We start from the raw sequence: 57,671 nt of genomic DNA, 5'->3' as shown, positions 1-57,671 counted from the left end.
GAGGATCGTGGCGGCCTCGACGTCGGCGGCGAACCGGCGGAGCCGGTCCAGCGAGCCGAGGTAGTCGCCGAGACTCCCCTCCAGCACGGTCGTCCCGTACCCGAGGACGGTGTCGCCGGTGAGGACGGCGCCGTCCGCCGGCAGCCAGAACGTCAGCGAGTCGTCGCTGTGGCCCGGCGTCTCCATGATCCGCAGCTCCAGGCCGCCCGTGGTGACGACGTCGCCCTCACCGAGCCCCTCGTCGCCGAGCCGGTGCTTCGGGTCCAGCGCCCGCACCTTGACGGAGCCGCCGGCCAGCCTCGCGAACTTCCCCGCGCCGGCCGAGTGGTCGGGGTGGCCGTGCGTGAGCAGGACGAGCCCGACGCGCCGCCCCTGCTGCTCGACGACGTCCAGGACGCGCTTGAGGTGCTTGCCGTCCTTCGGCCCGGGATCGACGACGACGGCCTCGTCCGACCCGGGCTCGGCGATGATCCAGGTGTTCGTGCCGTCCAGGGTCATGGCGGACGGGTTCGGAGCGAGCACGCAGACCGCCCGTTCGGTACCCATCCCGTCGATCTCCGTCATATCTCCCATCCTGCCCGAGGCCCGATCGGGGTGGCGGACCGGGTTCCAGCCGAGCCGGTCGAGGTGCCGCAGCGCCGACGTCCCCGCCAGCCGCCACATGACGGCCTGCGAGCGGGGCATTCCGCGGCCCATCGTCAGCCCTGCGCGTAGTGCCGCTCGGTGCCCTCCGGCAGCACGAGGTACGCCTCGCCGTCGATGATCTCCGCCGTGGGCTCGTGGACGACGATCTCGCGCGGCGCCGCCAGCACGTCCGCGACCGTGTCGAACTCGGCCAGCTCCGCCAGCGTCGCGATCGTCGGCGGCAGCATCATCCACTCGCCCTTCGCCGCCCGCTCGGCCGCCTCCGCCGGACGCACCCAGGCGACCTGGTCGGCCTCGGTGCTGACGTCCCTGGCCCGCTGCCCGTCCGGCATCGCGGCGACGAAGAACCGGGTGTCGTAGCGCTTCGGCTCGATCGCCGGGGTGATCCAGTGCGCCCACGGGCGCAGCAGGTCGGCGCGCAGCACGAGGCCGCGCCGGGCGAGGAAGCCGCCGAACGACTGGGAACGATCCAGCAGCGCCTGCCGGTCGGCCTCCCAGTCGTCGCCGCGCGTGTCGTCCACCACCGTGCCGCTCGTCGGCCCGGCGAGCAGGACGAGCGTCTCCTCGAACGTCTCGCGGACCGCCGCGCACACCAGCTCGCGCGCCAGCGTCTCGCCCGCCTTGAACGCCCCGCCCCACTCGGCGGGGGGCGGCCCGCACCACGCCAGCTCGGCCTCGCCGTCGCGCGGATCGACCGACCCGCCGGGGAACACGTACGCGCCCGGCGCGAACGCCATCGACCGGACGCGACGCAGCATGAACGCCTGCAGCCCGTGCTTGTCATGGTCCCGGAGCACCACGACCGTGGCCGCGTCCCGGGCGGGAACGGGCTCGGCCCGGCCCGCCCGGATGTCCTCGATCCGATCCCGGAAACTCGCCGGCAGCTTCAACCCGTTCACAGTGCCCATGGCGAGTCATTCGGACATACCGAATGGCGTTCCGTCAAGCCTGGTCCTACTGGACCTCGGCGATGAGCTCCACCTCGACCGGCACATCGTGCGGCAGGACCGCGACGCCCACGGCGCTGCGCGCGTGCCTGCCCGCGTCCCCGAACACCTCGGCCAGCAGGTCGCTCGCCCCGTTGACCACCTGCGGCTGCCCGTGGAAGTCCGGAGCGCTCGCGACGAACCCGACGACCTTCACGATCCGCACCACCCGCGACAGCTCGCCGACCTCGGCCTTCAGCGCCGCGATCGCGTTCAGCGCGCAGATCCGCGCCTGCCGGGCGGCCTCCTCCGGGTCGACCTCGGCGCCCACCTTCCCGGTGACGCCCAGCTTGCCCTTCACCATCGGCACCTGGCCCGCCGTGTAGACCAGCGAACCCGTCCGCGCCGTCGGCACGTACGACGCCACCGGCGGGACGACCTCCGGCAGCTCGATCCCCAGTTCGCGGATCCGCTCTTCGGGCGTGCTCATGGCCACTCCTCCTCGTTGAGGTGCTGCTGACTGGAATCCGGCGCCTACGACTGCACTTCGCGCTTGAAGTAGGCCACGAGGTTCTCCGGGTTCGGACCCGGCAGGACGGTGACGAGCTCCCACCCGTCCTGGCCCCAGTTGTCGAGGATCTGCTTGGTCGCGTGCACCAGCAGCGGAACGGTCGCGTACTCCCACTTCTTCATGGCGTTCACCCTAGCGATCGCCCCACTGGAACCCCGTTCGAGCCCGTCGTTCACAGCGCGCCCAGCAAGGCCCCCGCGGCAACGGCCTCCACGCCGAAGTAGAACCACGTCGGATAGAACCCGATCTGCCTGTCGGCGACCCACCCGACAAGGCGCCCCACGGCCATCCCGGCAAGCGCGCACGCCACCGCTAGGACGGCCCCCTGCCGGACCTGGCCGACATCGAGTGCCGCTACTGCGAGCAGGCCCGCCATCGCTATGCCGAACCCTCCGTACACGGCGCGGACCTCGGTACGGGCGTCCGCCGAGGACAGCACCACCCCGAACGGCCGGATCAGGGCGGCCGGTGCTGCAAGGCCGTACAGCCCCATCGCAAGGAAGAACACGGCGACTACGACGATGACTGTGGTGGGCACTGCCAGGACCTCCGGGTTAGTCTCCGAACTCGCTTCACCGGAAGGATGTGGGAGCCGCCGTGCAGGCGCTTTCAAGAACGTGCTCCGCGAGCGCCGCCCTTTGGCTGTGGCCGGGACAGGCGCTCTACGCGGGCCCGTCCTTGGACCTTGGCGTGCACACCGGCTCAGTGGAATGTCTCGCCGTCGGTGTCGACGCACCCGTCCGAGTGGAAGTCCCTGGGCGGACGCCCGTCACCGCCCGCAGCGTGCTGATTCCACCGCGCCTGCCGCACCAGGTGATCGCCCAGGGCGGGCAGATGGTCTTCTGCTACCTCGACGCGGGCTCGTCCTATGCCAAGTCATGCCGCGCCCATATGACGGTGACGGACGGGCCTCTGAGTCACTCCCACCGCGCTGAGACCAGCCTGCTGCGCCATGGATACGGCGCCTCCTGGCTGACCATGGCAGCACCGGTCTCTCCTGGTACAGGACGCGACCCGCGTATCCATGCCGCCACCCGTCGGCTCTTGCGGAACCCGGAGTCCACGGTGACCGCGAGGCTCCTGGCCGATGAGGCGGGCCTCTCCGTATCCCGCTTTCTCCATCTGTTCAAGGCGGAGACGGGGACGAGCTTCCGCCGCTACCGCCTCTGGTAGAGGATGCTCCGCGCGGCCGAACTCATCGACGCGGGCCACGACCTCACCCGCGTCGCCGCCGACGCGGGCTTCTCCAGCCCGTCCCACCTGAGCAGCGCGTTCCACGGCATGTTCGGTCTTACCCCGTCCCGCCTGCTGGCCGTCCCGCTCACCATCCGACGCGGCGACCAGTCACCGTGAACGGCCCTCGGCACGGGCCGCCGGAGACAGGCCGACCACAGCACGGCACTCCAGCGCGGCTGGTGACCGTGCTTGTGGGCCGCCCCTGCGCGGGGCGGCCCACAGGTCAGCGCGGCTCGTCCGGCCGCTCCTCCGAGGCGGGCTCCTCCGAGGCGGGGCCGCCGCTGGTGATGCCGCGGTTCTCGCTCGACGCGGGCTCGCGCTTCGGCTCGTCCAGCCCGATGACCGGCGGGACGTCCTCGGCCGACTCCAGGGTCGAGGGCTGCTCCGCCGCCCTGGCCAGCTCCTCCTCGGCCTTCGCGAGCCGCTCGCCGAGGTCGAGCCTGCTACCGTCGCCCTCCTCCTCGGTGCGCCCGGGACCGCCCGCGGCGCGCTCGAAGAACCGCAGGATCTCGACCGGCAGCGGCATGACCAGCGTGCTGTTCTTCTCCGCGGAGACCTCCACGACCGTCTGCAGCAGCCGCAGCTGCAGGGCCGCCGGGTCCTGCGACATGATCTCGGCGGCGGCGGCGAGGCGCTTGGACGCCTGGAACTCGCCGTCCGCGGTGATGATGCGGGCGCGGCGCTCCCGCTCCGCCTCGGCCTGCCGCGCCATCGACCGCTTCATGCCCTCGGGCAGCGAGACGTCCTTGATCTCGACCCGCTCGATCAGGATGCCCCACGGCCCCTCGGTGATCTCGTCGATGATCGCGCGCAGCCGCATGTTGATCTTCTCGCGCTCGCCGAGCAGCTCCTGCATGTCGGCCTGGCCGATGACCGACCGCAGCGACGTCTGCGCCACCTGCGAGACCGCGTAGCCGTAGTTGTGGACGTTCACGATCGCCTTCACCGGGTCGATCACCCGGAAGTAGACGACCGCGTCGACGCGGACGCTGACGTTGTCCTGCGTGATGCCGTCCTGGCCGGGGACCCCCATGGTGATCGTCTGCCGGCTGACCTTCTGCATGCGCTCCACGACCGGCACGATCGCCGTCAGACCTGGGGTCCGCACGGCGCCGGGGCGCAACTCCCCGCCCCGCTGGACCTGGCCGAACCGGAACACGATGCCGTGCTCGTACTGCTGGACGATGCGGATCGACGACGTCAGGACGAGCAGCCCCCCGACGACGACGATGAGCAGGATGATGAGTGCCACCGCTTCCATCACGGGCACCTTTCTCACGTGGCCGGCCGGCGCCTGCACGCCGGCAGAACTCCGGACCCGTGAAGATCCAGACGGAACCGTCCGGGACGGCTCCACGTTTCCCAGCTAACCGCGCGGGCAGGCCCGTTTACAACGTCCATCCAGATGATCTTCCGGGCGACCGTGTCAGGGATCACTTGCATACGGGTGGGCGGCCTCTGAAGTGTTTGCCGAGTGAACGATATGGTCGATCGGGTGAGCGCGAGAGACACCGACTGGGACGGCGTACGCCTCCATGTGGTCACCGGTAAGGGCGGCACGGGGAAGACGACCGTCGCGGCCGCCCTCGCCCTTGCCCTGGCCGCCGGCGGCCGCAAGGTCCTGCTCGTCGAGGTCGAGGGCCGCCAGGGCATCGCCCAGCTCTTCGACTGCCCGCCCCTCCCGTACGAGGAGCGCCGCGTCGCGGTCGCCCCGGACGGCGGCGACGTGTACGCGCTCGCGATCGACACCGAAGAGGCGCTCATCGAGTACCTCGAGATGTTCTACAACCTCAAGCGCGCCGGGAAGGCGATGACCAAGCTCGGCATCGTCGACTTCGTCACCACCATCGCCCCCGGCCTGCGCGACGTCATCCTCACCGGCAAGACCTCCGAGTCGGTGCGGCGCAAGAAGAAGGACGGCTCCTTCATCTACGACGCCGTCGTCATGGACGCCCCGCCCACCGGCCGCATCACGAAGTTCCTGAACGTGAACGAGGAGGTCTCCGGCCTCGCCAAGGTCGGCCCCGTGCGCAACCACGCCGACACCGTGATGAAGGTCGTGCGCAGCCCGGAGACCGCCGTCCACTTCGTCACGCTCCTTGAGGAGATGCCCGTCCAGGAGACGATGGACGGCATCCGCGACCTGACCGACGTGGGGCTCCCCGTCGGCGGCGTCATCGTCAACATGGAGCACGAGCCCGTCCTCACCGAGGACGACCTCGCCGCGGCCGCCGCCGGCACCCTCGACACCGACGAGATCCTGCGCGGCGTCAAGGCCGCCGGCCTGGAGCACGACGCCGAGTCGATCGCCGCCGTCCTCGCCGCCGAGGCAGGCGACCACGCCCGCCGCACCGCCCTGCAGCGCCGCGAGAAGGAACGCCTCGACTCGATCGACCGTCCCCGCTACACCCTCCCGATGCTGTCGGACGGCATGGACCTCGCCGGCCTCTACGACCTGGCCGCCGCCCTGCGCGCCCAGGGCGCAGCATGACGGAGCGAAGCGACGGCATGCTGCGGTCCTTGGTGGGGGGCGTGGGGCGTCACCACCCACCGGCAACACGCATGACCGAGCGAAGCGACGGCATGCTGCGGTCCTTGGTGGGGGGCGTGGGGCGTCACCACCCACCGGCAACACGCATGACCGAGCGAAGCCAGGGCACGCTGCGGTCCTTCGTAAGGGACCGTTCAGCACAGAGCGCCCGCGTGGTGGCGGTGCCGGGGGACGGTGAGCGGGCGGTCGTGTGTGCTGGGGCGGTGCCCGGGGTGTCCTGGGTGTGCGCTGGGAGCGGTGCGGTGAGGCGTGTGGAGCGGTCCCGGCGGAGGGCCGGAGGCCGGACGGCAGAGGTGAAGCGATGAGCCCGATCAGCAAGACTCCCCCCGCCCTGGACGTCGACGCGCTGCTCGACGACCCGCGCACGAAAATCATCGTGTGCTGCGGGTCCGGCGGGGTCGGGAAGACGACCACGGCCGCCGCGCTCGGGGTGCGGGCCGCCGAGCGGGGGCGGGACGTCGTCGTCCTCACCGTGGACCCGGCGCGCCGGCTCGCCCAGTCGATGGGCCTGTCGGAGCTCGACAACAACCCGCGCAAGATCGAGATCGACGGCGACGACGGCGGCGAGCTGCACGCCATGATGCTCGACATGAAGCGCACCTTCGACGAGATCGTCGAGGCGCACGCCGACCCGGACCGGGCGAAGCAGATCCTCGCGAACCCCTTCTACCAGTCGCTGTCGTCCAGCCTGTCGGGCACGCAGGAGTACATGGCGATGGAGAAGCTCGGGCAGCTGCACCGCTCCGGCGCCTGGGACCTCATCATCGTGGACACGCCGCCGTCCCGGAACGCGCTGGACTTCCTGGACGCCCCCGAGCGCATGGGCCGCTTCCTCGACGGCCGCTTCATGAAGATCCTCGCCGCCCCGGCCAAGACCGGCGGCCGCTTCGGGGTCAAGGTGATCAGCGCCGGGTTCGGCATGTTCACCGGGGCGATCAACAAGGTCCTCGGCGTCCAGCTGCTCCGCGACGTGCAGACGTTCGTCGCCGCGTTCGACACGATGTTCGGCGGGTTCCGGGAGCGCGCCGAGAAGACGTTCAAGCTGCTGCAGACCCCCGGGACCGCGTTCCTCGTCGTCGCCGCGCCCGAGCCGGACGCGCTGCGCGAGGCGTCCTACTTCGTCGAGCGGCTCGCCGAGGAGCGGATGCCGCTCGCCGGGCTCGTCGTGAACCGCGTCCACGAGTCCGCGGCGGACGGCCTGTCGGCGGCGCGGAGCCAGGCCGCCGCCGAGACGCTGGAGGAGCGCGGCGAGCACACGCTGACCGCGGCCCTGCTGCGCCTCCACACCGACCGCATGCAGCTGGCCGCCCGTGAGGAGCGCCTCCGCGACCATTTCGCGTCCGCGCACCCGACCGTCCCGGTCACGGCGGTCCCCGCCCAGGCCGAGGACGTCCACGACCTGGAGGGCCTGCGCCAGGTGGGCGAGGACCTCGCCGCCCCCACCGCGACCCCGATAGCCGCCGCCTGACCCCTCTCAGCCCCCGTCCCACCCCCTGGCAGGGATGGGGGCCGAGCCGTCCCGTGGCCTAACGAGCGTTGCTCGGGACGTACAGGCGGATGTCGTCGACGTACGCCTGGCCCTCGTAGTAGTTCAGGTGCGGATCGCCGATGATGAACGAGTCGGGATAGGCCGACCCCTTGGGCCACGTGTGCTTGGTGATGTACGTCCCAGCAGGACCCTTGTGGACGAGCCTGCGGTCGAAGCGGCCGTCGTACTCGCCGGGCGTCTGGTTGTAGTGCCAGATGGGACGGCCGTTCTCCACGAAGTCATGGTGCACGCGCAGCGTCGTCTGCCCGGTGTGGAGGAACGGGCCGCTCATCTCCAGCGTGTAGCCGGTGGAGTCGCGTTCCACGGCGAACCGGTAGGACGCCTTGGGCAGCAGCTGCGGCTGGAGTTCGGCGCTGGTGAGGTGCTGCTTGAAGCGTCCACCGGGCCCGTAGGGCTTGTCCATGGACACGTTCCCGCAGGCCGTCTTGATGTAGTACTCGTTGCTGATGTTGTTGTTGGCGGCCTCCCGGAACATGTCGCCGCGCACGAACAGCGCGTTGATCCCGTTGAAGGTGCCGTCGAACGTCCGGTAGATCTTGCCGGTCCTGGGGTTGCAGGTCCCGGCGTTCTTCCAGCGCTCGTCGTCGCTGTAGTAGCCGTCCATGATGACCTTGCGCCGGTAGTGGATGCCGGGGTTGCCGTGCGGCGCCGGGTTCGCGTAGTCGAGGATCGTCAGGTAGTAGAACCCGTTCTCCTTCGTCACGTCCGGGTACTGGCAGCGTGTCTTGCCGGGCAGCGCGCCCTGGAACGTCCACGGGTACCGGGTCTTGCACGGCTCCCGCGTGTAGCCGTTGTGCCTGCCGTTGTAGTCCCACGTGCCGTGCCGTTTGCCGCCGAAGTCGATGCCCCGCAGCGTCATCTCCACCCGGTAGCGCGGCGGCAGCGGGCGGGTGGGCCGGATCAGCACGCCGGCGTCCCAGCTCGGCTCGGAGATCCGCGCGACCTTCTGCCCGCCCGGGAGGGACGCGTTGGACAGGCCGGGCCGCGAGTCCGGACGGCCGTCGCGGTCCTTGTCGACGGCGGCGACCTCGGCGGTCAGCCACCCGTCCCGGCCGAACGCGACGCGCTTGCGGAACACGTTGAGGGTGTCGAGCTGCTTCTTGAACAGCGGCCCGCTGATCTTCGTCCAGGCGTCACCGTCGTCGTCGAACGCGTCGACGTGCCAGGGGCTGCGCGGCCCCTGCGGGTCCAGGCGCCACGGCTCGCCGTCGACGCGCAGCGGCCGGTCGAAGTTCTCCTGGGCCATCAGGACCCACGGCCCCGTGCGCTCGGACGTGCTTCCGGCGGCGGCCGGCAGCCCGGCGGACAAGGCCGCCATGGCGGTCGCCCCGGTGACCGCCGCGGTGATCCTCCAACGTCCCGTCACAACGTGCCCCCTCGCTCCGGTGAACGGCGGCGCACCGCGTCCGTCCGCGCGGCGCACCCGGACGGACCCTACGATGATCAACGCTCCGAGCTGGGACGATGCGCTCCCGGCCACGGCTTCTTGCCCACCCCTTGACGAACTCCAAGCAGACGCGCGGGCGTCGCCGCTCTCACTGCCCGGAGGCCGGGCCGACGGGCGCGCTCACAACTCGGGGACGGTGACCTTGGCCACCCCGACCTGGGAGGGAATCGCCGGTGCCGTCGCCCCGAGCACGCTGCCAACGACCGTGTTCCAGACGGCATGCAACGGGGCACACGCCCTCATGCGGCGCGGTCGAGCGACGACGCCATTGGCGATACCGCGACGATCAGTACCGGCTTGCACAAAATGACTGCGCAGTCGGTCCGAAAAGGCGAAATCGGCGCGTGATGTGGTGTTCCTGCTTCACTTCGCCGCCCAGAAGAGGCAACTCCGTTGCGAAGCGACAGTGCTGACCAAGCCCATCAGGGACGCGATCGGCAACGGCGCAGGCAGCGCCGCGCATTCGAGCGCAGATGACCACCGGCCGGTGCGCACGCGCAGGCCGACGTGCACTCGACGCGCGGAAAGCCTCCTCCGCGAGCTGATCGCCCTATTGCCGCCGCCCGGCGCACGAAGCAGCGCAGCGGCCGCACGGGAACCCGCACGGAGGCGGCATCTACCGCCGCAGGTGGACGATCAGTGAGAGGGCAGAGCATGTGGCCGCGGCCCGCACCGCGAAAACGGTGCGGGCCCGCGGCCACGCTCTCATTGGACCGTGCCGGTCCTTAGAACCAACCTCTGCCGGACGCCTGGACGGGCCGCTCGCGGCCCGCCGAGGTCAGCTGGCGACGAGCTCCTGCTCGTCCGCCTCGACCGACCGCTCGTACTCTTCCTTCGCGGTCTCCAGCAGATCGCGCCACGACCGCACATCCGGTCGCCGCCGCAGCAGTGCCCTGCGCTCCCGCTCGGTCATCCCGCCCCAGACACCGAACTCGATCCGGTTGTCGAGGGCGTCAGCGAGACACTCCGTGCGCACCGGGCAGCCGCGGCAGATGAGCTTGGCTCGGTTCTGCGCCGCTCCCTGCACGAACAGGGCATCAGGATCCGCGTTACGGCAGGCGGCGCGGGCGGTCCAATCCGTGATCCACATCTTGGCCCCACTCCCCTAGGGTCTGTGTCGATTTGCGCTCCTTGGCCGGACGGGCGCGGACGTCAGGCCGCCAAACGAAAGCCGTGGGGAAGAACTTACGGAAGCGAGGGACGTTTCAACAGCCCCCGATGGGCCCATTCTCGATATAGCCCACCGGGGCCATACCGCCGGAACGGACTAGTTACCTGTAGTTGACGCGCCAGACACAGCGCAGGTTGTCATCATGAGGGCATAACGGACGAACGTCCGGGAGAACCGAGACCGGAACGTGGTGACGCAGGGGACCTGTCCCTAATGCACTGCTCGTCCCGCGTACCCTAGACCACGTGCGCGTTGTGAAAACCGATCGGGTCAAGTCCGCTTCCACGCTGTTCAGGCTGCTCGGGGCCGGGGTGGTGGCGGGTCTCATCGTCGCCCTCATCGCACTGCCGGCCGTCGGCAGCGCGGGGCTCACCGCGCGCGACGCCGCGAACAACTTCGACGACATGGACAGCCAGCTCAAGACGTCGCCGCCGTCCGAGAAGACGGTGATGTACGACGCGAACGGCAAGCCGGTCGCCACGTTCTTCGACAAGTACCGCGAGTCCGTCCGGCTGGACCAGGTCGCCCCGATCATGCGCAAGGCCATGATCGACATCGAGGACTCGCGGTTCTACGAACACGGCGCGCTCGACCTGAAGGGCACCATCCGCGCACTGGCGTCCAACGTCGAGTCCGAGCAGACCCAGGGCGGGTCCACGCTCACGCAGCAGTACGTGAAGAACCTCCTGGTCGACAGTGCCCGCACGCAGGAGGAGTACCAGGAAGCCACTGCGCCCACGGTCGGACGCAAGCTGCGCGAGCTCCGCTTCGCGCTCGACATCGAGCAGCGCATGACCAAGGACCAGATCCTTGAGGGCTACCTGAACATCGCCTACTTCGGTGCGGGCGCGTACGGGGTGCAGGCCGCCGCCAAGCGCTACTTCAGCGTTCCGGCGTCCAAACTGACCCTCGGCCAGGCCGCCCTTCTGGCCGGCATCACGCAGAACCCGACCGCGTACGACCCCATCCGCAACCCGAAGGACGCCCGTCACCGGCGTGACGTCGTCCTCTACCGGATGGCCCAGCTCCAGCACATCACCAAGGCCCAGGCCGACCAAGAGGCCGCCAAGCCCATCCAGCTGAACCGCACCGACCCGGTCGGCGGCTGCCAGTCCAGCAAGGCGCCGTACTTCTGCGAGTACGTGAAGTACGACATGCTCAACATCCTGTCGGAGGGCAAGTACTGGCAGCTCAAGCCCAAGGAGCAGCAGAACGTCGTCAACGAGCTGAACCGGGGCGGCTACACGATCCGCACCACGCTCGACATGCAGGACCAGAACGCCGTCGACAAGACCCTGCGCGGCACCGTCCCGCCCGGCGGCAACCGCGTCGCCGCCCAGGCGATGGTCGAGCCCGGCACCGGCAAGATCAAGGCGATGGGCGTGAGCAAGCGGTTCGGCCCCGGCAAGGGCCGGACGACCATCAACCTCCCCGCCGACGCCCACCACGGCGGCGGCAACGGCGTGTCGGCGGGCTCGACCTTCAAGGTCTTCACGCTCGCCGCCGCCATCGACCAGGGCATCCCGGTCAGCACGACCATCAACTCCCCGCAGACCGTGACGGTCGGCGGGTTCCAGCCGTGCCGCTACACCGGGACGTGGCAGGGCAAGAAGTACGAGAACGACCTCGTCGGCGGCGGCGCGCCCTGGACGGTGTCCAACGCCGGCGACAGCGAGCAGGGCAACTTCAACCTCAAGACCGGCACCTGGCACTCCGTCAACACCTTCTACGCCTTCCTGGAGAAGCGCGTCGGCGTCTGCAACGCCGTGAAGATGGCCGAGAAGTTCGGGATGAAGCAGGGCAACGGCAACGCGCTGCTGCCGACCCCGTCCCAGGTCCTCGGCGTCAACGACGTCGACATGGTGCACCTCGCCGCCGCCTACGCCGGGTTCGCCGCCCGCGGCAAGTACTGCTCGCCCGTCTCCGTCACCGAGGTCGTCGACCCGCAGGGCAAGAAGCTGAAGCTGCCCAAGCAGGACTGCCACCAGGCCCTCGACCCGGACGTCGCCGACAAGGTGAACTCGATCCTCCAGGGCGTCCTCACCAAGGGCACCGCGGCCGGGCTCGGCATCGGCCGCCCCGCCGCCGGCAAGACCGGCACCTGTGAAGAGTTCACCTGCGCCGTGTTCGCCGGCTTCACCCCGAACCTCGCGTCCGCCGTCGCCTACTGGGACTTCCGCGGCCCCTGGCAGTACAAGGTCTACGGCATCTACGGCGCGACCATCCCCGGCCCGCTCTGGCGGACGTCCATGCAGCGGGCGCTCGCCGGCGAGCCCGCCCCCGGCTTCCAGACCCCGTCCCGCGACTTCGGCGACACCACCAGCGTCCCGGACGTCAAGGGCCAGACGGTGGACGCCGCCAGGGCCAAGCTCACCGCGGCCGACCTGAAGGTCCAGGTCGCCTCCGGCTCCGTCGACTCGGACAAGCCACGCGGAACCGTCGTCTCGACGTCACCGGACGCGGGCAGCGAGGTCCCGCCCGGCACCACCGTCATCCTCTACGTGAGCAGCGGCAAGAAGCCCGACTAAAGACCGAGGGCCCGGCGCGACGCCGGGCCCTTCGTCATTCCGCGAGCTGCCGTTTGACCTCGGCCGCGACCCGGCCGCCCTCGGCCCGCCCGGCGACCTTCGGGTTCACGACCTTCATGACCTGCCCCATCGCGCGCGGCCCCGCCGCACCCGTCTCCGCGATGGCGTCCGCGACCAGCGCGGCCAGCTCCGCGTCGCCCAGCTGCGCCGGAAGGTACTCCTCCAGCACCGCGCCCTCGTCCCGCTCCGCCTGCGCCTGCTCGGCGCGCCCCGCGTCGGCGAACGCCGTCGCCGCCTCGCGCCGCTTCTTCGCCTCCCGGCCGAGCACCTTGACGACGTCGTCGTCCGACAGCTCGCGCGACTGCTTGCCGGCGACCTCCTCGGTCTTCACCGCGGTGAGCGCCATGCGCAGCGTGCGCGTGCGCACCTCGTCGCGCGCCTTCATCGCGGACGCGAGATCGGTCTCCAGCTTCTCCTTCAGGGTCATGCCAACATCATGCCCGTCCCGTACCTTCTGCCTCATCAGGATTACCGCGCGGTGCCCATGTCTGAAAGCATGGGACCCTGAGAAGGGAGAGTCGTGCGAAAGATCTACGCCGTGCCCCTGGGCCTCCTGGGCGCGGGAGCCGCGACCTTCGGGTACGCATCGGTGATCGAGCGGAACTGGTTCCGGCTGCGCCGCGTCGACGTGCCCGTGCTGCCGCCGGGCCGCCCCTCGGTGAAGATCCTGCACATCTCCGACGCGCACCTCACCCCCGGCAGGACGCGCCTCATCCACTGGGTCCGCTCACTGGACGCCCTGGAGCCCGACCTCGTCGTCAACACCGGTGACACCCTCTCCCACCGCGACGCCATAGGCCCCTTCCTGGACGCCCTAGGCCCCCTCCTGGACCGCCCAGGCGTCTTCGTGTACGGCTCCAACGACCTGTACTCCCCGGTCCTCAAGAACCCCCTGCGCTACGTCTGGCGGACGAGCAAGTCCGACTACGAGGGCCGCCGCCGCGAACCCGACCTCCCGTACCGCGAGCTCGGCTCGTCCCTCCAGGCCGCCGGCTGGCTCGACCTCAACAACCGCATCGGCCGCCTCAAGGTCGGCGAGCTCGACGTCGAGTTCGGCGGCATCGACGACTCCCACATCGACCGCGCCCGCTACGACAAGATCGCCGGCCCGGTCGACCCGCAGGCGGACGTCCACCTCGGCGTCATGCACAGCCCCGAGCCCCGCAACCTCGACCGCTTCGCCGCCGACGGCTACGACCTCCTCCTCGCCGGCCACACCCACGGCGGCCAGGTCTGCGTCCCCTTCTACGGCGCCCTCGCCACCAACTGCGGCCTCGACCGCCCCCGCGTGAAGGGCCTGCACCGGCACCAGGGCTCCTGGCTGCACGTCTCCGCGGGCCTGGGCACGTCCCCGAAGGCCCCCATGCGCTTCTGCTGCCCCCCAGAGGCGTCCTTGCTGACCCTCGTCCCCCGGACGTGAACTGGAAGACCGCCACCGCCCTCTCCACCCTCTACGACTACGCCGTCCAGAACCGCGCACTCTCCCGCCTCGGTGCACGCATCCTCTGGAACTACGACATAGCCAACCTCCACAGGGCCATATCCACCCAAGACCCAACGGCCCTGACCCTGGACATCCCTTGCGGCGGCGGCATGGCCGTCCGCGGCCCCCGCCACGTGGCCGCCGACCTCTCCGCCACCATGCTCCACCGGGCCCGCCGCAAGACGAACACCCTCGTCCAGACCAACATCTACGCCCTCCCCTTCCACCCCGCCACCTTCGACGCCTGCGTCACCTACAACGGCCTCCACTGCCTGGACGACCCAGCCGCAGCCATAGCCGAACTGACCCGCGTCCTACGCCCAGGCGGCACCCTCAGCGGCACCACCTTGGTCCGAGGCACCAATCGCGCCCCCCTGATCACCGCCTTCCAACGCCTAGGCGTCTTCGGCACCCCGGGCACCACCGAAGACCTCCACACCTGGCTGACCACCGCCGGCCTCAGAGACATAGAACTCACCCCCACCGGCGCAGTGACCGCCTTCACAGCCCGTAAATAGGGACGCAGCACCCCCAGACATCCGCTAAGGTGGACTAGGCGCCGGGAGAACGTACGACTCCCGGGCAGCCACCAACCGGGGTGTAGCGCAGCTTGGCAGCGCGCTTCGTTCGGGACGAAGAGGTCGTGGGTTCAAATCCCGCCACCCCGACACATAACGCCAGGTCAGAGGCCGGTTCTCCCCACAGGAGACCGGCCTCAAGATCTTTTGTCCGTCATTTGTCCGCGAATTCTGCCGCCACCCACGGACACCGTCCGCCCCGGACCAGCACCGAGAGACAACCGCCCCGCCCGCCCAACGTTCAAACGGGGACCATCCGTCCGGCACCCAAACCGGTCGAAAGTTCGCGACGCTGGCGGGCGCCTCCAACACACGCCTCTGGGCGATGTAACCGACCCAACACGGCCACGTCACCCTGGCTGCGGACGAGTCCCTCGACGGGCATAACTCTCTCGAGCTTGTTCCTCTCATCACGGGGGCCGCCATGAGCCCGAGCCTCGGCACGCTCGTACGCTCCGCCCGCGTCGCCCACGGCTGGACGCAACGCGACCTGGCCAACCGCCTCCATTGCTCCCGCTCCACCATCTCCCGCCTGGAGACGGGCGCCCAACCTCTGGACGACGTAACCACTCTCCAACGCCTCGCCGAAGTTCTAGAGATCACCCCGACCGCACTGGGCATCACCGCTACGGTGACGATCCACCCACCCGCGGAGGACGATGTGCGGCGCCGCCAACTGCTGACCGGCCTCGCGGTCACCGCTGCCGCCGCCAGCGCCCCAGCCCGAGCCGCCGTAACGGCAGCGACTGGCCCCGAAGCCGATCCGCGTGAGCACCTACTGGCCCGCATCCGCGATGCGATGCTCGGTACTGGCCGCCCGAGCCACCCCATACAAGCACCCCAACTCCGCCCGGCGCTCAACTCAGCCATCCGTGACTATGACTACTGCCAGTACAGCCGACTCGCGGACGCCCTACCGCGCCTGATCTCCAGCGGGCACTCAGCAGGAGAAGCGGCCAGCTCCGTCCTCGCCGAGACGTACACCCTCGTCACGCGCATCATGATCAAGCTGGACGATCAACTCGGCTGGATCGCCGCCGACAGGGCCCGCACCCTCGCCGCCGCATCCGGCAGCCCCCTGGTGGCCGGCGAAGCAGCACGCAACCTCGCCGTGCTGGCACGCCGCGCAGGCTTGCACACCCAGGCGGCGCAAATCGCACTAGGCATGGCCGAGGACGAGATGCTGCAAGGCCGCGATTTAACCCTCACTGCCGAACGCGGCCTCCTGGTGATGTCGGCCGCGTACACCGCCGCCCACGCCGGCGACCGCTCTGGTATGCGACAGCTGACAGAACAAGCAGCCGCAACCGCCACACAACTCGGCAGAGGCGTGCTCCTGCGCGACCACGGCGGCGGCTTCAGCCCCACCGCAGTCCAACTCCACCTCATCTCCGCCGAGTACGCCGCAGGCGACCCCTCTGCAGCCATCGCAGCCGCCCGAAAACTCACGCCACGGTCTCTACCCACGCTGGAACGCCGAGCCCGCTACTTCACCGACATCGCCCGCGCATACGGAATGTGGGGACGCCGCGACCAGTGCCTACAGGCACTCCTGCACGCGGAACGCGCGGCCCCTCAAGAGACCCACTCCCGCCCCGCCGTCCGCGGCCTGGTGACCAGCCTCCTAGTCTCCGGCCGAACGTCCCCCGAGCTACGAGGCTTGGCCGCCCGCTGCGGCATCCCATAAACCCCGACTCTCGACCGTAAGCCGAACACCCGGCCGAGTCCCAGAGGCTGTGCAGAACATGCACGCCGCGTCCACGACCTGCACGCCGGCCTCCTCGCGTCGCCCCAACCGGCCGACAGTGAAGCCAGACCGCCGAATCCACGGTAGGTCACCGGCTCAAGGAGGCTCATCATGACCATCGGAACCGTCCAGGACATCGGCCGGACGGGCACCAAGCCCAGAGACCCCAAGTCGTTCATCGACCCGCAGGTCTGGGAGCGGCAGATCGCCCTCCTCGTCCGCGACCACCCCTTCGACACCGTGATGGCCGAGCGTCTGTTCGGGCAGGCCGTCGCCTACCTCATCACCGCGATGGAGAAGTGGGGCGAGAACCTGGAGATCGGCTGCGGCCCGCTGGTCGACATCGCCGTCCACGGGTTCATTCTCGACACCCGCAACTACCGCGAGTTCTGCGACCGGCACTTCGGCCGCTTCCTGGAGCACATCCCGGCGATCGAGTTCAAGCACGACGGTTCCGTCGAGCGGACGGCCCACATCATCGAGGCCAACGGGTTCGCGATCGACTGGCCGCTGTGGGAGGCCGACTTCGCCAAGTGCACCCCGTGCTACCCCGGTAGCAACTGCCACTGACCACATCCCACTGAGGGGCCGACGCCGCAGAGGCGTCGGCCCCTCGCTGCATTTTGAAGACGAACAAGCAGTGTTCTTCCCGCTCCGCGGCTACCGTGACACGGGTCCCACCACCCACTCCTCAGGGGCCCGCACCTATGCCGACCAGCGTCAACGACTGCACCAGCTACTGGGATCACTACGCCGAGGGCGTCACCGACGAAGCGCCAGAAGAGGCCCTCAAGAACGCCTTCGGCTGGACGCAGTACCCCAGCCACGGTCCAGGTGACGAACTGCTCGGCGACCCGCTCACCGCCCTAGAACTCGGCTCAGGTCGAGGCGACGCCGTAGCGGCCCTGGCAACCAAGGGCATCACAGCCACCGGGATCGACATCTCCGGGACCCAGTGCCAGCGCGCCAGAAGCCGCTGGGGTCACCTTCCCTCGACCCGCTTCGAACACGCCGACGTCCTCGACTACCTCACCGCCACGGACCAGCACTGGGATGCCATCTACTCCATCTGGGGCGCGGTCTGGTTCACCAACCCAGACGACCTGCTACCCCTCATCCACGACCGCCTGAACCCCGGCGGCAAGCTGGTCTTCTCCCACGCCCCTGCCGTCCCCGGCTCCTACGGCGTCCAAGGCATCTACGGCGCCGGCTTCACCGGCCCCGAAGTCTGGCTCTACCGCTGGTCCTACGAACCAGACGACTGGGCAACCATCCTCCAAACGCATGGCTTCACGAAGACTAAATCTCACATAGAGGCAGCCCCCACTCCAAAACACCTCGGCACCCTTATAACGCAAGGACACCGACTTTAAATTTCATGTTCAAAACCAAACAACCAGCTCTTAAACTCGACCAAAAACGAGGGAGGCTTACCTTGAGGCATCAGTTGCACCAACAACCAAGAATACACCCTCCGTGCCATGTCATCATTGGGATCACCGACCCAACCGCCACATAAATAGCCCGACCCGATCACTACGCCACACACAGAGGTAGCATTCCCGTGCACCCATTCCCGTGCACCCCATTAACGTCAACGGGCACGGCGCCCGACGGACACCTCTAGGCAAACGAGCACTCCTTTAGCGAAAAAGGAATTCAATCCCTACTTCAGCGCCAGTGCTGTACCGTCATTGAGCCTTTTCCACCTTGATTGTGCTGGTCACAAGGTGGTTGCGGTGGGCTGAGGTGGCCGGTGACGCGGCGAGGCCCCTGGTAGATGCGAAGTCGACCAAGACAACCGCACTGCCAGGAGCCTCTGGTGTTGTTCTATCGCGCTGCGCTGGATCTGTCGCCCGCTACCCGTACCTTCGTGGCCGAGCTGATCGACGGCCATCGCGACCGGATCGGCTCGCGCTGGCGAGCGCTGCCGTCCGGCAGCCAGGCGCTGCTGGTGCTGGTGCATCTACGCTGCAACGAGACCTTCGCCCGCCTGGCCGCCGCGTTCGGCGTCGGCATCGCCACCGCGCACCGCTACGTCACCGAGGTCATCGCCCTGCTGGCCGACCTGGCCCCCGACCTGCGGGAGGCGATGCGGATCTGCCAGCGCAAGGCCTACGTCGTCCTGGACGGCACCCTGGCGCCGATCGACCGGCTATCGGGGGCGGGCGACCGGTTGTACTACAGCGGCAAGCACCACCGGCATGGGGTGAACATCCAGTTCCCGACCGACCCGCACGGCCGGCTGATCTGGGCCTCGCCCGCGCTGCCGGGCTCGACGCACGACCTGACCGCGGCCCGCGCGCACGGCATCATCGACGCGCTCACCAGCCGCGCGATCGCCTGCTACGCCGACAAGGGATACATCGGAGCGGGCGGCGCGATCGGAACCCCCTTCAAACGCAGAAAGCGCCGCAATCTCGGCAAACGCAAGAAGCTGTTCAACCGGCACCACGCCCAGGTCCGCGCGCTCGGCGAACAGGGCGCCGCCACCCTCAAAGGCTGGCACATCCTGCGAAAGGCCCGATCCTCACCCAGCCGAATGACCGCCATCCTCCAAGCCATCCTCACCCTGCACCACCAGGGCGAATGAGGGTGGAATTAGCTCATTTTTCACGTGCGTGACAGCGTTGCCCGTCATGCACGACCCATGTGCAAATCGCCCTGTATACGCGTGGGCAGGACAGATAACATACACCCAATGTGGCCGCCACTGATTCATCTCTCGTCATGAAATTGGACAGTCGGATCACGGTCACTCGACATCACCTTAAATGGGTCAGATCATCAGGCAACCAGCTGCGCCCCGTTTCAGCCAGGGGATCGGCGGCGCGCCACTCGCAGAGTCGGACCACGAGGCTGTCGATCTTTTTCCTGACACCGGTTTCTGTCACCCCTAGACGACGAAGAGCCCCACCACCACGGAAAGCATCCAAGTCAAGAACTTCGATCGTATTTGTCACTGCATCATAAACATGCTGCAGCGCATCGGAAAGAAGCAATCCATCGAGATCAGCATGCACAGGCTTGCCGTTTCTAACAAGTGGGATTTGGGCTCCTCGCGCCCGGTAAGGACTGTTCGGCAGAAGTATCCGCGCGATACTTCTAGGGTGACCACCTAGGTGGCAGTGATAGGCGTATTCTTTCTCGCTCGATCCAGCCTTCCCGCGCATCCTTGTGGGCGTGAAGTCGGCAGCCTTGCGCATCTTCTCGTCGTCGGCGGTCATCCAGAAGACGGCACGAGAGGGGTTCCGCCCCAGATAATGGATCAGGTCGTTGCACTCCAGTAGCTGCCGTGCCGCCGCCGCAGCGGTGTAGTAGTGGCGCTCACTGAGCGCGCGCAAGATTCCACGAGACAAGTCACCGCAGATCTGAACGGCAGTCCCCACGGCAAGCTTCGCCTGGTCGCCGGTTTGTTGAGCATGATGCGCCATCACGTATCCCGCAGTGACAATGAAGCCTGCACTCTCTTCTAGCAGCGCAGTGCGAAGTTCGTTAGTGTAAGTTCCTTGGTCTGGTGTCGGCATGAGAACCTCGAAATCTCGCTTCTGGATGCACTAGCGGGGACCGTTCGCTACCCTTGGGACTACGGGCGATTCGTATGTTCCCTGCTGCGAAGTCTTCGGTTCTGTCCACGGTAGTTCGGCGCGGAGGATGGCGTAACCCTTACGCGTCAACTGGAGGAGCCACGCCGGCTGTCGGCGGACTGAGGGCCGCTGGCAGAAGGGTGGTCTCGATGACCGGTATGAGTCTGTCCGAGATCGTAGGCCGAGGTCCTGTGGTTGCCGTGGGCTCAGTGGTCTTTGTCTACGTCGTCTGCTACCTGGTGACGGTCATGGTTGCCCTACTACACCCTGACCCTGTGCGACGGGCTGATGCCCGAAAGGTGTTGAACGCCCTGTCGTCCAGCCGGATCGGGCGCCGCCGGTAGCCGACTGGGCTCCGGATGGACTACATCCGGAGCCCAGCTGCTTCATCACCTGCTTTGACAGGTGCTCTTGGGCTCGACTGTCGCAGGTCTCGCACAGTGCTGGACTCAGCCGTCCACGCCTAAAGATCGCGGCCACACCGCACTGGAGCAAGCAAGCGTGTACAAGGAGGCAGCGTGCAAGGTTAAAGGCTGTCCTCGCTGGAGACGAGGCGTTGGAGGTCGGTGGTGACTACTCGGTAGGTGGTGCCTATGCGGATGACCTTGCAGGGGAAGCGGTTCTCGCGGGCGAGTTGGTAGGCGCGAGTTCGGCCGAGGCCGAGGGCGCGGGCGGCGGTCTCGATGGTGGTTGTGGTGGGGAGGGCAGCGAGTTCCTCGCGGGTCATGGGTTCCATGCTCAGGCCTCCGGGAGGTTCGTGCGGCGGGGGAAGTGGATGGGGCTGTGTCGTTCGCCGGCCGGAGGCGGTGCGAGGAGCGTTGGGTCGGTGATTGGTCTGGGGAAATCGTTCGCCGCTGCTGCTACGCCGGCGTCGTCGTCCTTATGTGTCCCGCGTCTCCTCGTCGGGGACGCCTCGCGTCCGCGGGTGGGGCGAGAGTGGACGGCGTTGATGGTGGATTGAGCTTCGCTGAGGGTCGCGCAGAGGGCTTGAGTGTGGCGCCTTGCGTCGGCCAAGGCTTGGCCGTGGCGGCTCAGGACGTCGGTGAGGTCTTCGCCGTCGTCGTGGCCGAGGCGGTCGGCTTGAAGTTCGCGCAGGAAGAAGCGGTTGATCTGGTCGAGGAGCTGCTCTAGACCGTAGCTGGCTGCGCTTAGGTTGCCGAGGACGGTGTACGCGGTGGAGGGGAGGGTGAGGCTCGGTGGGCCAGCCGTGGCGTAGTTGAGCTGGCGGACGTGTTCATACAAGTTGACCGCTAGCTGAGCGGTCTCGTCGTCGTTACCAGCGGCACCAGGAGCCGGCGTGTAGTCGGTCATGTAGGCATGTCCTTGTGGGTGCGGGTCTCGCGTGGGAACTGTGGTCGGTCATGGCTTCGCCTCTCTTGTGTGGTGGGGACGAGGTAGTGCAGGTTCGTCCTTCCGAACACTGCACCAGTGCATTACTTGCGCAACGTTAGCATTGTTTGCGCTCCGTTAGTATGTGGCTGCTCCGATCATTACGCCACGACCCCGCGCGGCGTGGCGTGGCATGGGAGTCTCGCTGGTCGAGCTACCGCGATGGGCCGCGGCGGCGGTGCGGGCCGGGTTGCGGAGGTGCGGCTCTGGTGGATTGGTACGGGCTCTCTGTCAGATGGTGGCTGAGGGGGACGGGGAACGCGGCGGCCGCGAGTCGTGCAGCGTTGTGCTCCGCAGTGAGGTGCGCTGGCATCCGAGGCAACGTCGGGGATGGCGGTCGTGGATCTGGCCGGCCGAGTCTGGTGAGTTGCGCAGCAGCTTTGCGGGCGGCTGCTGCTTGTGCGGCACGTTGCTGGAGCTGCCTGGACTCTGCGATCGCCTCGATCAGGGCGGCGAGTTGCAGGATGAGATGGGAGAGGACGCTCACAAGGTCCGGACGGTGACCGCGTCGTCCTCGGATTTCGGAGTAAGCCAGGGTTCGGGCGACCGTGCGAAGGTTCGCGCCGTAGGGCGTCGGTGGTGGCTGGTATCCGTAGGGTTCGCGAGCCGCGCGATCGTAGAAGTCGGCAGTGCGTGCGAGTTCTCTGTTGCCTGTGATTGCTGCGGTCACGTGTAGGACGTCGGAGGTCGCGGCGGCCACGTCAGCGCGGACCGCCGGGTCCTGGATGTGGCGCATCTGCCAGGTGGCAGTGGCGGCGGCTCGGGCGGCCTGCTGGTAGGCCGCAGATCGTTCCTGGTGAGTCAGCTCGATGCTGCGGCTAAAGGCGCGCCGGTCAAAGGGGATACTTCCGTGTGGAGCTGACCAACGGTGGCGGAGTTTGGGGAGGGTGAGGTTGGCGGCAAGCCTTCCTCCGGAGAACCAGACCGGTTGGCCTTCTTGATTGGTGTGGTGGGGAAGCGCGACCGCGTAACCGGTCATCTCTCCGGGAGTGCGGGCGCTCTCACGGGTCTTCACCAGCACCCCAGCATCTTCGAGGGCCGCGAAGAAGTCGTCCTCGGTTTCGGCTCCAGCGGCTGCGGTGGCTACGTGCCGGCGAAGGGTGGTACGAGGAGGCTCCGGCCAGTTCTTGCGATGGGCGAGTTCTGTCTCGGCTCGGGTCGGTCGAGGTGCGGCTGTGCGGTCGGCGGGCGCGGTTCGGGTGAGGCCGTAGCGTTCCTCGACGATGTGGCAGGCGTTGGCGACCTTGAAGTAGTCGCGGTGGACGTTGGGGTTGCGTCCGTCCTCGCGGGCCAGGACGACAGCGAGGTGGATGTGGTCGTCGGCGTGCCGTACTGCGATCCAGCGGCATGCCTGGTCGTCACCTCTGGGGGCGAATCCGGTCTGGTGCATCACCTCTTCGGCGATGTCGGCCCATTCATCGTCCGACAAGGTTCGGTCCTCTGGGGCTGCTCGGATCGAGCACTGCCAGATCGGCAACGCCAGGGGTGTGTGCCGGAGGGTGTCGAGTGGGGATGTCAGGACACCGACCAGGTGGCGGAAGTCCCGATCGCCTCTCGCGTCGAGGCCAGGTTCCAGGGCCATAGGGAGTCGGAAACCCGCGACGATGTGGGGATCGATGTGCTCGTTGCGGCGGCCAGGGCCGTAGAGGTAGGACAGCAGCCTTGCGATGCCCTGGCCGCGGGTGACTTTGCCGATCAACGTAGGAGCCGACCGATCTCGACGGACGAAGCGTCCACTCTGCGGAGGACGTTCTCCAGATACGACAATGCAGCAGGCAGTTCGTCGGGCACCTGTCCCGTCGCGTTCGCGATGCGTGCCAGCTGATTGAGGTTGACGCCGATTCGATTCAACTGTCGCGCGATGCTACGCAGTTCTTCGCAGATTCCCGCGGTCGGCTGGTGTCCGAATTTGTGCTGCCGAGCGGCTGCCTGGACGGTGTGGACGATGAATGTTCCGTAGGCAGCTCCTGCCCGTTGGGCTGCCGCGCGGATTTCCGTGTACTCCTGGTCGCTGACTCGGAACCTCATCTCCCGATCCCGCCGGCGTCCTCCGCCAAGCTGGGAACGTCGCTGCAGTTTGCGTGGCTGGTTGACCTGTTCGTCGCTCGTCGCTCCACCTCCGATCGACTCGTCCTGGACCGCGCCCGGTCCCGCACCCACAGGAAGTGTGTGCGGCGGATTCCCGCGAATCCGCAACGTGTCGCGACACGGTCCTACCTTGCAGCCTCTAAGCAGTGCGGCAGCCAAACGCAACCAGCACGTAACCCTCAATTCTTTATGCTGTCGCGGCGGGTTGAGGCGTGCCGCCGAGTTATGAATGATTCAGCTCTCCGAGAGGCCGTCAGCAGACTATCCCTCTCGACCGTAAAGCGTCGCACAACTCGCCAATGCTCGTCGCATAGGGCTGAGTCTCAGCTATTGAGCAAGAGGACAGCGGCATCAGTTGGCCAGGCCGGCCGTCGTGCTTCGAGAGCAGAAACCGCTTTCGGTCGCCTGGACACCGGACAGCGGTCCAAGGGCGCTACAGCACAGGCCACCTGCTGGACAGTCAGCAACCAATGAGTCGACTCATCGATTCTCGTCGCCTGCCGGGAGCCAGGGGACCTACTGGGAATTCTTACCAAATCGGGCATATCATGACCGCATGGATCTGCAGGTGATCACACACGAAGCCGTCCTCCACGCGATCGCCGAGTGTGACGAGCTTGGACGTCACCGTTTCCTAGACCGCTACGGTTTCGACCCAGCCCGCCAGTACTTCCTCTACCACGATGGCGTCTACTACGACTCCAAGGCCATAGTGGGGGTGGCGTACCGTCACGTGACAGGTCGACCACTGACCGCTGGTCAGTTCTCCGGCGGTCGTCAGACAGTCGTCCGGCTCCTCACACGCCTGGGCTTCGAGGTGGTCGACGATGAGCCGATTTCACCTCGACGGCGCCTGATTGAGATCCTTGAGACGCTACGGATCGCCAGCACCGCTGATGGACCCGCCCGACATCAGCCGATTACCCTCCTCTGGGCGTTCGGAAGGGCGGCACACCGCCGTCCGCGCCTTGCGCCCTGGCGAGATGCCCATACCGAGCTTCGCCACCTAATGCGCGAGTACGGTCAGCCGAGTTCAAGGCCGACCCCTGAGTTTCCCATCGTCGCACTGGCACATACAGCGCTATGGGAGTTGCCGGGACATGTTGGACCCATCCCAGCCGCACACGGTAAACCGATCAGCTGGCTTGAAGAACAAGATCCCTACTGCGGCCTCATGGCTTGGGTATATGAACTCATTGCGTCTAGCGAATCGGCCCGGACAGAAGCCGTCACGACACTTGGCACGCGCTTTTTTGAAGGTGCTCCTCCAGAGGAGTTCATGATGCAAGTCGGCCTGCACCGAGAACGCGCTGACGTATCACCCTCTACTGGATCGGCTCAATTAGAAGTCTATCTGCGTCTCTGTCGGGGTGTAGAGGCCGCCGAAGCACGTGGCGACCACGACCGCACTTCAACCACTGCCCGTAAGCAGCCTGTACGCTCCGCGGCCGCCACCAAGGCCGTGCTGATCCGAAGCGGCGGTCAATGCGAGAACCCACTGTGCACCGGTCAGCCCAATGACGTGACCAAGAAGGGTGACCCAATTCTTGAAGTAGATCACGTCCAGGATCGCGCCATCTGGGGGCGCGACCACCCTATTCAGATGGTCGCTCTCTGCCCAAATTGCCACGCCATCAAGACAAGAGGTCGAACGGGCGAGCAGCTCAGAGAAATCCTCGCCTCGGAGGCTCGGGCGAGACACACGGTTTGGGTAGCCCAAGCCTGATTGCCGCATGCAGACCAGCGCGCCCTTGGAGCGCCGGCTGCCCGCCGCAGCGTTCGCATGCCTCCTGAAGCGCGCCAGGCGCCCTCGGGTGCCGAAAGTACACTCTGGGCGAATCAGGGTGAGGCTGCTGCGGCGCGTTCACGAAGGTCAGCCAGCGTGACGGGTTCGTCTTCGTCGTCCAGGTGGGCCTGCCAGTACTCCCATCCGGAGCCTGCTTCTGCATGGTCCTCGCGGGCTGCTCGATCAACGGTCTCGCAGAGGTGCTCGCCTACCTGGATGTATCCGTCCTCGATGACTTCCGCTATCGTCGGGCGGTCTGAATCGACCGGGGTCAGCAGAGTCCCGGGAGGAAGGGTTCCGGAGTTCACCAGGTGCTCGAAGGTCGGAAGCGTCACCGCGACCGGCATGGTTTCAAGTACGCTCTCGAGCTGAGTGAAGCTGGGCTCGTAGTTCGGGTCCGTGAGCCGTTTGAAGCCCTCGTGTACGACGTTGGCCATCAATCGGCGGCGCTGCTGGAGAAACTCCTCATAGCCGAGGTTAAACCAGTTGTCAGGCAGGGCGTGCCAGCCTTCTTGTCTCTTTCGACGGGCAGTCTCGATGTTCTTCTCGGCGACTTCTTGCGGCCAGTACACGTTCGGCGGCTGGTTGGAGATGGCGATGTTGTCCGACCATTCCACAAGCGCATAGTTGCCGACCTGGTTGATCTTTCGCGTGTCCTTCACTCCGAGCGCGCTCTTGAGGTAGTCGCGAGGGAACAGATGATGTTTCTCAATGCCCTTGACGGAAGCGTGAGCAGGATTGATCCAGTCCTTCACCTTGGACGTGGCGAGAAGGACGTCGGCATCGAGGATGTTGAGCGCTGCTACGTAGCCGGCGAAAGCGGGGGCGTTCACGGACGAGGTGTCGAGGTTCTCGGGGAGAGTGACACGCCACCAGTCCTCTGGGACGGCGGCATCGATCTGGTTGTTCAAGACCTTAACGAACGCGGCGGCGGCCGGTTGCAGACCGTCAAGACGGTTGAGGTCCTCCTGCATCCGTGTCTCAGGCGAGTTCGTGTATCGACCGGTGAGCTGCGACATGAAGAACCAGCGCGCCATCACTTCGCGCAGTTCGTCCACTGGCACCCCGAAGTCGATGCGCCCGACGAGCCACAGCGCGTAGGAGTACAGGATTGTGTTCACCGAGGTGATCATCGCTCTGGAGCGGAAGCCGGCTCTCTCCAGGACCCTGAGGAACTCGTCCCAGTGCACAGGCTTGATCGCATGCCCCTGCCCCGTCTGGAGGCGGGAGAGTTCCTTCTCGCGTCGTTCCGGATGGATGAGACGAGTACGCGGGTCCCGGCCACGCAGGACGTTGTAAGCGTCTTGCAGTTTGGCGCGCCGCAGCCCTACGGCGATCGCTACTCGTAGGACCTGTCCCGGGTCGAAGGCCAGGTATGGATTTTTCGGGGTCCAGACGGTCTTTTCGTTGAGAATGGAGGTGACTTCATTCGGAGTGAAACGCGAGTTCCGCGCCCAGGTGTCAAGCTCCCTGCGGCCTTCTTCCCAGAACACACTCATCCAGGTGAGGATGAAGTCCGCCGAGGACAGATTCACACCTTCGGAGTTCGTACGGACGAAGATGTCGGCGACGGTCTCGCGGGACACGTCCTCCTTGATCTGAACGACTTGGAAGGCGTAGGAGCGGAGGCCAGCTACCTGCTGAATCGCGATCTCGACCTGGCGTTCGATATCCGAGTCCACGGTGCGAGCCGAGTCATTGCGGAGATTACGCAGATAACGATGCCTCGCCTCGATGGCATCCGCGAAGACGCCCACGATGTCGTTAATCCATTCTGGTGACCTTCTGGTGGAACTGTTAGGAACCTCGAACCGCTCTGTGAGAGGATTGAAGGCGAGCTTGACAGCCTCACGGGAGTAGTCCTCCCGCCACACCTCGGCCCCCTTGATGACGGCATAGAGGCTGGTGAGTCGTTGTTGCCCATCGACCACCTGCATGGAAACGGCCTGGGTCTTCAAGGCAGCGCCGATCGCCTTCGTGTTGGCGGGATCCTTACTCGCCCAAAACATCAACTCCCCAACAGGGTAGCCCCGGTACATGGAGTCGATCAGGTCCCGGATCTTCGCGTTCGGCCACACGAAGGGGCGCTGGATGTCCGGCAGGCGGATCGTGCCCATGTCGACTCCGGAGACGAGGTCATCCACCGTCCACGGATGATGTCCGAATGTAGAAACCATCATCACGAATCTTCGTTCCGCGGGTCGTCGCTGTCAATGGGTGTCGGCAGGCTCACTGACAGTCGCATCCGGAGCCGAAGACACCACCGACGGATCCCCGTAGATGCGCTCAGGACCGTGTCACAGCGGGAGGAGGGGGCTCGGGGTGGCGTGCCAGGAGAGGTGGAGGTCTTCGCGGGCGCGAGTGCAGGCGACGAACAGCAGGGAGCGTTCGGCGAGCATGTCGATCTCGTGCTGGATGCGGTCGAGGTCGGCCGCGGTGACGGCGGCGTCGAGCGGGTGGGCGCGTTCGGTGACACCGATAAGGGCGACGCAGCGGAATTCCAGGCCCTTCATGGCGTGCATCGTGGCGACACGGACGCCTGGCTCTGATGCGTCGGGGCCGTCCTTCAGGGCTACGGCGGGGATGCCGTCGGACAGCAGTCGCTGCTTGGCTCGTGCGCCGAGGTCGTGGAAGCGGGTCGCCACCGCGATGTCGGACGGGTCGACTCCCGCGTCCAGCCAGGAGCGAACCGTGTCGGCCATGCGGTCCAGTTCGACGGCCTGGCTGGACGCCGACGCGAGAGCGGGGTTCCGGCCGCGGAGCCTCGACCTGTAGCCGTCGAGGGTGTCGGAGCCCTCGTCCAGGTCGTCGATTTTCTCGCCAGTCATGATAGCGGACGACCAGGTAAGGATCTCCTGGGTGCTGCGGTAGTTGATGCGCAGCCTGCTTGAGCGGCCGGAGACGTTCACGCCCATGGAGCGCAGGGACACGCGGGTGTCGTAGATCCGCTGGTGCGGGTCGCCGGCGATGAACAGATCGTCAGACTGTTCAGCGACGGCGTTGCGGAGCACGCGCCACTGCGCCGGGTGCAGGTCTTGTGCTTCGTCCACGACGATGTGCCGGTACCGCGGGCCTTCCGTGGCCAGCAGTTCGGCGGCTTTGGCGCAGAGCTGGAGGTGGGTGCACTGGCCGTCGGCTTCGAGCTGCCGCTCGAATTCGGCGACGGCCCGCCAGACTTCAACGCGCTGAGGGGTTCGGAGGGCGGCACCCCGGCCGGCGCGGGAGGCCGAGAGGTACTCCTCCTCGCTGCCGATGCCCTGCGCGAGAACGACGTGGCGGAATTCCAGGTCCAGGAAGTGTTCGTTCCATGGCAGGTCGAGCCCCTTGGCGATCTTCTGCCAGCGTTTGCGGGTGCGGTAGTCGTTCTCGGAGACCAGGTAGGGGACGGAGCCGTGGTCGGCCACGACCCGGCGAGCGAGCGCGTTCACCGTGGTCACGTCGACACGGTCCAGCGCTTCGGGGTCGTCCAGGAGGAGCGTCAGGCTGTCCCGCAGGGAGTCGGCTAGTGCGTTCGTGAAGGTGGTGAGCAGGATGCGGGCGTCGTCGGACTGGTCGAGGAGGTGCTTGACGCGGTGCAGGGCCACTACGGTCTTGCCGGTGCCGGGCCCGCCGGATACCTGCGCCGCACCGCTGTAGGACGGGCGGTAGGCGATGCGCCGCTGGGACGGGTGTAGGAAGATCCGCCAGGCGTCGAACGGCTTGGTCAGAATGTCCTGCAGTTCGTCCGGCCCTGACACGAGCGCGATGCGGCTCGGGGTATTGGCGATGGCGGTCGCCAGGTCTTCGGTAGGCTCGCCGGCGGCCGCGTCGGCGGGGCGCCGGATCGCGACGACCTGCTGCCACACCTCATCGGGTGTGAAGCCCTCCGCGAGGTACTGCAGAACCTCGAACTGGTCTTCGGGGAACAGCTTCGCGAAGGCTTCGAGTTGCGGTTTGTCGATGATGGTGCGGACGGCGGGCAGCACACCGTCGTCGATGCCGAGGTGCCGCAGAACGGTGTCGGAGTAGTCGGCGAACAGAAGCGCAGGGGCCTTCTCGGCTGCCTTCTGGAGCACCGGCGTGAGCTGTTCGATCGCTTCGACGTTGCGGACTTCGAGGCCGCGCGTCGCCGTGTTGACGCTGATGACGCGCTTGCGTGCCCACGCGATCGCCTTGTCGTGTTGCAGCACCTTGAGCAGCAGGTAAGTGCCACTGCCGTCGTCCGGAGCGAGCACGACTCCGCGCCAGAACTTGGTGACGCGGATGGTGCGGATGCGCGGGTCACGAGCTTTCTCCAGCTGCTCAAGATGCAGGCCCTTATCGGCGGTCAGCTCGGCGGCCGTGAGTCTCTGGAACTTGGCCATCGCCTCGCGCACACCCTGCTTGACCGTCTTCTCCAGGTTCTCGTACTCGTCGAAGAAGTCGGCGGCGAAGGCGAGCTGAGGCAAGGCTTCCTCCAGGTCAACCAGGTCGGACAGAGCAACGCAAGCGTCACGTTACTGGACCTTGACCGATTTCCGACTACGGCCTTAGATCTGGATACGACAACGTTTAACAGGACGCCGCACGGAGGACGCGCCGACATCGTGGATGCGAGGAACCACCAGGGTGGTTACGGCGAGGCGTTCGTCAGCGCGCTCGCCGTGGCGGCGGGCCTGCGGTTGGCGAAACCGATCCCGGATATCGACGGCATCGATTTATGCATGTGGCCTGACGGCGTCGGCGCGCTCCGCGGCGCACGCGCCCCCGGGATCAACGTCCAGGTGAAGTCAGGTTCGGCGGCCACGGAGACTGACACCACGTGGGGTTATCGTCTCGAGGTTCCCCACTTCAACTTCCTCGCCGACGGGTGGGCCACCATCTACCCCACGTTCCTGTTCCTGGTGATCGTCCCGAAGGAGTGGCGGGAGTACGCCACGGCCGGGCACGACGGACTGCTGTTGCGGAACGCCGCTTACTGGCACTGCCTGGCGGACGAAAACCCGATCGTCGACGCGAAGGCCGGCGCGAAGACGACTGTCCACGTCCCCAAGGCCAACCTGCTGACCGTTGATTCGCTTCGCACACTCGTGGAGGATCCAGAGAAGGCGACCGCGGCCCAAGCGGAGGCGTCATGACGATCAGCCGGGACGAACTCCAGCGTCTCGCGCCCGACGACGTCGTGCGCTACCTGAACTCCACGGGCTGGCGCCGGGCGGGCGATCTCAACGGACGTGCCACGGTCTGGGAATTCGGTCGGCGGAACTTCGAGGTCATCGTCCCGGTCTCCGACCGTTTCCGCGATTTCCCGCAACGCATGTACGAGGTCATCCGAATGCTTGCGGAGGTCGAGGAGCGCCCCGAGTCGGAGATGTTGCACAGGCTCGCTGCCCCCGCTACGGATCGGCAGTACTTCCGGCTCTTCCCGGACGCACCGCCGGGCTTGATCCCCGCAGCCGATGCGGCTGAGGCGTTCCAGGGCGTGCGGGAACTGTTCATCGCTGCGGCTTATGCCGAGTACTACCCTGGCGCGGGATTCATCCTGCCCAACAGCAAGCCGAAGGTCGTCCGGGAGTTCCCGGAGAAGGCTCTCCTGGGTACCGCTCAGGGAAGTTTCGTCATCAGCGCGGAAGTTCCCCTGGGCCCCAGCGACGACACGCTCTTCTCCACCGCGGACGCCTTCGAGCGCAGAGTCCTCCTTCGGTTGAGGCGTGCGCTCTTCAGCGCGAGGGCGGCTGCCGAGGAGGCATCTGAACGGGCCGAGCTCACGCCTTTCGAGGAACGGACGGACGCCGGTGTCTCGCGAACGCTCTGCCAGGCGCTGGCCCGCTTCGGCGGCTCCGACCGGAACCGTCCCTTCGAGATCCAGTTCGACTGGGCCGGCGTGGTGGCCGCCCATGCGCCCACTGCCCCGGTCCGCTTCGAGGGCGAGCAGGTGAGCATGCTCGCCCACGCCGCCGAGGACCTCGGGCGGAAACCGAGAACCGAGCCTGCGCAGATTCGCGGCCGAGTCCGCGCCATGGACAGGGCCCGCCCCGACGAACAAGGCTGGGTCGTCGTCCGCGGCGTCCTCACCGTCCGAGATGTCAGCAGGAACCGGCAGGTGTGGGTCCCTCTCGACCCGGACGACTATGACCGTGCCCTCCGCGCCCACGGCCAAGGTCTCGAAGTGCGCGTCTCCGGCTCCCTCACCCGCACCGGCCGGCGTGCCGAACTCAAGCCGGACGGATACTTCCGCGTCCTATGACTCGTGGCGAGTCGGCTCGGGCGGACGCCGTGCTCCTTCATGTAGCGCCAGTTGAACTGGAGCGACAGCAGTGCGATGGGGAACGGGTGCTCGACCAGGCCCCGGGCCCAGCGTTCGGAGACGTCGTCGACGTCCAGGCGTGCGGCGTTACCTCGACGGCGCACACCTCCCGGTGAGGTGTGCGGCAAGCTCGCCTGTCGGGACCTGGGCCTGCTCTCCGGTGTCCATGTCCCGGACCGTGATCACCCCGGCTTCCTTGTCGGACGCCCCGTAGATCAGCGCGAAGCGGGCCATGCGGTCAGCGGCCCACTTCAGCTGCTTGGCCAGTTTGCGACTGGCGGCCAGATACACCTCGGTCCGCAGACCCGCATCCCGCAGCTGCGCGGCGAAGCCCATGACTTCGGACGCGGTGTCTTCGGCGATCACTGTGACGGCGACATCGATCCTGTGCGCATCACCCTGATCGTCACTGAGCAGGCCGATGATCCGTTCGACACCCAGGGAGCCGCCGCAGGCCGGCACGTCTGGTCCCCCGAGCGCGGCGATCAGCTTGTCGTAGCGTCCGCCGCTGGCGATCGAACCCGGCATGCCCTCGGCGACCACCTCGAAGATGACGCCGGTGTAGTAGTCCAGGCCCCGGACCAGGCTCGGCGTGAACGCGATCCGGTCTTCGCCCACCTTCGGCGACGCCAGCTCCAGCAGCCGGCCGATCTCCTCCAGGCCCGCACGTCCGGCCTCGCTGTCCTTCAAGGCGGTCTGCATCCGCTCCACGGCATCGGCGGCCGTCAGGTCACCGACCAGGGCCTCGGCGATGCCGGGGGCCAGCGACCGGGCATCCACCAGTTCGGCAGCGACCTTGTCCGGCGACAGCTTGTCGAGCTTGTCCAGGGTGATGAGCACGCCGCCGCCGAGGTCGGCGGGCACGCCGTAGACCTCCAGCAGGCCGGAGAGCGCTTGACGCGAGTTCACCAGCACCCGGTAGTCACGTACACCGACCGCATCCAGCGCGTCGGTCAGCGCGCACACCACCTCGGCGTCCGCGAGCGGGGATGCTGACCCGACCACGTCCACATCGCATTGCGCGAACTCGCGGAACCTGCCCTTGCCTGGACGGTCGGCCCGCCATACCGGGCCCATCGCGTACCGCTTGTAGGGCGTCGGGAGCTGTGACCCGTAGCCGGCGACGACCCGCGCGAGCGGGACGGTCATGTCGTACCGCAGCGCCAGATCGGCTTCGCCGGTGGCCTCGTGCTCCCCACGACGAAGGATCTTGAAGATCAGCTTGTCGCCCTCGTCGCCGTACTTGCCGGTCAGAGTCTCCAGCCGCTCGAACGCCGGCGTCTGCAACGGCTCGAACCCGCACCGCTCGAACACCCCGCGGATCTGCGCGAAGACATGCTCGCGAGTGCGCAGCGCACCGGCGAGGAAGTCGCGGGTGCCCGACGGGGGCTCGAACTGTTGTGACGCCACGAAAACTCCTGACCACGTAACAGAGCAATGGGACAAGGCAAGTCATGGGAACTGGTCCACATCCGGAATCACAGCGAACCAGGGGACCGACGCCTTCCGAGGGTATCGACGGCCCCGGCATCGTCCCGGTCGAACCGCGGGCCTCCTCCGACCCGGCAAGGTGCAGAAGCTCGACGTCCGAGCGAGCCCCGTGCGGCGCCCCTACACGCCCGGCCCGGCTCCAGTCTCCGGCGTGAGACCACATCTAAGGCGGTGGGGAACACGGTATCCACTCCATTCACACCAGGCATGACTCCAGGCAAATGAGACCTACCCGGCTAGAACATGAAGTGTTATGGTAGGCACTCCAGGCACATGGACAACAGACCGAGGTAGATGATGAGCCCGAAAGTCGAGCAGGAGTTCATCCAGGTGGCAGTACCCGCTCAGCACGTCATGGCCGTGTATCGGCTGCTCTCCGAGCTCGAGCAGGAGCCCGGCGCCGACGCCGGGCTTGCTGGGACGAGCGACGCCCCTGGGGCGTGGGACGCCGACAAGCTGGCCAGGCTGGCCGGCACCGAACTGAACACCACCAAAACGGTCACCCGTATTCTCGACGTCCTCTGCCAGGAGCCCGGCAAGCAGTACGACATGCAAGATCTGGTGAAGGCCCTGTCGATGGAGTACCACAGCCTGCGCGGGAACCTGGCGGCATTCACCCGCCACCTGAACACGCACTACGACAGCGACACATGGCCAATGCGCGTCGTCGAATCGAGCGGTGGCGCGATGCTCTACAGCCTCGATGCCGCAACGGCTGCTCTCTGGAGATCCGTCCGCGGCTGACGGCCGCCTGCACGCTCAGCCACCGCCGAACTCAGGCCGGACGGATACTTCCGCGTCCATGACCCATGGTTCCCGCCTCAGTACGCGCTGACGGTCGCCGGGTGGCGCGCGTCCGTCTGCCCGGTCATCTCGTCTTCGTCGGCTGCTCGAGATGACGGCGGCAGCAGTCCGCGATGTCCGTGCCGAACCGCGTCCATGAGCGGTTGGTGCCGATGGGGTCGCGGTGAAGCGCCAACGCCACGGCCCTTTCCAGGACGGCCGGTGCGTCGGATTCCCGGTAGCGCCGCCCTCCTCTGGACACCTCCCGCATGAGGACGCCCTTCGGGTCCGCAAGGCGGCCGGTGTCCTTTCCGCGGTACTTCGCAGGGAGCTTCCACGAGCCGACGAGGTTGGACAGCGCATCGGGAAAGAGCAGCAGCCAAGCCTCCATCTCCTCGACGGCCAGCACGTAATGCGCACTGCCCAGTTCCGCACGCTGTGCTTCCTGCACTCGGCGGTGGATCGCCGGGTAGTCATCGCCGTCAGTGCTGTCGAGGTCTTCATGGACGAAGACGCAGGCAAGCTCCGCGTCCTCAGCGGCGGCGCGTGCCCTTGCGAGGGCCGCCAGGTCCGAGATCCTCCGCGGGAGTCGATCCGCGGGAACCTTGTGGAGCCTCACCGGCTCGTTGATCTCCACCAGCCGGCCGCGCATCTCCTCGCAGAACGCTTCGAGCAGGATGCGCAGACATCGCCGGTCGTTGCGGTCCTCGCCGGCCAGCACGACGACCGGGCGGCGAGTGGCACGAATGCTCGTCCCGCCCCGTCTCCTCACAGGGAGCCGCCCAGCACGCCCGAGAACCAGAGACGTCCGAGCGGCATGTTGTCACTCCTGTCGGCGATCTCCCTGACCCTGGCCTCCGGAACGGCGGGGATCGCGGACGAGCCGTCGTCGAGCCGCTCGCACACCACCAGCTCACCGGGCTTCAACCTGTCCGCGAAGGCGGGTGAGTGGGTGGCGATGAGGAACTGTGTGCGCTCGCTCGCCTCGCGCAGGCGTTCGACAAGGAGTTCAAGGGCCTGCGGATGAAGCCCGTGATCGATCTCCTCCACACAGGTGAGTGCGGGGGGCTCCGGGTCATAGAGCAAGGCCAGCAGACCGAGCAGGCGGATCGTGCCGTAGGAGGCGTCCGCGAGTTGTGTCGGTCGGCGCAGCCCTCTCTCATGCAGGACCACGACCACCTCGCGGGCGGGACCTGACGGATACTCGAAGCTCACGCCGTCCAGTTGCGGAAGCACTTCCTTCGCGTCTTCCACCAACTGTTCGAACGCCCCATTTCCTCTGCCCTCCAAGAAGAGCAGGAAGGCCGCGAGGTTGGAGGCATCCTCCTCTAGCGTCACGTGCCTTGTCGGGAAGCGGGCCGGACGCCGTGCCCTGTCAACGCTGACGTCGAAGACCCGGAAGGAAGCGAGACGCTCGGCTACTGTGGCGACCTCGTTCCCTCCCTCGTCGTCAGACAGACGCGGCAGAGTGGACAGGCCACTGCTCAGGCGACGAATGCCGAAGAGGTGCTCCTGGGACGCCTCCTTGTCCCGGCTGATGCTCTCGACGCTCACTCTCTGCCCGGAGATCGTGATGCGCCTTCCACGCCCCTGCGTCCTTTTGAACTGGAAGGTCTCGTGTCGCCTGAGCGAAGGTCGGGCGTCGGCAGGCGCCCGCCGTTCCACACGAAGGGTGTACTCGTCCGGTGCGCTCATGCTGCTGTGCGCGGTCCATGTGGCCTTCAGCTTGATCTGGAAGGAGGCCGGTTGCTTCGGCCCTCCCCAGAACACGAGTTCCTCGAAGCCTCCGCGGACTTCCAGCGCCGGTTCCAGGTCGGTGCGGATGACGTCGGCGAGGAAACGGAAGACTTCCAGCACATTGGTCTTGCCCGCGCCGTTGGGACCGACCAGGACATTCAGCGGGCCCAAAGGCACGGTGATTTTGCGCAGGCTGCGAAAATTCTGCACTTCCAGCTCGATCAGCCGGTCGTTCATGATCCCGCTCCCACGATTGTCGGTCCTGGCGGCCGCACCCGAAAAGATCAGCCTATCTCGGGGCCGCCCACGCACAGCGCTGAACGTGGGAAGGTGGCGCGAATGGTGCGGCCTCGGGCCGGGCGGGGGCGCGAGGATCCGGCTCCGTCGCTGATCGACGGCTTTCATGGTGTTTGAGGCGCCCCGGCTTCTCCGAACAGGATGCGGCAGCCGCCGGTGAACAGGCGACGGAGGAGGCCGTCACGCCGTTGGCGTGTCGCTGCGGCGGTGGACCGATGCCGGCGGCCTGCGGGAGAGGTCGGCCTGCTTCGGTCGGCCCAGGCGCCGTGGGGTGCCCGAGGGAGTGGCCTCGCTTGCTGGACGTGTCGGGCCGCGGTGCCCCGCAGGGCGGAGCGCTCGCGGATGGCGTCGATACGGCGAGCGAGGTCAGGGGCGTTCTTCGCCTCGACCAGTTGGTCGGGCAGCATGGCCCAGATAGAGCCGGTGTACTCGCCCCACCAGATGCAAAGATCCGGGTACCTTCGCTGCAGCCATGCCACGGCCAGATCGAGATCGGTCTCCGCCGACATGGCTGTCCGGCTCTCGGCGATCAGCCCGCAGGGGGCTCCGCCGGGTCGGGCGAAGGGCATTTCAGGAGTCATTACGTCACCTCCAAGCGAGCGCGGCGCACACGCTCGTCAGGTGATGGGCGGCCACGATGACCGACCTGCTCAACGTTCGCGGGGGAAGGTTGCGCGGACGGTGCGGCCTTGGGCGTCACCGGTGCATGACCAGGTCGCGGCCAGGGCCTCGACGGTGAGCAGGCCCCGGCCGCCCTCGGCCAGTTCGGTGATGTCCCGCACGCGCGGCTCGTCCGGGCCGCCCTGGTCGGTGACGTAGACGATGACGCCGGCCACGTCCATGCTGATCTCGACGGTGAACCGCCCGCCGTCGTGGCCTGAGCGGGTGTGCCGAACGGCGTTCACGGCGAGTTCGTCCAGGACGAGGAGAAGCTCGTCCAGGCTCGGAAAGTCGGGGAGTAGATGTGCGGCGAATGCCCTAACAAGCCGGATTTGATCCGCCTTGCCGTGGAATTCCCGTCGCCAGTACATCGACGCGTCCGGCTTCGCCGGAACGGATACCGCGAGCAGCATTGATCACCTCACAGGGACGATCCGAAATGACGCTCTCATGCTCAGGAACGGCAACCGATGTCCGCCTGCGTATTTCGGTATTCGGCCGCCCGCCGCAGGGATGGTGCGTTGACGGCAGGGACGTCCGCGCGGGCGGACGTGCGCGATCTTGAACGTTCACGGATGCGCACGTCCGTCTGCGGCACGCAAATGCTCGCGGAAGGCCGTTCGGAGCGCCTCGATCGGCAGCACGTTCGGCGATCGACTGATAACACAGAGCCAGAACGGTGAAAGCCTCCGGTCAGCGGTCACCCCCGGCCCTCACCGGACACGTCCGACCGACCGTGCCCGCTCCGCGGGCCGGCCTCAACGGTGAATCGCGGAAGGAGCCGTCGGCATGGGGAAGCACGGCAAGCAGGTGCCGATCATCACCACCGATGACGGGAAGTCTCGGGACATTCCCTGCACCGGCTGCGGCGGCACCGGGCAGCAGGGGTGAACGTCGACGAGCTGCTGCGCAGGGTGCCGCGTGAGGCGTTCGTCCCGGACGTGATCTGGGTGCGCCGGGACGACGGCTTGGCCGTTCCCCTGCGGCGCGGGGACGACCCGGACCGGTGGCTGGAACTCGTCCGATCCGGCGACTCGATCATCACGCAGGTTGATGACGGGGCCATCGAGCGAGGGATCTGGCCGACCAGTTCGGCCAGCGCGCCGCACATCGTGGCCACGATGCTCGAAGCCCTCGATGTCGAACCGGGCATGAAGGTGCTGGAGATCGGCACGGGCACCGGCTACAACGCGGCGCTGCTGGCGGAGCTGGCCGGACCGAAGAACGTCACATCGGTCGAGATAGACCCCGGTCTGGCCGAGCAGGCCCGCACCGCGCTCGCGCGGGCCGGTTGCCACGTCCAGGTGGTGACCGGGGACGGCACGCACGGCCACGCCGCGAACGCTCCCTACGATCGCGTGATCGCCACGGCCGCGGCGTGCCGGCTGCCTTACGCGTGGGTGCGGCAGACGCGGCCGGGCGGTCGCATCCTCGCCCCCTGGGGGCCGACGTTCCACCCCGACGATCCACTGGCGGTCCTCACCGTCGGGGAGGACGGAACGGCCGAAGGGCGCTTCACGTGCCCCGCCTGGTTCATGCCGCTGCGGGACCAGCGGATGCCGCAGGACGTCAGGCACCGAACCCGCGAACGCTGGGAGGAGATGGGCGAGCCGGCCGTCTCGCGGTTCGGCCTCACCGTCACCGCCACGACGCAGCACATCTGGCTCGACCGTCCGGACAACGCCGCCCCGCCCACCCTGCCGCGCAGCGCCGGTTAGTGGGTGACCACGAACGTCGGCCGGGTCGTTCCCGCGTTGACTTGCGGCGTGTTGCCCTTATCGACGCCTTCATAAGGGCAACACGCCGCAAGTCAACGAACCCGGTGCACCGGAGTCGCGTGCCGAGGCGGAGGTGTCTCGTTCGGACGACGACGTGCGCATTCGTATACGTGCACGGATGCACACGTTCATCCTCGGCACGCAGCCGTTCGTCGAGTGCCGTTCGAGACAGTCGCAATCGATGACACGCTGAGTGGTCCCGTGATAACTCTTAGTCATTAGCTCGACTGTCCCCGGTCAGCAGTTCGCCCCCAGCCCTCACCGGCCCGATCACGGAGGTCACCGGTGACCAGTCCCTTCGTCCGCCGGCAACGACTCGCCACCGAACTACGGACCCTGCGCGAGCAGCGCGGCATCACCGCCGACGAGCTGTCCAAAGCGATCTTCCGCTCCCGTACGACCATCTCCAAGCTCGAGAACGCCCGCACCCGCCCCGACCTCGGTGACGTCTCAAACATCCTCGACGCTCTTGGCGTCCCCGAGGAGAAGACCGAGAAGATCTTCAAGATCGCGCGTCAGGCAGCGCAACGGGGATGGTGGGACACCTACGGCGATGCGATGGGGGACCGGCAATGCGTATACGCCAACATCGAGTCTGGGGCTGCGACGATTCGCGGCTACAACCAGTTCGTCATCCCTGGGCTCCTACAGACGCCAGAGTTCATCAGAGCTCTCATCACTCTGGACGAGGCTGATGGTCCTCTCGACTACGATCCAGAGCGGATGCTCGATGGACGCCGCATGCGCCAAGCAGCCGCGCTACGCTCCGATGGCCCCTGTTACAACATCGTCATGGACGAGTTCGTCGTGCGTCGCATGGCGGTCCCCTCGGACATCATGCGTGACCAACTCCGCTACCTGGTATCAATCGTCTCGGCGAACCCTCGAATCACGATACGCGTGCTCCCGGTCAACGCCCGCATCAAGGGAGGGTTTTCGGCTAGGTCCTCCTTCACCATTTACACCTTTCCCGACCCCGAGGACCCTGTGATCGCTCTAGCAGACACGGTCAAAGCTGACGTCGTTCACACCGATCCTGTGGACGTCAAACGCTACGTGGAGATGTACGAACGCATCAGAGATGCATCGCTCTCGGCCGTCAGCAGCCTCACACTCCTGGAGAACGTGGCCGACGAGCTGGTCGGCCTGGCAGGATCGTAAGCATGACGACTCCGTACACGCATTGGCGCAAGTCCAGCCACAGCGCCCCCAATGGCGAGTGCGTGGAGGTGGGCCGCTCCCCCAACGGCACCATCGGCGTACGCGACACCAAGGAAGGCGGCACCGACCCCATCCTGGACTTCACCCCCCGCGAGTGGGCCGCGTTCCTACAGGCCCTCCGCTCCACAGACTCCTGACAATCGACCCACGGCCGGACCCTCGTTGAGTGCGGGTCCGGCCGCTGCCGTTGAGTGCCGGGTGATTCGCATGCAGGTCGGACGGCAGTGAGCTTAGGCGGGACGAGAGGACTCTGGGTGGCGTGGCCCCTGCCCTGGCGGCGGGTCGAGGATGGTCTTGTACGGCTCCCCGGTTCGGATGGCCTGCTCCATGGCGTCGTACACCTCAAGGATCAACTCCTTGGTCCGGTACGACCCGAACGTCGCAACGTCCTTCTTCTTCACGATCGGGAACGTCTCCATGATGTAGTCAACGTCATCCCGCTGAATCCCGTACAGGTGAAAGAAGGCCGCATCCAACTCTGCCCGCAACAGCCTCCGCCGCTCCTCATCCCACCCAAATGGAGGTAGATGATATCCACAATCCTCGGCAAATGCCTGAAGATGCCAAGATGTGTATGTAAGCTCCAGCACTCGCGGCAACAGCCAGTGCGAAATGGAGTCACCATTATCCCATGATGCCACCTCGGCAAAGAATTGCGGAGTGGGGGAAGGGATTTGTTCGAGTATGTAGTCCGACACGTGCATCCCCCCAAGCTTCAACCTCAAAAAGAAGTCATATGGGAAGCTGTTGAATAGAGCCAACAGCTGATGCGCGGTTCTGTCATCGCGTGGGAAGCCGACTCGAATTGTAAAGTCAGTTGGCACCAAGGGGAGCACTAGGCTCTGAAGTGTTCGCGCATCAGTGTTTCTTGCAACGTCACCCCAGGCGAGCAGCCAGTTCCGGCTCCACAAACCCTGAAGCTTCTTTTGCAGCTCGACTTCAGAAAGAGAGTACCGACCTTTAGGAGAGTAAGCAGGATTGCCCAGGTCGGTTAGTGGTGAAGTTTGCACCTCATCCGATTCCGAGGTGACATAGGAGCCGTATCGATGATTATATGAATGGGTCATCTTTGACTCGAACATAACGAGACGGCCAGGGGATGCGATTACCTCTTCGATGCATAGGTCGAAGGTGGCACGAACTCCCATGTTGAACAGCCGACGAATCGCGAGCCCGAACGGACCTTTCCCATCGTTGCCGCGCAACGGAGGAAACTTGCTGCAGGCGGCAAGCAAAAGGTCACGTTCTCTTGAGGTACGAAAAATGGGGCAGGTACCCGTGTTGGGATTAACCAGCAGGATGTCGTCGGGCGAGAGCGCGATGTGCTTGTTAACCTCTTCGAGCTCTGCGACATCACGCAGAAAGAAGGCAAAGTCAGGATTCATCTCTTGCTTCACTTTGCCAACAAGCGACAGAATGCAGAACTTGTATCGCGAATCAACGCCATCAAAGAATCGTTTACCGTAATTCTCGAAATCATACAAGGCGACTATCGCGCGTCGCTCGACGAGGTCGCGAAAGAAGTATTTCGTGGTGTCGTCGGTAGCGACTCCAGTCGGTACGATCACGCCCATGTTGCCAGATGGCTTCATCAGGGTAGTACCGAGCTCTGCGAATAGAGCGTCGCTCTTGGCCCGACCACGTCCACAGAGCGGGTAAGCGCCGGAGTTGGTTGGCATCCTTCGACTGCCATCAACTTGCCGCTTGGCGTCCTGATATTCAAGCCAGAGGTCCTCAGCGTCCACATCATTTTTAAGTGCCCCGATCATGCGCTTGCGCGTTGCGCCAGCAGCTTCTGCGATCTCTGGCGCCCGCGCGGCGAAGAACTCCTGTTCCTTGAGCTCAAGGTGCTCCCACGGAGGGTTGCCGAGGACGCAGGTGAAGCCGCCGGTCCAGCCGGTTCGGGCGTCGGTGCCGGGGGCGTTCTCGTCCTCGGGGACGGTGAAGACGGTCGGGAACTCCAGGTGCCAGTGGAAGAAGCGGTACTGCTTGGCCAGCTTCCGCAGTTCGGCGCGGCCGCGCGGGGCGAGCGTGTCCGTGTCCTGGCTGAGCTTGATGAGGTCGCGGGTGGTGATGGCGGGGGCGTGGTCCTCCGTCTTCGTCCAGACGAAGGCCGCGCACCAGGCGTCGTGGAGTTCCTTCTGCTCCAGGTACTCGGACGCTTCCTGAAGCCTCTGGTACGCGTTCTGCTGGGCGTGGACGTGCGTCAGGTCATCACTCTGGGCGTTGGTGATGGCGGCGGCGCGGCGGGCCAGGCCGTGGTTGCCGGCTCGCAGGCCGGTCTCGTCGAACAGTTCGTCCTGGACGGCGAGGTGGCGCTTCTCGTACGCCTCACGCTCGGCCTTGTTGCGCTTCTTGAGGGCGGTGACCCATTTCTTGTCGTCGCCCTCGATGGCCTTGAAGGCGTCGTCGGGCAGGCCGGCGTCCAGCAGCTTCGGGGTAGTGCCGAGGAGGGCGTTGCCGACCTTGATGTGGGCGTCGAGGAAGGTCAGGGCCTTGCCGGGCTGCAGGGCCTCCAGCCAGAGGGAGACCTTGGCCAGCTCGACCGCCATCGGGTTGATGTCCACGCCGTAGATGCAGCGGGACACCACGTCGCGCAGGGCGTGACGAATCGCCTCGTTGGAGGGTTCCGGATCGCCGGTGCGGACGAAGGCGAGACGCTTGGCGATGCGGCGGGCGGCGGCGACGAGGAAGTGGCCGGAGCCGCAGGCCGGGTCGCAGACCGTGAGGGCGAGAAGCGCCGCCTCCTGCTCGTCGGGGGTGTTGCCCGACTTCACCGCGTCGTCGATGACGGGCTCAAGGGCAGAGTCGAGGAGGGTGTCGATCAGGGAGGACGGGGTGTAGTACGAGCCGCTCGTCTTGCGGTCGTTGCCGCTGAGCTGCCGCAGCTCGAAGGCGCCCCTGGCCGGGTCGTGCTTGGGGACGTACTCCAGCAGCGACTCGTACACCGACCCCAGCTCCTCCGAGCCGAGGTGCTTGAAGTCGACACGGCGAATGCGGCGGGCCTTCTGGTCGTGGACGCGCGACAGCGACCGCACCGCGTTGAACAGGTGCTCGTTGGTGAGGGAAAGCCCGTGCAGGGCGTGGTCGGCGTCGGAAAGCTCGAAGATGCCGCCGAGGGCGGGGAGGCCGAGTTCGGGACGTCCGCCTTCCCGGTTCAGTCCGTCCAGGATGAGCGTCACGGCCTGCCACTCGTCGGCGTGGCGGCCGCCATGGCGGCGGGCGGCGATGCGGCGGAGGCGGTCCGTGGAGAAGTAGGTGTTGTAGCGGTCGCGGGCCGTCTGTGGCGCGTCCGGGGAGAGCAGGACGTCGCGGTCTTCGGCGACGAAGAGGAACAGTAGGCGGTAGACGGTCCGGAGCAGCGCGCGGTGCAGGGTCTCCGGGGTGACGGCCTTGTTGTCGGTGTCCTTGAGCGCGTCCCGAAGAGCCTGGTTGTCGGGGTGCTGGATGAAGCCGGTGCCGAGGGTCTCGATGGCTTCCTTGACGGTGACGCGGAGCTGGTCGAGGACGCGGGCGCCGGAGTCGATGGCTTCCTGGCGCCACTTCTCCAGCCAGCAGGAGGCCGGGCCGGTGTCCTCGCCCTGGTGCTCGAACCGGGACGAGTGCGCGACCCGGTACAGCAGCACGAACGCGTCGAACGCCTCGCCCTCGAAAATGGCTTCGAGGTCGAACTCGACGTAGGCGGAACCGGCGAGGGCGCTGGAGTCGCGGAGGACGCGCAGCAGCCGTCCGTTGGTGACGATGCCCCAGAGAGCGGCGGCGCTGCGGTTCAGGTACTCCTGCACCAGCGACTGCGGCGCCGCGTCGGCGGCGCCGGGAATGCCCTTGGTGCGCCGGTCGAGGTCGACGCCCCAGCCGAGCTGATGAATCGGCACGTGCTGCCAGTGGTGGCTGATGGCGAACTGCTTCTCGCCGTCGTCGCTGGGCAGTCCTCCGGCGGGGACGCGCGGCAGGTGGCCGTAGCCGAGTTCCTGGAAGAGGCGTCCGAGCCAGTATTCGCGGGTGACGCCGACGGCCGGGTCACCGTCGGAGAGCTGCTCCTTGAACGCGGCGTAGCGTCCGCGCAGGTACGTCCAGGAGCGCTCGGCGACGTCGGTGACCGTCTCGTCCTTGGCCAGGTGGTACGCGGCGGGCTTGGCGCCGGGCAGGTCGCTGTTGCCGCCGGCGATGCGGAGCAGGGTCTCTTCGGGGAGGAGTCCGCCGACGGAGGCGATGCCGAGGGGAAGGGTGCTGGTGCGGCTCATCGGGCGGCCTCTCCGGTGACGGGAAGGTAGACGTACAGGCCGAGGACGTCGGCGTTGGGGTCGGCCTCGACGCGGAGGCCGCGGATGACGACGCCGGTTTCGCGGCGGCGGGTGGCCTCGCGGACGCGGGCGTGCGACGCGCGGAGGCTGTCGGCCAGGTCGCGGCCGTACTGGTCGAGGTGGGGCCGGAGCGTTTCCAGGCCGTCCAGGATGCGGGTCGCGGTGGCGGTGGCGAACTCGGGCGCGGTGTTCTCGTCCGCGCGGACGTCCAGGAGGGCGAGCGCCTCGTCCTCGCTGAGCCATTCGGCCTTGGCGGGGCTGCCGCGGAACGCGAGGACGCGGGCGTCCTCGGCTATCTGCTGGCGGCGTCCGCCGTCGCGGGTCGGCAGCGTGAGGTGGAACCGGTAGCGGACGAGCAGCAGCGTCGTGCGAGTCGGCACGGCGGCCGTGCGGATCACGCCGCAGCGGCGGGCGGGGCGCTGCCAGTCGTCCAGCTTCGGATCGAGTGCCGCGTCCAGGACGAAGCGGGCGATGGTGTTGACGGTCGCGTCGGTCCGGACGAGCGCGGCCTCGCCGCGCTTGACCGGCGGCAGCGGGTGGAACGCGATTTCGCGGGCCTTCTTCGGGCCGAGAACCGCCTCCAGGCCGCTCATCAGCGTGGACGGGAGCCCGCCCGTGTCGGCGGTGAACGAGCCGTCCGCGGCCTCGCGGGAGATCTGGCCGCGCAGTTTCACCACGGCGGTCCGGACGAACTCGGCGGCCTCGGCGCCCGAACCGAGCGCGGCGCGGATCTCGGCGACCTCGCTGGCCACCTCTTCCGGGTGGATAGCGTGCTGGGCGTAACGGGCACGAGATGCTCGCTCGCGTTCAGCAGCATTCAACCAGCCAGCGTGCAGGTCGTCGCGCTTGGAGGTGAATCCGAAGTCGAAGCTGAGCTGCTCGGAGTCTTCCTCCCGAAGCAACAGACCTTCGAGGACGGCGTTGACCACGCTGTCCGACTCGTCGAGGACAGCGACGGAGACGCCCGTGGCCTTGCGGATCTCGGCGTGCTTGCGGATCAGGACGTCGAGGACGATCCCGTCGATCTGGTTGTCGGAACCGTAGAGGGTGACGGTGCGAACGATGTCGCGGCGCTGCCCGTACCGGTCGACACGGCCTTCGCGTTGCTCGTGTCTCGTGGGGTTCCAGGCCAGGTCGTAGTGGATGACGGCATCGAAGCCTTCCTGGAGGTTCACGCCCTCGGAAAGGCAGTCCGTGGCGACGAGGACCCGCTGCTCGGGACGGGCCTGCTCCTCGGTCTCCTCATCGGCGGGAGCACCGGAGATCATGCGATCGATGCGGGCGATGCGCTGCTTCGGCGACAGGGTGCCGGTGACCGAGACGACCTCGGTCTTCTTGCCGAGCGCCTCCCCCAGGTGCTCGGCGACGTATTCGGCGGTGGGAATGAAGCGGCAGAAGACGATCGGGTTGTAGCCGTCCTTGAGTAGCTTCTTCACTAGCTTGGTCAGCTCGCCCAGCTTGGTGTCGGCCGCACCTTCGAGCGCCTCGGCCTGCTTGGCCATCCGGCGGAGCCGCTGCTGCGGTGCGGTGCCGTCCGCGTCCTCCAGGTCGGCACCGGGTGCGGCGTCGACGGCCTGGGTGGAGTCGTCGTCGGTGAGGTCCATGACGGCGATGCGGCCCAGCTCGTCCGCTTCGGGGACGGTCTTGGCGTCCAGGTTGGCGGCACGAGTCCGAAGAGTCTGCGCAGCAGCGCGAGGGGAGGACGCTAGGGAGCGCAGCAGCGCAAGGGCAGACCACCAGCGGACGCGTTGCCGAACGACGCCGTCGCTCTCGTCGAGTGCCTGCTCACGGGCATAGTCCAGAACTGCCGTGAACAGCTTCCGGTACTCGTCGGATAGCTTGTAAGACGCCTCGTCGCCTTTCCGCTTGGTCGGAAAAGGCGTCGTCTCATCAATGTAGTTGACGATGTCAGCACGGCGGCGCTGGACGAAATGGCGAGCAAGTTGTTTACGCCCCGACTCCGTATCGAGTCTGACTTCGGCGAGCTCGGGATCGAGGAGACCGAGCAGATCGCGGAAGGCCTCGTCCTTGCCGCTGTGGGGGGTGGCTGTGACGAGGATGAGGTGCCGCGACGGATCCGCGGCGACCTTGCTGACGAGGTTATAGCGAAGCTGACGGCCGTCACGGCTCCCGGTCGAGCCGGCGGCAACACAGGTGTGGGCCTCGTCGACGATGACCAGGTCCGGGCAGTGCCGGAGGAACTCTTCTCGGTGCCTCGGGCTCTTGATGTAGTCGGTGGAGACGATGACATTTGGGTGCCGCTGGAACAGCGACTCGTCTTGGTAAAGCACACGCTCCAGCCGCGGAACGGTGGAGGCGAGCACGAGTTCGGTGTCGATGCCGAACTTGTCGCGCAGCTCGTCCTGCCACTGCTCCGCCAGCGCCGGGCTGCACAGGACTGCCAGCCCGGACGCTTCGCCCTGCGCCAGCATTTCGGCGGCGATGAGTCCCGATTCGATCGTCTTTCCGATGCCGACGTCGTCGGCGATCAGCAGCCGGACGGTCTCCTGCCGCAACGCCATCAGCAGCGGGACGAACTGGTAGGAGCGCGGGTCGACGGCGAGCTGGGCAAGGGAGCGGAACGGCCCGGCGCCCGAGCGGAAGCCGATGCGCAGGGCGGACCGCAGCAGCCCGGCCGAGCTCTGGTCGCCCAGGTCGTCCGGGGTGGGTGGCGGGAAGCTCGCCACCTCGACCTCTTCGAGTGCGGGAAGCACGCCGACCAGGTCGTCCTGTGCGCCTCCGAGGGGGCGCAGCACCAGTAGCTCGGAGTCCGATCCGGGCTGCACGACCCATTCACGGCCGCGGGCTCGAACCAGTACACCCGGGGCAAATTGGGCGGCCTCTGGCACGTTGATGCTCATGTTTCGGGGGGGGTCCTTTCGGGGGGTGCCGGGCCGCTTACTTGTCGCCGCTGCCGAAGATGCTTCGGTTGGCGGTAACTGTGGCGTGCCAGTCGCCGTCGTGGCGGAAGCGGATCACGAACCAGCCGGTGTTGATCAGCCGCTCCTCGGCTTCTTCGTCACGGGTGCTAACGTGCTCGTCGTCGTGGGCCGGGCCGTCGACGAATACGGCGACCTTGGCCTGTCCGGGCAGCCGGTACACGTAGTCGGGCTGCGCGAGCGCCTCTGTGACGAGGACCTGCTGCTCGGTGGGAAGCCGGTATCCGCGCTCCTGCAGCCACGTGATCAGCTCGCCCTCCAGGCTGCTTCCGGCCTTCTCGATCAGCACGTCGGGCTGCTCGTCGCGTTCGACCTTGCTCTGCGCGAGGCGGAGCAGCAGGTCGCGAACGGCGTGGCGGTCGATCATGTGGTGGAGCAGCTGGTTGCCGAAGGAGAGGAGACAGTCGTAACAGCCCTTCTCGCAGCGGTTCTCCGATGGCCCGTGGAGGTCCTCCCCGGTCTCCGGGTCGAAGTGGGCGATGTGCAGTGCTTCCTGCGCTACACGGGCCAGCGAGTCATGCTCAGCCTGGATGCGGCGCAGGACGCCCGCGCCGCCCTCGGCGGACTCGACGAACAGCATCCGCAACCGGTCCGGGCCGTTGTCGGGCGGCAACGGCTCGCTGTCCAGCTCGGAGTCCTCCAGCTGGAAGACGGCTTCGATCCCGCGCTCCAGCGCGTACTGGAGCGAGATCGCGGTCTCGGCGGGAACCGGCTCCGCGAGGGTCAGGACGAGGATGTTGCGGCGGTCCTCCACATAGGGGATGACCCGTAGCTTGCGCACCTTGTCCTCGGTCTCGCCGTCGGCGAGACCGGTCTCCTCGTCGGTGAGTTCGGTGCCCGGTGCGGCGGTCTTGGCGTTCCGGGACGGCAGCCAGCGGCCGTTGACCGTGTCGAGCCAGAAGCCGGTCTCGCGGTCCTTGCCGCGCCTGTATCCGAGGTTCGCGACGCGGACGGTGGCGCTGTCGCCGTAGTTGAGGTCCGCGATCGGCCCGGCCTCGTCGACCGCCCGCGCCTCCAGGCGTCCGCGGCGCTTGCCGTGGTCGTGGAAGCGGTAGGAGGTCTCCAGCTCGAAGCCGGCCCGGCGGCGCTCCTCCTCGTCGGAGGAGATCCGTTCGCGGCGTTCGGTGAAGACGGTGTCCAAGTGCATGAGGCCGCTGGTGGCGATGGGGAGCGGCGTGCCGCAGATCTCGCAGTTGTCGCAGCCGGGGCGCGGCCTGTGGTGGTATCCGCAGTTGCGGCAGCGACGTGCCTCGCCGGTGGCGACGTCACCGCCCTCCTCCATCGGCACCTGGACGCGTTTGACCTGGTAGCGGCTGCCTTCGTGGTAGATCAGCGCGCCTGGGCCGAATTCGCGGATGGCGATGAACCGGGAACGCTGCAGGTAGTCGCCGTCGCGGTCGGCGCGCTGGCCGCCGCGCCCGGGGATGTAGGCGGCCAGCGGCAGGCGCGGGAACGAGTAGCCCGGCAGGAAGCCTTCGGATGCGAGGTAGCGGTAGGGGTTGAAGTCCGAGAAGGTGCCGCTGTCCTGCTCGTTGCGCAACAGTTTCAGCTGGGTCTCGGCCTCGGCGCGGCGGCGCTTGGCGCGCTGCCGGGCATCGGCGGTGAGGGTGTAGTCGTCGGCACGGTCGTGCTGGAGTCGGCGTTCCTCCTTGGCCTGCTGGTAGAGGGTGCGCCAGCGTTCAAAGGCCGCCTTGAATTCTCCCGGTGCCGATCGGACGACGCGTTCGAGCCATTCCTCGTCCCACCACGAGGTGTCCTTCTCCAGCTCCACCACGAGACCGGCGAGCATCCGCTCGGCGCGTCGCCGGGCACGTTCCTGCGCCGGCTCGGCGTGGATCTGCTCGTGCACGTCGCGGAGCAGGGGAAGCTCCGGGTTGCCGATGTCGATCAGTTCCGGCATGGCGCGTCCGAGTGGCAGTTCCGTCTCGGCCAGCCAGATCGCCTGGACGTGCGAGCGGACGAGGTCCTCGTTGCCGAGGTCGAGGCGCGGAGCCGCGACGGATCCCGAGACCATCTGGTCCGAGCGCCGGAAGTAGTAGCGGTCGTGGCTGTTGCCGCTGGCGCAGTAGGTGGTGACCAGGGCGGCCTGACCGGACCGGCCGGCGCGTCCGCTACGCTGCGCGTAGTTGGCCGGGGTCGGCGGAACGTTCCGCATCGTGACCGCGTTCAGCCCGGCGATGTCCACACCGAGCTCCATCGTGGGGGAGCAGTACAGCAGCGGCAGCTTCGCCTCGCGGAACGCCCGCTCCCGGTCCTGGCGGACGTTGCTGGGAACCTGCGCGGTGTGCTCGCGGGCGAACAGGCCCGCGAAGCCCCGTGACTGCTTCTGGTAGAGGTCGCGGAAGAACGGGTTGACACGCGGGCGGGTGTCGGTGCCGTTGAACTGCCAGCGCAGCGGATCGGCGACACCGAACTCGCCGTCGCCGGCCCGCCAGATAATGACGGCCGCGTTGATGCGGTAGCCCGACACTCCACCGTTCTTCGCCGGGACGGCCTCGGTGATCAGCCCGTGGTTGGCCAGGACGCGCAGCAGGTCGGTGATGATCTGCTGAGCGTCCTCGGTGTCGATCTTGTCCGTCCAGGCGGGGAAGCGTCCGGGACGGCGCAGGTGGCGGCCGAACCTGCTGCGGCCGGACAGGTTGAGGTCGCTGCGGCTGCCGCCCGCCTTGCCCGAGCGGGCGAAGGCGGCGCCGACCGGCACCATCCGCTCCCGCTCGGCGAGGGCCCACGGGTCCTTCAGCTGGCGGGAGAGCTTGCTCATCTCCTCGAAGCCGAGATCGGTGAGGCATTCGACGTCGATGGCGAGGACGCGGCGCATCTCGTCGAGAAGGATGCGGATCAGCTCGGCGCGCGTCTGCGGGTCGGCGGTGCGGAGCGGGCCGCACGTGCCGGTCCACGTCTTCTCCAGGGCCGACAACTCGTCCAGGTCGGCGTAGTCGATCCTGATAAGGCCGGTTTGCTCCAGATTGGGCATGGTCACGCGCCAGCCGCGCTCAAGATCGACGAACAGGCGGTAGGCGACGACCTCGCGCAGCGCCCGCTGGGTGCGCTTGCGCTGCGTCGACAGCTCCTCGGGGTTGAGGGCGTAGTCGGCATGGTCGAGGTGAAGCTGAGCGGTCACCGCCTGCGCGACGTTCTCGTGGTGGAGGCCCTCGTCCTCCTCCGCAAGCGCGGCCTGATAGAGGGCGCCGCGGAGCTGGGCGACCTGCGCGAAGTCGTTGAAATGACCCGCTTGGAGGCTGGCGTCCTGCCGGTTGTCGACGAACGTCAGCAGCTTGCGGGCGTTCTTCTGGAGTTCCTCTTCCGGCATCGCCTGGAGGCTGCGGACGATACTGCCGCTGATGACGGATACCGCCGAGCTGCGTCCCTCCTGGTCGAGCCGGGCGAGCTTGCCGAAGTCGTTGCCGCGTGCCTGCTCGTAGGAGACTCCGCAGCTGAGGCAGAACCCGAACGGCGTGGGCACGAACGCGGCCCGGACTCCATCGGCCGCGCCGGAGTCGCGGTCGAGGACGGTGCCGTCCGGCAGGACGCGCAGCACCTGCGGAACGTATTTGCGGCGGGACGGAATCACCTCGGGGTTGCCGCCCGAGTCGAGTGTGAGCCAGTTGTCGGGCAGGCGCTGCTCCTCCAGCGCCTGGGCGGTCGTCTCCGGCCACGGTGACCGCTCGGAGATGTAGAGGTAGCCGGCCTCGTCGTCATCGCCGCGCCGATGCCGGATGACGGTACGGCCCGCCTGCTCCGCGCGGGCGACCGACAGGTACTCCTGGCCGCACTGGCGGCAGAAGGCCAGGGGCAGCAGCAGCTTGTCGGGCTCGCCCGGGACCCGCAGCTGGTAGTCGCGGGTGATGCGGCGAACGTCCTCTGGTTCGAGCGAGACGAATACCGTGTCGCCCTTCGACAGGAACTGGTGGAGCCGGAAAGCGAACAGGTACCGGCCCTTGACGGTCGGGTGAGGTGCCTCCGAGCCGGCCTTCAGCGTGGTCTTGATCGCCTCGGCGCAGCGCTGCTGCGACATGCCGGTCAGCTCCGCCAGCTCCTCGGCCGCCTTCTGGACGGTCGTGGGCCTGCGGCGGATCAGCCGTCCCGTACCCTTCTCCGTCTCCACGCCGAACGTCGTCTCGATCCAGCGCGCGAGCGGGTTGGCGACCAGTTCGTCGTAGGACGCGCCGAGGGGCGGCTGAGCGATCTGGACCGCCAGCTCGACCGGGTCGAAGCCGCCGTCCTCCGTTGAGCGCGTCAGCGTCTCGCCTATGACCCGGTGCCGCTCGACCGGAGTGTCGAAGACCTTGCTCGCCACCTCGGCCACGGTGCGCGCCTGGTTCTCAGTGCCGCCTTCGCTCGCCATCGTCGCGGAGGTGCCGACACACTGCAGAGCCTCTGCGTCACAGGCGTCCCGGACACGGCGGACGAGCATCGCGACGTCTGCGCCCTGCCTGCCCCGGTAGGTGTGCAACTCGTCCAGGACCAGGAATCGCAGCCCGCGTGCGGCCTGGATGAGGTGCTGACGCTCACGCGGACGGGTGAGCATCAGTTCGAGCATGACGTAGTTGGTCAGGAGAATGTCCGGCGGATCATCCAGGATGACGCGGCGCTGAGCCTCCTTCTCCTGGCCCGTGTACCGCGCGAACGTCACCGGCTCGTGTCCTTCGCCGTAGCCGTTGCGCAGGAACTTGCCCAGCTCCTCAAGCTGCGAGTTGGCAAGGGCGTTCATCGGGTAGACGATGATCGCCTTGACGCCGGCCGGGGCCCCTTGCTCCCGGAGCCGGAGGACCTGGTCGACGATCGGGATGATGTAAGCCAGCGACTTGCCGGATCCCGTTCCGGTGATGAGGACGTAGCTATCACCGGTCCTCGCGGCCTCGATCGCGTCACGCTGGTGCCGACGCAGCATCATCGGTTCGCCGTCGAGCGAGTCCTCCGGCTTGTGGATCCGGAAGATGCGCTCGGTCTCGGGGTGCAGGATCCCGGACTTCACCAGGGCGGGGACCGAGCCACCGTCCGCGAAGCTCGGATTCAGGGACAGCCATGGGTCAGGCCATTGCTCCCCGACGTCCAGTCCTCGCCGCACATGATCAGCGATGTCCTCATCCCGGACGTTCACGGCCCCTGACGTGAACTCCCGGTAGTCCCGAATGAGCTGATCATGCACACCGAAGACGTCCATAACCCCCCTCAAGGCAGGCCACACTCGACCTGCGCTCGTATTCCCATACCCGTAGAGCCGCTAAAACCCGCTCGACATAACGGTTTGATTGCAGCGATAGGCGCTCACACTCGACCGTCGTACGGGAAAGGACGCAGCACCGCCGAATCAGGTTGACACCCCGCGAGCAGCTCATGTGGCCAATTCGGGCGCGAGAGCGCAGGTAAGCCGTAGACCTCAGGCGCCACAGGGCAGCCCAAATACTCGAATGCTCATTTGATCAAGGGTGGCGACCATTGATTCGGACACACAGAACTCACTCTGCCAACGGATCTATCGATCCTCACGTGCTGCAACTTCTAGCGTCGATACGCCACGCACGGAACTGTTCAAGCAAAGCCGTCAGAGTGTGACAGCACGGGCCTTCCCCGCCCTTGCGATCGTCGTCACGTCATTTGGACCTCGTGGCGGCGCCACGTCCTTCGCGCCGCACCGGACCAGCCTTCTCCGTTGCCGTGCGCTTCCCGCACTCCGGGTCCGCCAAGCCGCCCCCGCAGCCGCCACCGAGACGAAGTACTGGACAGTCAGACGCGTTCGCACCACCGCAGTGGTGAACCGGCTCGCCTCACCGACGCTCTTGGCAACGACCGGTGGGGCGACAAGGCCGCGAGTGATCGCCAGGAAAGCTCCGCCCTCGCCGTCGCCGGGGCAGCGCAAGGACCGCTGATCAACAACCAGTCGAGGGATCACTCTCTGGGTCACGTTCCCGCCTGAGGGGCGAGGACGCAGTCGAGGCCCATCTCCAGACAGCGACGCCTGCATCAACGGCGACGGCGACTCACCAGAGAGGGGCAGACAAGCATGGACGATCAGCGTCCCGACGGCGCATGGCTTGGACGACCCCATAGCCAACTCCAGCTGGGCGTCAGAGAGACCCAAAGGGCAGAGCAACGACCAATCCTTGCTATATCGGGCATAACATGCCCGATATGGATCTGTCGCCGATCACGCGCGAGGCAGTCCTGGACGCAATGGCCGAGTGCGATCACATCGGCCGCGACCGCTTCCTCGAGCGATACGGCTTCGAGCGAGCTCGCCGGTACTTCCTCCACCATGACGGTGTCCACTACGACTCGAAGGCCATCGTCGGGGTGGCATACCGCCACGTGGCAGGGCGTCCTCTAGCCGCCGACGAGTTCTCCGGCGGGCAACAAACGGTCGCTCGACTCCTCAAACGCTTGGACTTCAAGATGGTCACTGACGAGCCGCCCTTGCCGCAGCAGCGTCTCCTTGACCTTCTCGGAACGCTGCGCGTCGCCAACACCCCCAGACGGCCCCGCTCGGCATCAGCCCATAACCCTGCTTTGGGCTCTGGGGCGGGCTGCCCACCACCGTCCGCGGATGGTCTCCTGGCAAGATGCCCATCCTGAGCTGCGCGGCCTCATGCGCGAGTACGGCCAGCCCAGCTCGAAAGCGACTCCAGAGTTCCCTGTTCTCGCGCTCGCTCGCACGGACCTGTGGGAGCTGCAAGGCCACGTGGGACCCATCCCAGCAGCGCACGGCAACCCGATCAACTGGCTCCAAGAGCAAGATCCTTCATTCGGCCTCACCGCCTGGGCCTACGAGCTCGTCGCATTCGACCGGGCCGCACGCGCAGAAGCCATGCACACACTCGACAGACTCTTTTTCGACGGCAGGATCCCTGACGGACTGCTCGAGGAAGTCGGTCTGCGCCGAGCGGACGACACTGTTGTGACCCATCCCCAGGAAACGAGTGCGCTAGAGACGTACCTACGGCTCTGCGGAGCGATCGAGGCTGCAGAGGCACGTGGCGACCACGATCGCACGAGACACACTGCCCGTGACCAGCCCGTACGTTCCTCAGCAGCAGTCAAGGCCGTCCTGATACGGAGTGCCGGGCGCTGCGAGAACCCGATTTGCACCGGTCAGCCGAACGACGTCACCAAGAACGGCGACCCGATTCTCGAAGTCGATCATGTGCAGGACCGGGCAAGTTGGGGCCGTGACCACCCGATCCAAATGATCGCTCTCTGTCCAAACTGCCACGCCATCAAGACCCGCGGGCGAACGGCTGAGCAGCTGACAGAACGCCTCCTGCTGGAGGCCCGATCGAGGCACAGTACTTGGGTGTCTCGCACCTGACTCGCCTGCTCGTCGATCTCGAGAGCCGGAGGAGACGCCCTCCTTGGGCCGGCTCCTCAGGCTAAGGCGTGATGGTGTCGGTGTACGCCGCATCTACCTCGGCGGTGAAGGTGTCCTGGGCGTCGTCGCCGTCAGTGATGGAGACGCGGGACTGGCGGCTTCGGGACCAGAAGGCGCGCATGTCCGGGCTGGTCATGAGGAACCGCAGAGCGTTCCGGAGTTCCGGGAGCCCGATCGTGTGAGTCTCGTAGGCGACCTTCTGGAGGTTGAGGATCAGGTTGCAGTAGTGGTCCTGCGAGTCGTTTCCTCGCCGGGCGCGGGCCAGACCGAGCGGAGCTCGCTGTCCTCGATGGCCACCTTGATCAGGTCGGTGTACAGCTCCCGCATCGCGAGTTCGCTGCTCCGGGTCTGTTCCTCCTGGGCGATCCTCAGCTCTCGCGCTGGTTTCGCAGCTCGCGGCCCTGCATCAGGAGGGCAACAGCAATGCCTAGGAACGCTACACCGGAGAAGAAGACCGCGACCGGGCTGATCGGCTGGCCGATGTCCGACCAGCACGACAATTCGCCCTCTTCCAACCGGAACAGGAGAAGCACCGGGACGAGGGTGCAGAGGACCACGACAAGGAACCGCGCGATGATCGCGAGACCCATGGGGAGGGCACGCCTCATTCTGCCTGTCATGGCACCGCCATGACAGGCGCGGGATCTAGCCGGAATGTCTTCCAGAGGCCGCACCGGCTCGCCACGGGCGCGCAAGTCGGTGGCGATGTCCGCCAGGGCGTGCAGCGTCTTCGGGCAGTGTGTGAGCCAGCCGCCGGTCTGGTAGCCGACGGGGTCAGACCCGTAGTCGTGGATGAGAGCGGTGTGAGAGTCGAACACCAGGAAGTCGAAGTAGCTGTGCACGGGGAGGGCGGCACGAAGAACTCGATGCGCTCTCATTGCTGGCTCCGCACCTCATAGCTGATCATTTCGTAGTGCAGGTAGTCAGTGAGGGGGTAGGAAAGAAGCCGCACCCGCCTGAACTCCAGGTTCCGCGACCTCACCTCGTCGCGGAGAGGCTGGTCCTCCATTGCCTCTTCCTCCAGGAGGCGGCCGGCCAGCGCGACGTCGCCCGCTTGGAACCCATCCTGCGATCGGACGCCGTCGGCCTCACGGCATGGCTGCTAGCACTCGAACTTGAGGAAGCGCCGCGCAGTGTGCGCCCAGGCTTCACCGAACGACACGAGGAAGCCGAGCGGCTGGCTCCTCGTCGACTGGGAGGCGCACAGGTTACATATCCGTTTCGACTGAAGTAGATATTAGTCATATCCACAAAATGGTGAATCGCGACCGCTTTCGATCCAGCGAAATTCATTGACAGGAATTCGCTCGCGCTGCAAGCATTGCGGTTCTTGACGGGGGTCTTGGTTCGACAATTGCTTGGAGGTAGTGCATGGGACAGCAGCATCGGGGGTCCGCCGGAGGGCTGAGGCGGAAGCTGACCGTCGTGGGGGTCGTGGCCGTCATGGGTGTCGTCGGCAGCGCGGTGACGGCAGAGGCGGCGGAGGCGCCTGCCCGTCCGCCGATACCGGGTAAGTCCACCGTCGACTTCTCGGCCCATTCCAAGGCTCACAGCGCCAGGGTCATCCACTGCGAGATCCGGTTCATCGGGGCGCACGGCGGTATCCCGCACAAGTCGGGTCACGTGCACGGGACCATCAACGTCCGTACTGGTGTGACCTGCACTCAGCCGATCCGGATGATCCGGGGGAAGGTCGGCCTCTTCAGCAACCGGGGGAGCAAGATCAAGGCGTTCGGCAGCACCGGGGCACGTACGGCCAAGGGCAACGCGGCGCTCGTCTGCCGGACCGGCAGGTACCACGGCGAAGCGGTCGCAACGCTTTATGCGCCCCCTGGATACTCTCCTAGGGTCGTCACCGTCGGGAAGAAGACTCCGACGGTGTCTATCCACTGCTGACCCGTATTACCGGTTGACCTCGTCGCTGTCCGCCCACACCGGGTCGGTCACCTCGGCCGGGAGGGCCTCCAAGCGCTCGTCCGCCAGTATCTGGGCGATGAGCGCTGCGGTTCCTCCGAGGTAGGTGGAGTCCAGATCCGTTTCCGTCGTGACACACCAGGCTCGGTCATCGGGCCAGAACAGGTTGGGTGACTGCGGAAAGAGCGGCGTCGCGAGTTCCCCGGCAGCGTCAAGAGGGCCCTCGAGTAGGAGATATGCGCGTTCCGGCAACTCCACTCGGGGGCCTTCGGCGATCTCTGGCGGGATAGCCGGCGCAGGCACGTCGGGCTCCTCCCACTCCTCACCTGCGTCCGCGTCCGCGTCCGCGTCCGCCGTGAATGTGGCGGTCGCTCCCTGGTGCGCTGGTTCGTACACGTCCGAGACACAGAACCAGCAGCGGCCAGGTGTTCTGGTGTGCCTGGCGAGGACTTCGCACAGTGCCGCCAAGAGCGTCGGAGTCAGCGATCCCGGGTCGGGTTCCTCCACCCACGGACGTACGGTGCCCGAACGCGGTACGGGGCCGACAAGTGCCTGGAACTGCACGCGCGGGTGCACCACCCCGCCCGACCACGCGGCCACCCGCGCCCACGTCACTGGGCTCCCGTCCGCCGCGTAGGCCGGGTGCAGGATCCGGGCGTACGCCTCGAAGCCGTGGGGCACCAGCCCGCCCACCCCGGACCCGAACGGCCCTACGCCCGCGACCACCCAATCGGCCGGCCGCACGTCACCGCACGGAGAAAGCCGTGAACGCCGAGCCATCACCCTGGCCTCCGATCCAGCATCTCTCCCCGCCCCCGTCCCGCACAGTACCCATGCGCGCGCAGCTCCTACCAGGAACGACGCCACCGCCTCCCACAGCTGCACCGGCGTAAAAGCCGGTCGCCGACAAAGAGCCCTTACGTAACAACTTGCCCACAGACGCAGCCTGGTCGAGCTACCCCTAGCTGAAGGCAGGACTTAGGGAGCTACCTGGGAGGTCGGCGGAGCGGTATCGAACGCAGCGCACACGCGGTGCAGGTCGACCGGCTCAGGGAGCTATCCGTGGGCGCCTTGTGGTCGGTCTCATGAGGCGGCCCAGACTCGAATCGCTTGGGCGGTCTCGGGGGTGACGTCGGAGTCGGTCAGGTCGGTGGGGTGGAGCCATCGGTAGGCAGTGTGTTCTCTGCTCAGGGCGATGGGCTGGCCTTGGTGGGGTACGGCGAAGATGTATTGACGGGTTTTGCGGCCGGATCCGGAGATGTAGTCGAAGTGGGTAACGAAGCCTGGATCGAGGGTGAGTGCTCCGGACCAGGCGATTTCTTCTGTGAGTTCGCGTTCCAGCGCGGTGAGCAGGTTCTCGCCCGGCTCGACGGCGCCTGAAGGGAGTTCTTCGATGCCGGCCATGAAGACGTCCTCGGCGGAGCGGCGCAGGACGAGCACTCGGCCATCGGTATGGAGGATGGCGCCGGCCACAAGCCTAGTGACCCTTTTTCATCCTCGGGTGGCTTCGTAGTTCTGTAGGACGGCGATGGCCTTGACGAAGTGGCCGGCCTTGCTGGGGCTGCAGCGGAGCT

The 57,671-nt window shown here is 66.9% G+C and carries 48 protein-coding genes, 1 tRNA gene and 1 pseudogene (1 of these 50 running past the window's edge); 22 read left to right on the top strand and 28 right to left on the bottom strand.

The window, feature by feature from the left end; all coding sequences use genetic code 11:
- The 5 genes in view from ACGFI1_RS25100 to ACGFI1_RS25080 are tightly spaced (at most 50 nt apart) and all read right to left on the bottom strand, a layout consistent with a single transcriptional unit that may run on beyond the window.
- Nucleotides 1-684 carry the 5' portion of an MBL fold metallo-hydrolase gene (locus ACGFI1_RS25100; RefSeq protein WP_240807665.1) on the bottom strand. It extends 219 nt beyond the left edge of the window, so the window shows 684 of its 903 coding nt (coding positions 1-684); its start codon is at nucleotides 682-684; its stop codon lies beyond the left edge, outside the window.
- 14 nt (nucleotides 685-698) lie between these two features.
- Nucleotides 699-1,553, bottom strand: coding sequence for an NUDIX hydrolase (locus ACGFI1_RS25095; protein WP_392788395.1), 855 nt, complete (start codon nucleotides 1,551-1,553; stop codon nucleotides 699-701).
- A 46-nt stretch (nucleotides 1,554-1,599) separates the two neighbouring features.
- Complete coding sequence (locus ACGFI1_RS25090) at nucleotides 1,600-2,061, bottom strand: RidA family protein (protein ID WP_386871856.1); 462 nt, start codon at nucleotides 2,059-2,061, stop codon at nucleotides 1,600-1,602.
- Between the two features lie 44 nt (nucleotides 2,062-2,105).
- The gene (locus ACGFI1_RS25085) at nucleotides 2,106-2,264 is read right to left on the bottom strand and encodes a DUF4177 domain-containing protein (RefSeq protein ID WP_021591512.1); all 159 of its coding nucleotides are present in this window, start codon (nucleotides 2,262-2,264) and stop codon (nucleotides 2,106-2,108) included.
- Between the two features lie 50 nt (nucleotides 2,265-2,314).
- Nucleotides 2,315-2,680, bottom strand: a complete 366-nt coding sequence (locus ACGFI1_RS25080; RefSeq protein ID WP_386871854.1) for a DUF4345 domain-containing protein — start codon at nucleotides 2,678-2,680, stop codon at nucleotides 2,315-2,317.
- 245 nt (nucleotides 2,681-2,925) lie between these two features.
- Between ACGFI1_RS25080 and ACGFI1_RS25075 the strand changes: the two genes are divergently transcribed.
- Together ACGFI1_RS25075 and ACGFI1_RS25070 are read left to right on the top strand one after the other, a co-directional pair.
- Complete coding sequence (locus ACGFI1_RS25075; protein WP_392788393.1) at nucleotides 2,926-3,315, top strand: hypothetical protein; 390 nt, start codon at nucleotides 2,926-2,928, stop codon at nucleotides 3,313-3,315.
- A gap of 3 nt (nucleotides 3,316-3,318) precedes the next feature.
- Complete coding sequence (locus ACGFI1_RS25070) at nucleotides 3,319-3,495, top strand: helix-turn-helix domain-containing protein (protein WP_392788391.1); 177 nt, start codon at nucleotides 3,319-3,321, stop codon at nucleotides 3,493-3,495.
- 106 nt (nucleotides 3,496-3,601) lie between these two features.
- Here the strand turns inward: ACGFI1_RS25070 and ACGFI1_RS25065 are convergent, their stop codons facing one another.
- Entirely contained in the window at nucleotides 3,602-4,639 is a 1,038-nt protein-coding gene (locus tag ACGFI1_RS25065) for a slipin family protein (protein WP_386871850.1), read from the bottom strand.
- A 234-nt stretch (nucleotides 4,640-4,873) separates the two neighbouring features.
- Between ACGFI1_RS25065 and ACGFI1_RS25060 the strand changes: the two genes are divergently transcribed.
- Nucleotides 4,874-5,869, top strand: a complete 996-nt coding sequence (locus ACGFI1_RS25060) for an ArsA-related P-loop ATPase (protein ID WP_364550556.1) — start codon at nucleotides 4,874-4,876, stop codon at nucleotides 5,867-5,869.
- A gap of 361 nt (nucleotides 5,870-6,230) precedes the next feature.
- On the top strand, nucleotides 6,231-7,397 hold the full coding sequence (locus tag ACGFI1_RS25055; RefSeq protein WP_392788388.1) for an ArsA family ATPase: 1,167 nt from the start codon (nucleotides 6,231-6,233) through the stop codon (nucleotides 7,395-7,397).
- A 58-nt stretch (nucleotides 7,398-7,455) separates the two neighbouring features.
- Here the strand turns inward: ACGFI1_RS25055 and ACGFI1_RS25050 are convergent, their stop codons facing one another.
- Nucleotides 7,456-8,844, bottom strand: a complete 1,389-nt coding sequence (locus ACGFI1_RS25050; protein WP_392788386.1) for a hypothetical protein — start codon at nucleotides 8,842-8,844, stop codon at nucleotides 7,456-7,458.
- An 859-nt stretch (nucleotides 8,845-9,703) separates the two neighbouring features.
- A complete protein-coding gene (locus ACGFI1_RS25045) occupies nucleotides 9,704-10,015 on the bottom strand; it encodes a WhiB family transcriptional regulator (protein ID WP_089329881.1) in 312 nt (103 codons plus the stop codon).
- A gap of 326 nt (nucleotides 10,016-10,341) precedes the next feature.
- On the opposite strand from ACGFI1_RS25045, the gene ACGFI1_RS25040 reads away from it, so the two are divergent.
- Complete coding sequence (locus ACGFI1_RS25040) at nucleotides 10,342-12,624, top strand: penicillin-binding protein (protein ID WP_138641247.1); 2,283 nt, start codon at nucleotides 10,342-10,344, stop codon at nucleotides 12,622-12,624.
- A gap of 34 nt (nucleotides 12,625-12,658) precedes the next feature.
- Here ACGFI1_RS25040 and ACGFI1_RS25035 read toward each other — a convergent pair whose 3' ends face one another.
- Nucleotides 12,659-13,111 (bottom strand): GatB/YqeY domain-containing protein, encoded by a 453-nt coding sequence (locus ACGFI1_RS25035; RefSeq protein ID WP_138641248.1) that lies wholly within the window; start codon nucleotides 13,109-13,111, stop codon nucleotides 12,659-12,661.
- A gap of 93 nt (nucleotides 13,112-13,204) precedes the next feature.
- Here ACGFI1_RS25035 and ACGFI1_RS25030 point away from each other — a divergent pair, with 93 nt between their 5' ends.
- The 7 genes from ACGFI1_RS25030 (at nucleotide 13,205) to ACGFI1_RS25000 (ending at nucleotide 19,085) form a co-directional block, all read left to right on the top strand.
- Nucleotides 13,205-14,104, top strand: coding sequence for a metallophosphoesterase (locus tag ACGFI1_RS25030; RefSeq protein ID WP_301173884.1), 900 nt, complete (start codon nucleotides 13,205-13,207; stop codon nucleotides 14,102-14,104).
- The gene (locus ACGFI1_RS25025) at nucleotides 14,101-14,685 is read left to right on the top strand and encodes a class I SAM-dependent methyltransferase (RefSeq protein ID WP_392788383.1); all 585 of its coding nucleotides are present in this window, start codon (nucleotides 14,101-14,103) and stop codon (nucleotides 14,683-14,685) included. Before ACGFI1_RS25030 ends, ACGFI1_RS25025 begins: the two co-directional genes overlap by 4 nt.
- A 76-nt stretch (nucleotides 14,686-14,761) precedes the next feature.
- Nucleotides 14,762-14,835, top strand: a tRNA-Pro gene (locus tag ACGFI1_RS25020).
- Nucleotides 14,836-15,169: 334 nt separating this feature from the next.
- Nucleotides 15,170-16,432 (top strand): helix-turn-helix transcriptional regulator, encoded by a 1,263-nt coding sequence (locus ACGFI1_RS25015; protein WP_392788381.1) that lies wholly within the window; start codon nucleotides 15,170-15,172, stop codon nucleotides 16,430-16,432.
- Between the two features lie 171 nt (nucleotides 16,433-16,603).
- Nucleotides 16,604-17,062: a glycine-rich domain-containing protein gene (locus ACGFI1_RS25010; protein ID WP_392788378.1), complete on the top strand. Its 459-nt coding sequence runs from the start codon at nucleotides 16,604-16,606 to the stop codon at nucleotides 17,060-17,062.
- Between the two features lie 137 nt (nucleotides 17,063-17,199).
- Nucleotides 17,200-17,865, top strand: coding sequence for a class I SAM-dependent methyltransferase (locus ACGFI1_RS25005; protein ID WP_392788377.1), 666 nt, complete (start codon nucleotides 17,200-17,202; stop codon nucleotides 17,863-17,865).
- A gap of 449 nt (nucleotides 17,866-18,314) precedes the next feature.
- The gene (locus tag ACGFI1_RS25000; RefSeq protein WP_392788374.1) at nucleotides 18,315-19,085 is read left to right on the top strand and encodes a transposase family protein; all 771 of its coding nucleotides are present in this window, start codon (nucleotides 18,315-18,317) and stop codon (nucleotides 19,083-19,085) included.
- Nucleotides 19,086-19,257: 172 nt separating this feature from the next.
- Here the strand turns inward: ACGFI1_RS25000 and ACGFI1_RS24995 are convergent, their stop codons facing one another.
- From ACGFI1_RS24995 to ACGFI1_RS24975, 5 genes are all read right to left on the bottom strand, one after another.
- Nucleotides 19,258-20,019, bottom strand: coding sequence for a hypothetical protein (locus ACGFI1_RS24995; RefSeq protein ID WP_392788371.1), 762 nt, complete (start codon nucleotides 20,017-20,019; stop codon nucleotides 19,258-19,260).
- A gap of 586 nt (nucleotides 20,020-20,605) precedes the next feature.
- Complete coding sequence (locus tag ACGFI1_RS24990) at nucleotides 20,606-20,806, bottom strand: helix-turn-helix domain-containing protein (RefSeq protein WP_392788369.1); 201 nt, start codon at nucleotides 20,804-20,806, stop codon at nucleotides 20,606-20,608.
- Nucleotides 20,807-20,817: 11 nt separating this feature from the next.
- A complete protein-coding gene (locus tag ACGFI1_RS24985; RefSeq protein WP_392788366.1) occupies nucleotides 20,818-21,390 on the bottom strand; it encodes a hypothetical protein in 573 nt (190 codons plus the stop codon).
- A gap of 232 nt (nucleotides 21,391-21,622) precedes the next feature.
- Entirely contained in the window at nucleotides 21,623-23,167 is a 1,545-nt protein-coding gene (locus ACGFI1_RS24980; RefSeq protein WP_392788365.1) for a relaxase/mobilization nuclease domain-containing protein, read from the bottom strand.
- Nucleotides 23,164-23,628, bottom strand: coding sequence for a MobC family plasmid mobilization relaxosome protein (locus tag ACGFI1_RS24975; RefSeq protein WP_392788362.1), 465 nt, complete (start codon nucleotides 23,626-23,628; stop codon nucleotides 23,164-23,166). Before ACGFI1_RS24975 ends, ACGFI1_RS24980 begins: the two co-directional genes overlap by 4 nt.
- 484 nt (nucleotides 23,629-24,112) lie before the next feature.
- Between ACGFI1_RS24975 and ACGFI1_RS24970 the strand changes: the two genes are divergently transcribed.
- Entirely contained in the window at nucleotides 24,113-25,282 is a 1,170-nt protein-coding gene (locus ACGFI1_RS24970) for a hypothetical protein (protein WP_392788360.1), read from the top strand.
- A 113-nt stretch (nucleotides 25,283-25,395) separates the two neighbouring features.
- Here the strand turns inward: ACGFI1_RS24970 and ACGFI1_RS24965 are convergent, their stop codons facing one another.
- Entirely contained in the window at nucleotides 25,396-27,522 is a 2,127-nt protein-coding gene (locus ACGFI1_RS24965; RefSeq protein WP_392789057.1) for a GmrSD restriction endonuclease domain-containing protein, read from the bottom strand.
- 117 nt (nucleotides 27,523-27,639) lie between these two features.
- On the bottom strand, nucleotides 27,640-29,685 hold the full coding sequence (locus tag ACGFI1_RS24960) for a UvrD-helicase domain-containing protein (RefSeq protein ID WP_392788357.1): 2,046 nt from the start codon (nucleotides 29,683-29,685) through the stop codon (nucleotides 27,640-27,642).
- On the opposite strand from ACGFI1_RS24960, the gene ACGFI1_RS24955 reads away from it, so the two are divergent.
- Entirely contained in the window at nucleotides 29,629-30,438 is an 810-nt protein-coding gene (locus ACGFI1_RS24955) for a DUF4365 domain-containing protein (RefSeq protein ID WP_392788355.1), read from the top strand. The two genes, ACGFI1_RS24960 and ACGFI1_RS24955, sit on opposite strands and share 57 nt — an antisense overlap.
- The gene (locus tag ACGFI1_RS24950; protein WP_392788353.1) at nucleotides 30,435-31,547 is read left to right on the top strand and encodes a hypothetical protein; all 1,113 of its coding nucleotides are present in this window, start codon (nucleotides 30,435-30,437) and stop codon (nucleotides 31,545-31,547) included. The genes ACGFI1_RS24955 and ACGFI1_RS24950 overlap by 4 nt, the downstream gene beginning before the upstream one ends.
- 147 nt (nucleotides 31,548-31,694) lie before the next feature.
- Here ACGFI1_RS24950 and hisS read toward each other — a convergent pair whose 3' ends face one another.
- Nucleotides 31,695-33,017, bottom strand: a complete 1,323-nt coding sequence (gene hisS / locus ACGFI1_RS24945; RefSeq protein ID WP_392788350.1) for a histidine--tRNA ligase — start codon at nucleotides 33,015-33,017, stop codon at nucleotides 31,695-31,697.
- A 375-nt stretch (nucleotides 33,018-33,392) separates the two neighbouring features.
- On the opposite strand from hisS, the gene ACGFI1_RS24940 reads away from it, so the two are divergent.
- Nucleotides 33,393-33,842 carry a hypothetical protein gene (locus tag ACGFI1_RS24940; RefSeq protein ID WP_392788348.1) on the top strand — a complete coding sequence of 150 codons (450 nt, stop codon included), beginning with the start codon at nucleotides 33,393-33,395 and terminating at the stop codon, nucleotides 33,840-33,842.
- A 124-nt stretch (nucleotides 33,843-33,966) separates the two neighbouring features.
- Here ACGFI1_RS24940 and ACGFI1_RS24935 read toward each other — a convergent pair whose 3' ends face one another.
- The 3 genes from ACGFI1_RS24935 to ACGFI1_RS24925 form a co-directional block, all read right to left on the bottom strand.
- Nucleotides 33,967-34,602: a hypothetical protein gene (locus tag ACGFI1_RS24935; RefSeq protein WP_392788345.1), complete on the bottom strand. Its 636-nt coding sequence runs from the start codon at nucleotides 34,600-34,602 to the stop codon at nucleotides 33,967-33,969.
- A gap of 47 nt (nucleotides 34,603-34,649) precedes the next feature.
- Nucleotides 34,650-35,855, bottom strand: a complete 1,206-nt coding sequence (locus ACGFI1_RS24930; protein WP_392788342.1) for an AAA family ATPase — start codon at nucleotides 35,853-35,855, stop codon at nucleotides 34,650-34,652.
- Nucleotides 35,856-36,565: 710 nt separating this feature from the next.
- Entirely contained in the window at nucleotides 36,566-36,988 is a 423-nt protein-coding gene (locus tag ACGFI1_RS24925) for an ATP-binding protein (protein WP_392788340.1), read from the bottom strand.
- Between the two features lie 474 nt (nucleotides 36,989-37,462).
- Between ACGFI1_RS24925 and ACGFI1_RS24920 the strand changes: the two genes are divergently transcribed.
- The 3 genes from ACGFI1_RS24920 (at nucleotide 37,463) to ACGFI1_RS24910 (ending at nucleotide 39,711) form a co-directional block, all read left to right on the top strand.
- Nucleotides 37,463-38,293 carry a methyltransferase domain-containing protein gene (locus ACGFI1_RS24920; RefSeq protein WP_392788337.1) on the top strand — a complete coding sequence of 277 codons (831 nt, stop codon included), beginning with the start codon at nucleotides 37,463-37,465 and terminating at the stop codon, nucleotides 38,291-38,293.
- Nucleotides 38,294-38,638: 345 nt separating this feature from the next.
- Nucleotides 38,639-39,514 (top strand): helix-turn-helix domain-containing protein, encoded by an 876-nt coding sequence (locus tag ACGFI1_RS24915; protein ID WP_392788334.1) that lies wholly within the window; start codon nucleotides 38,639-38,641, stop codon nucleotides 39,512-39,514.
- Between the two features lie 2 nt (nucleotides 39,515-39,516).
- Nucleotides 39,517-39,711, top strand: coding sequence for a DUF397 domain-containing protein (locus ACGFI1_RS24910; protein WP_392788331.1), 195 nt, complete (start codon nucleotides 39,517-39,519; stop codon nucleotides 39,709-39,711).
- Nucleotides 39,712-39,804: 93 nt separating this feature from the next.
- Here ACGFI1_RS24910 and ACGFI1_RS24905 read toward each other — a convergent pair whose 3' ends face one another.
- From ACGFI1_RS24905 to ACGFI1_RS24895, 3 genes are all read right to left on the bottom strand, one after another.
- On the bottom strand, nucleotides 39,805-43,818 hold the full coding sequence (locus tag ACGFI1_RS24905; protein ID WP_392788329.1) for an Eco57I restriction-modification methylase domain-containing protein: 4,014 nt from the start codon (nucleotides 43,816-43,818) through the stop codon (nucleotides 39,805-39,807).
- Nucleotides 43,815-46,664 carry a helicase-related protein gene (locus ACGFI1_RS24900; protein ID WP_392788326.1) on the bottom strand — a complete coding sequence of 950 codons (2,850 nt, stop codon included), beginning with the start codon at nucleotides 46,662-46,664 and terminating at the stop codon, nucleotides 43,815-43,817. Before ACGFI1_RS24900 ends, ACGFI1_RS24905 begins: the two co-directional genes overlap by 4 nt.
- 112 nt (nucleotides 46,665-46,776) lie before the next feature.
- Nucleotides 46,777-51,918, bottom strand: coding sequence for a DEAD/DEAH box helicase (locus ACGFI1_RS24895; RefSeq protein WP_392788323.1), 5,142 nt, complete (start codon nucleotides 51,916-51,918; stop codon nucleotides 46,777-46,779).
- 1,031 nt (nucleotides 51,919-52,949) lie between these two features.
- Here ACGFI1_RS24895 and ACGFI1_RS24890 point away from each other — a divergent pair.
- On the top strand, nucleotides 52,950-53,390 hold the full coding sequence (locus tag ACGFI1_RS24890; protein WP_392788321.1) for a hypothetical protein: 441 nt from the start codon (nucleotides 52,950-52,952) through the stop codon (nucleotides 53,388-53,390).
- Nucleotides 53,362-54,123, top strand: a complete 762-nt coding sequence (locus tag ACGFI1_RS24885) for a hypothetical protein (RefSeq protein ID WP_392788319.1) — start codon at nucleotides 53,362-53,364, stop codon at nucleotides 54,121-54,123. Before ACGFI1_RS24890 ends, ACGFI1_RS24885 begins: the two co-directional genes overlap by 29 nt.
- 61 nt (nucleotides 54,124-54,184) lie before the next feature.
- Here the strand turns inward: ACGFI1_RS24885 and ACGFI1_RS24880 are convergent, their stop codons facing one another.
- The 3 genes and pseudogenes from ACGFI1_RS24880 to ACGFI1_RS24870 all read right to left on the bottom strand — a co-directional run.
- Nucleotides 54,185-54,448: a DUF6082 family protein gene (locus ACGFI1_RS24880; protein WP_392789054.1), complete on the bottom strand. Its 264-nt coding sequence runs from the start codon at nucleotides 54,446-54,448 to the stop codon at nucleotides 54,185-54,187.
- A 103-nt stretch (nucleotides 54,449-54,551) separates the two neighbouring features.
- Nucleotides 54,552-55,025 carry a hypothetical protein gene (locus ACGFI1_RS24875; RefSeq protein ID WP_392788317.1) on the bottom strand — a complete coding sequence of 158 codons (474 nt, stop codon included), beginning with the start codon at nucleotides 55,023-55,025 and terminating at the stop codon, nucleotides 54,552-54,554.
- A gap of 32 nt (nucleotides 55,026-55,057) precedes the next feature.
- Nucleotides 55,058-55,234 (bottom strand): annotated as a pseudogene (locus ACGFI1_RS24870) (DUF6879 family protein); the annotation flags it as partial.
- Between the two features lie 320 nt (nucleotides 55,235-55,554).
- Here ACGFI1_RS24870 and ACGFI1_RS24865 point away from each other — a divergent pair.
- The gene (locus tag ACGFI1_RS24865) at nucleotides 55,555-56,079 is read left to right on the top strand and encodes a hypothetical protein (protein ID WP_392788315.1); all 525 of its coding nucleotides are present in this window, start codon (nucleotides 55,555-55,557) and stop codon (nucleotides 56,077-56,079) included.
- Nucleotides 56,080-56,085: 6 nt separating this feature from the next.
- On the opposite strand, the gene ACGFI1_RS24860 is transcribed toward ACGFI1_RS24865, so the two are convergent.
- Together ACGFI1_RS24860 and ACGFI1_RS24855 are read right to left on the bottom strand one after the other, a co-directional pair.
- Nucleotides 56,086-56,604, bottom strand: coding sequence for a hypothetical protein (locus ACGFI1_RS24860; RefSeq protein ID WP_392788312.1), 519 nt, complete (start codon nucleotides 56,602-56,604; stop codon nucleotides 56,086-56,088).
- Nucleotides 56,605-57,180: 576 nt separating this feature from the next.
- Nucleotides 57,181-57,570 (bottom strand): NUDIX domain-containing protein, encoded by a 390-nt coding sequence (locus ACGFI1_RS24855; RefSeq protein WP_392788309.1) that lies wholly within the window; start codon nucleotides 57,568-57,570, stop codon nucleotides 57,181-57,183.
- Nucleotides 57,571-57,671: the final 101 nt, after the last annotated feature.

It is taken from the genome of Actinomadura geliboluensis (assembly GCF_043197915.1).
Classification (GTDB): Bacteria; Actinomycetota; Actinomycetes; order Streptosporangiales; family Streptosporangiaceae; genus Spirillospora; species Spirillospora geliboluensis.
This window is presented reverse-complemented; position numbering and strand designations above follow the sequence as displayed.

What these genes read in the sequence shown, in the direction of transcription:
- ACGFI1_RS24890 (WP_392788321.1), top strand. Translation starts at nt 52,950, where the DNA reads ATGGATCTGTCGCCGATCACGCGCGAGGCAGTCCTGGACGCAATGGCC.
- ACGFI1_RS25095 (WP_392788395.1), bottom strand. Translation starts at nt 1,553, where the DNA reads ATGGGCACTGTGAACGGGTTGAAGCTGCCGGCGAGTTTCCGGGATCGG.
- ACGFI1_RS24955 (WP_392788355.1), top strand. Translation starts at nt 29,629, where the DNA reads ATGCAGGCCCTTATCGGCGGTCAGCTCGGCGGCCGTGAGTCTCTGGAA.
- ACGFI1_RS24930 (WP_392788342.1), bottom strand. Translation starts at nt 35,855, where the DNA reads ATGAACGACCGGCTGATCGAGCTGGAAGTGCAGAATTTTCGCAGCCTG.
- ACGFI1_RS24990 (WP_392788369.1), bottom strand. Translation starts at nt 20,806, where the DNA reads ATGACCCGCGAGGAACTCGCTGCCCTCCCCACCACAACCACCATCGAG.
- ACGFI1_RS24925 (WP_392788340.1), bottom strand. Translation starts at nt 36,988, where the DNA reads ATGCTGCTCGCGGTATCCGTTCCGGCGAAGCCGGACGCGTCGATGTAC.
- ACGFI1_RS24985 (WP_392788366.1), bottom strand. Translation starts at nt 21,390, where the DNA reads ATGACCGACTACACGCCGGCTCCTGGTGCCGCTGGTAACGACGACGAG.
- ACGFI1_RS24970 (WP_392788360.1), top strand. Translation starts at nt 24,113, where the DNA reads ATGGATCTGCAGGTGATCACACACGAAGCCGTCCTCCACGCGATCGCC.
- ACGFI1_RS25055 (WP_392788388.1), top strand. Translation starts at nt 6,231, where the DNA reads ATGAGCCCGATCAGCAAGACTCCCCCCGCCCTGGACGTCGACGCGCTG.
- ACGFI1_RS24940 (WP_392788348.1), top strand. Translation starts at nt 33,393, where the DNA reads ATGATGAGCCCGAAAGTCGAGCAGGAGTTCATCCAGGTGGCAGTACCC.
- ACGFI1_RS24960 (WP_392788357.1), bottom strand. Translation starts at nt 29,685, where the DNA reads ATGGCCAAGTTCCAGAGACTCACGGCCGCCGAGCTGACCGCCGATAAG.
- ACGFI1_RS25010 (WP_392788378.1), top strand. Translation starts at nt 16,604, where the DNA reads ATGACCATCGGAACCGTCCAGGACATCGGCCGGACGGGCACCAAGCCC.
- ACGFI1_RS24865 (WP_392788315.1), top strand. Translation starts at nt 55,555, where the DNA reads ATGGGACAGCAGCATCGGGGGTCCGCCGGAGGGCTGAGGCGGAAGCTG.
- ACGFI1_RS24965 (WP_392789057.1), bottom strand. Translation starts at nt 27,522, where the DNA reads ATGATGGTTTCTACATTCGGACATCATCCGTGGACGGTGGATGACCTC.
- ACGFI1_RS24950 (WP_392788353.1), top strand. Translation starts at nt 30,435, where the DNA reads ATGACGATCAGCCGGGACGAACTCCAGCGTCTCGCGCCCGACGACGTC.
- ACGFI1_RS25035 (WP_138641248.1), bottom strand. Translation starts at nt 13,111, where the DNA reads ATGACCCTGAAGGAGAAGCTGGAGACCGATCTCGCGTCCGCGATGAAG.
- ACGFI1_RS24995 (WP_392788371.1), bottom strand. Translation starts at nt 20,019, where the DNA reads ATGCCGACACCAGACCAAGGAACTTACACTAACGAACTTCGCACTGCG.
- ACGFI1_RS25070 (WP_392788391.1), top strand. Translation starts at nt 3,319, where the DNA reads ATGCTCCGCGCGGCCGAACTCATCGACGCGGGCCACGACCTCACCCGC.
- ACGFI1_RS25065 (WP_386871850.1), bottom strand. Translation starts at nt 4,639, where the DNA reads ATGGAAGCGGTGGCACTCATCATCCTGCTCATCGTCGTCGTCGGGGGG.
- ACGFI1_RS25045 (WP_089329881.1), bottom strand. Translation starts at nt 10,015, where the DNA reads ATGTGGATCACGGATTGGACCGCCCGCGCCGCCTGCCGTAACGCGGAT.
- ACGFI1_RS25090 (WP_386871856.1), bottom strand. Translation starts at nt 2,061, where the DNA reads ATGAGCACGCCCGAAGAGCGGATCCGCGAACTGGGGATCGAGCTGCCG.
- ACGFI1_RS25085 (WP_021591512.1), bottom strand. Translation starts at nt 2,264, where the DNA reads ATGAAGAAGTGGGAGTACGCGACCGTTCCGCTGCTGGTGCACGCGACC.
- ACGFI1_RS25015 (WP_392788381.1), top strand. Translation starts at nt 15,170, where the DNA reads ATGAGCCCGAGCCTCGGCACGCTCGTACGCTCCGCCCGCGTCGCCCAC.
- ACGFI1_RS24885 (WP_392788319.1), top strand. Translation starts at nt 53,362, where the DNA reads ATGGTCTCCTGGCAAGATGCCCATCCTGAGCTGCGCGGCCTCATGCGC.
- ACGFI1_RS25005 (WP_392788377.1), top strand. Translation starts at nt 17,200, where the DNA reads ATGCCGACCAGCGTCAACGACTGCACCAGCTACTGGGATCACTACGCC.
- ACGFI1_RS24910 (WP_392788331.1), top strand. Translation starts at nt 39,517, where the DNA reads ATGACGACTCCGTACACGCATTGGCGCAAGTCCAGCCACAGCGCCCCC.
- ACGFI1_RS24905 (WP_392788329.1), bottom strand. Translation starts at nt 43,818, where the DNA reads ATGAGCCGCACCAGCACCCTTCCCCTCGGCATCGCCTCCGTCGGCGGA.